At 75.4% G+C, this 57,671-nt stretch carries 16 protein-coding genes (2 of these 16 cut by a window edge); 9 read left to right on the forward strand and 7 right to left on the reverse strand.

The annotated features are described in order from the left end of the window. On the reverse strand, positions 1-1,005 hold the 5' portion of the coding sequence (locus ACIP4Y_RS20935; RefSeq protein ID WP_401395484.1) for a galactosyldiacylglycerol synthase. It extends 105 nt beyond the left edge of the window; 1,005 of the gene's 1,110 nt are visible here — the first part of the coding sequence; the start codon lies at positions 1,003-1,005; the stop codon falls past the left edge of the window. 191 nt (positions 1,006-1,196) lie between these two features. Here ACIP4Y_RS20935 and ACIP4Y_RS20940 point away from each other — a divergent pair, with 191 nt between their 5' ends. Then, the gene (locus tag ACIP4Y_RS20940; RefSeq protein WP_401395487.1) at positions 1,197-2,027 is read left to right on the forward strand and encodes a ribonuclease BN; all 831 of its coding nucleotides are present in this window, start codon (positions 1,197-1,199) and stop codon (positions 2,025-2,027) included. Here the strand turns inward: ACIP4Y_RS20940 and ACIP4Y_RS20945 are convergent. The 5 genes from ACIP4Y_RS20945 to ACIP4Y_RS20965 all read right to left on the reverse strand — a co-directional run bounded on the left by ACIP4Y_RS20945 (position 2,024) and on the right by ACIP4Y_RS20965 (position 9,076). Further along, positions 2,024-4,840 carry an NHLP bacteriocin export ABC transporter permease/ATPase subunit gene (locus ACIP4Y_RS20945; protein ID WP_401395490.1) on the reverse strand — a complete coding sequence of 939 codons (2,817 nt, stop codon included), beginning with the start codon at positions 4,838-4,840 and terminating at the stop codon, positions 2,024-2,026. The genes ACIP4Y_RS20940 and ACIP4Y_RS20945 overlap by 4 nt on opposite strands. 1 nt (position 4,841) lies before the next feature. Next, entirely contained in the window at positions 4,842-7,064 is a 2,223-nt protein-coding gene (locus ACIP4Y_RS20950; protein WP_401395493.1) for an NHLP family bacteriocin export ABC transporter peptidase/permease/ATPase subunit, read from the reverse strand. Then, positions 7,061-7,867, reverse strand: a complete 807-nt coding sequence (locus ACIP4Y_RS20955) for an HlyD family efflux transporter periplasmic adaptor subunit (RefSeq protein WP_401395496.1) — start codon at positions 7,865-7,867, stop codon at positions 7,061-7,063. Before ACIP4Y_RS20955 ends, ACIP4Y_RS20950 begins: the two co-directional genes overlap by 4 nt. A gap of 101 nt (positions 7,868-7,968) precedes the next feature. Beyond that, on the reverse strand, positions 7,969-8,187 hold the full coding sequence (locus tag ACIP4Y_RS20960; RefSeq protein WP_358641273.1) for a type A2 lantipeptide: 219 nt from the start codon (positions 8,185-8,187) through the stop codon (positions 7,969-7,971). A 475-nt stretch (positions 8,188-8,662) separates the two neighbouring features. Then, the gene (locus ACIP4Y_RS20965) at positions 8,663-9,076 is read right to left on the reverse strand and encodes a PaaI family thioesterase (RefSeq protein WP_358641271.1); all 414 of its coding nucleotides are present in this window, start codon (positions 9,074-9,076) and stop codon (positions 8,663-8,665) included. Between the two features lie 215 nt (positions 9,077-9,291). Between ACIP4Y_RS20965 and ACIP4Y_RS20970 the strand changes: the two genes are divergently transcribed. After that, complete coding sequence (locus tag ACIP4Y_RS20970; protein ID WP_401396128.1) at positions 9,292-10,764, forward strand: S1 family peptidase; 1,473 nt, start codon at positions 9,292-9,294, stop codon at positions 10,762-10,764. Positions 10,765-10,870: 106 nt separating this feature from the next. On the opposite strand, the gene ACIP4Y_RS20975 is transcribed toward ACIP4Y_RS20970, so the two are convergent. Further along, complete coding sequence (locus ACIP4Y_RS20975; RefSeq protein WP_401396131.1) at positions 10,871-13,000, reverse strand: SpoIIE family protein phosphatase; 2,130 nt, start codon at positions 12,998-13,000, stop codon at positions 10,871-10,873. Between the two features lie 1,256 nt (positions 13,001-14,256). Between ACIP4Y_RS20975 and ACIP4Y_RS20980 the strand changes: the two genes are divergently transcribed. From ACIP4Y_RS20980 to ACIP4Y_RS21010, 7 genes are all read left to right on the forward strand, one after another. Beyond that, the gene (locus tag ACIP4Y_RS20980; RefSeq protein WP_358644325.1) at positions 14,257-15,465 is read left to right on the forward strand and encodes a cytochrome P450; all 1,209 of its coding nucleotides are present in this window, start codon (positions 14,257-14,259) and stop codon (positions 15,463-15,465) included. An 89-nt stretch (positions 15,466-15,554) separates the two neighbouring features. Beyond that, entirely contained in the window at positions 15,555-16,907 is a 1,353-nt protein-coding gene (locus ACIP4Y_RS20985) for a serine hydrolase domain-containing protein (protein ID WP_401395501.1), read from the forward strand. 300 nt (positions 16,908-17,207) lie between these two features. Then, positions 17,208-35,882, forward strand: a complete 18,675-nt coding sequence (locus ACIP4Y_RS20990) for a non-ribosomal peptide synthase/polyketide synthase (RefSeq protein ID WP_401395504.1) — start codon at positions 17,208-17,210, stop codon at positions 35,880-35,882. A gap of 13 nt (positions 35,883-35,895) precedes the next feature. Further along, positions 35,896-55,770: a non-ribosomal peptide synthase/polyketide synthase gene (locus ACIP4Y_RS20995; protein ID WP_401395507.1), complete on the forward strand. Its 19,875-nt coding sequence runs from the start codon at positions 35,896-35,898 to the stop codon at positions 55,768-55,770. 83 nt (positions 55,771-55,853) lie between these two features. Next, a complete protein-coding gene (locus tag ACIP4Y_RS21000) occupies positions 55,854-56,057 on the forward strand; it encodes an MbtH family protein (protein ID WP_401395510.1) in 204 nt (67 codons plus the stop codon). A gap of 130 nt (positions 56,058-56,187) precedes the next feature. Next, positions 56,188-56,766: a GNAT family N-acetyltransferase gene (locus ACIP4Y_RS21005; RefSeq protein WP_401395513.1), complete on the forward strand. Its 579-nt coding sequence runs from the start codon at positions 56,188-56,190 to the stop codon at positions 56,764-56,766. Then, a protein-coding gene (locus ACIP4Y_RS21010; protein ID WP_401395516.1) for an MFS transporter crosses the window boundary here: on the forward strand, positions 56,763-57,671 show its 5' portion. The gene runs 342 nt beyond the window's last position; only the first 909 of its 1,251 coding nucleotides appear in the window; its start codon is at positions 56,763-56,765; its stop codon lies off the right edge, out of view. The genes ACIP4Y_RS21005 and ACIP4Y_RS21010 overlap by 4 nt, the downstream gene beginning before the upstream one ends.

Here is a 57,671-nt window from a genome sequence, read left to right on the forward strand (position 1 = left end):
CGTCAGCAGCGCGGGGCCGTCGGGGGCCGGTTCGGACAGGCCCAGGTCGGCCATGCGGCGTACGCCCTCCGCACCGTGGCCGGGCAGCGGGCGGTGGCCGATGACGGGCAGGCCCGCGGCGAGGGCCTGGACGGCGGTCTGGCCGGCGGCGTTGTCCACCAGGGCGTGGCAGGCGGCCAGCAGGCCGGGCATGTCGTCGACCCAGCCCAGGGCGAGCACCGCCGGTTCCCGGGAGAGGCGGGCGAGGAGCCGCTCGTCCCGGCCGCACAGCACCACCGGCAGGTACCCGCCCGCCGCCAGCAGCCGGGCGGTGGCGGCCGGGCGGGAGGCCGCGCCCCAGGCACCTGCGGACAGCAGGACCGGGGGCCGGCCGGGCGCCCGCCGGGCGAACCGCTCCCGCCACCGGGCCGCTCCGGGGGCCGACGCCCGGAAGGGGGGCGCGACCACCGGGCCGGTCGTGACCACGGGCACGGCGAGGTGGCGGCGCACCTCCTCCGCCGCGGCGTCGGTGAGGCACAGGTACCGGTCGTTGCCCGGATGCAGCCACTGCCGGTGCACGGCGAAGTCGAGCAGGAAGACGGCGCTCGGCACCCGCAGCCCGCCCCGGGCCCGCAGATGCCCGGTCAGCTGGGCGGCGAGATGGAACACGGACACCACCACGTCGGCGTCCAGCCGGTCCACCAGTTGCGTCAGCCGGTCCCCGGCGAGCCGGGCGAGCGGGACCCCGCTGGGCCGCCGCCCGGGCCCGCCGCGCAGGAACGCGCCGTAGACGCCGGCGTACAGCCAGGGCAGGTGCCGTACGGACGCCTGGTAGCCGCGGCGGAGCCCGGTGCCCAGGCCGTTCGGCAGCAGCCGCAGCACGTCGGCCACATGGGCCTCGTGGCCCCGGGCCGTGGCCCGGCGGGCGAGTTCGGCGGCCACGGTGTCGTGGCCGGCTCCCATGCTCGCGCTCAGGATCAGCAGGCGCCGCCGGCCGTCCGGCGCCGAGTGGTCTGTGGTGGGCACGGAGTCCGATTCTCCGCCGGTGAGGGGCTCGAACGGCGGACCCGGCGGGCCGTGTCGCCGGACCGGGCGGTCACTCGTGCGCACCAGCGCCCCGCGCCGCCGCCCGCCCTCCGGCTGCGAGTTGCCCGGTGCGTGCCACGCTGGATGAATCGGCACGGGAGAGGGTGTGGGTGGCGAGTACGGGAGGAGCCGTGAGGCGGTTGCGGCGCGGCCTGCACGGCGCGTGGGAGTGGCTGCGCCTGCGGGCCCTGTTCGAGCACGGCAGTGAGCTGGAGCTGATGCACCGGGCCATGGGGTTCGCCACCCTGGCCCTGGTGACGCTGGCGCCGCTGCTCATCGTGGTCGCAGCGGCCGACCCCCTGGTGAGCGGGGGCTTCGCCTCCTGGCTCACCGACGGCATGGGGCTGTCCGGCCGGTCCGCCCACGTGATCACGGACGTCATCAGCCCCCCGCGCAAGGTCATCGGCACCACCAGTGTCTGGAGCGGCATCCTGCTCGCCGTGTTCGGCGTGTCGTTCGGCGGCAGCGTGCAGAACGCCTACGAGCGGATCTGGGGCCTGGCCGCGGGCCCCTGGCACCGGGTGTGGCGGCAGGCGACCTGGCTGATCGTGCTGACGGCGTACCTGTACCAGGAGGTGGCGACCAAGTCGACGCTGTACGGGACGCAGCGGATCGTGCTGTCCACGGTGAGCGGGGTCCTGTTCTTCTGGTGGGGGCAGCGCTTCCTGCTCGGCGGGCAGGTGCACTGGCGCTCGCTGCTGCCCGGCGCGCTGGCCACCGTCATCGGCCTGGCCGGCCTGCGCGCCTTCTCCTACCTGGTGTTCACCCCGCTCATCGTCACCAACGCCCTGAGCTACGGCCCCGTCGGCACCGTACTCGTCGTCGAGTCCTGGCTCATCGGCGTGGGGTTCGTCATCTACGGCGGCGCCATCTTCGGCCGCTGGTTCACCGAGCACCACTGGATGCCGTCCCACCACCAGGACGAGCCGGCCGGCCCGGCCGACGAGGAGCAGCCCGCCTAGGCCAGCTGGCGGCGCACCAGTTCGTGCAGCCGGCCGCCGGTGTCCGCGAGGAGTTCCGCCGGGGCGCCCTGCTGGACGACCTTGCCGTCCTCCATCACGATCACCCGGTCGGCGTCCAGCACGGTCGACAGGCGGTGGGCGATGACGATCCGGGTGGCGTTCAGCTTGCGGGTGCTGTCGATGACGATGCGCTGGGTGTCGTTGTCCAGGGCGCTGGTCGCCTCGTCGAAGAAGAGGATGCGCGGCCGCCGGATGAGGGCCTGCGCGATCATCAGGCGCTGCCGCTGACCGCCGGAGATCGCGCCGTTGCCCGCGACGATCGTGTGCAGCCCCATCGGCATCCGCTTGATGTCCTCCGCGAGCCCCGCCAGCTCGGCCGCCGCCATCGCCTCCTCCGGCGTGTACGGCTCGGCGCCGCAGATGACGTCCATGATCGAACCGGTGAACGGCTGCGCGTGCTGGAGCACCACCCCGCACTGGCGGCGCACCGCCGACTGGTCCAGCGCCGCGAGGTCCTGGCCGTCGTACAGGACGCTGCCGGAGACCGGCCGGTCGAAGCCGATGAGCAGCCGCAGCAGCGTGGACTTGCCGCAGCCGCTGGGGCCGACGATCGCCACGAACTCGCCCGGACGCGCGGCGAAGGACACGTCGTCCAGGACCAGGGGGCCGTCGTCGGCGTACCGGAAGGAGAGCCGGCGGGCCTCCACGGCGCCGGACAGCGGGCCGGGCCGGGTGCTCGCCGTGCGCACCTCGGGCGTGGCCTCCAGCACCGGCCTGATCTCCTCGAACAGCGGCAGCGCCGCCACCGCCGAGACGAACGCGCCGGTCAGCTGGGTGACCGAGGTCAGCACCATGGTCACCGACGTGCTGAAGGTGAGGAAGTCCGCCGCCGACATCGCCCCCTTGGCCGGGCCCGCCAGCAGCATGAACATCAGCAGGGTGCACACCGGCAGATAGACCGCGCCGAGGACCGTGGTGAGGTTCTTGATCCGGCCGACCCGCTGCTGGAGCTCCCGGCTGCGCGCGAACTCCCGCGCCCAGGCCGCGTACGCGTAGTTCTCGGCCGCCGCCACCCGCAGCTTGGGCAGCCCGCGCAGGGTCTGGAACGCCTGGTTGTTCAGCTTGTTGCCGAGCGTCACCAGCCGCCGCTGCCAGCGCACCTGCCACAGGCCGAGCCCGGTGAACACCGCCCCGATCACGACGAGCATCCCGATCGCGGCCGTCGCCATCGCCGGGCTGTACCAGAACAGCAGGGCCAGGTTCATCGCGCCCACGGTCACCGACTGGGCGACGACCGGGCCGACGCCCGCCAGCAGCCGGCGGATCGCGCTGATGCCCATGGCCGCACTGGCCAGCTCACCGGTGGAGCGCTGGGTGAAGAAGCGGGTGGGCAACCGCAGCAGCCGGTCCCAGACGGCCGGCTGGAGCGCCGCCTCGATACGGCCCTCCAGACGCAGGATGGACAGGTTCTCCAGCAGCGTGAACGCCGCCGCGACCACTCCGCTCACCATCACGGCCAGGCACACCTGGACGATCAGGCCCTCCTGGGCCCGCGGCACGTACTCGCCGAGCACCTTGCCCGTGGCGATCGGCACCAGCGCGCCGATCGCCACCGTCACCAGCCCCGCGAGGAGCAGGTTCAGCAGGTCGGCGCGGGTGCCGCGCAGGCTGAACCGCAGCAGCCCGAGCGGCCCGAGCCTCTTGTCGGGCAGCGGCCGGTAGAACATCACCGCGCGCGGCTCGAACTCCTCCGCGTTCGCCTTCTCGACGGGCGTCTCGCGCCCCGTCCCCGGGTGTACGGCCACATAGCCGCCGCGCCGCCACAGCAGCGCGACCGGCGCCCCGGACAACGCGCGGTGGCCGACCAGCGGGCCCACGTCCTCGCGCCACCAGCGCCCGTCCAGGCGGACGGCCCGGGTGCGTACCCGGGAGGCCAGCGCGACCCGTTCCACCGGGTCCAGCCGGTCGCTCTCGGTGCCGCTCTGCGCCGGCTCGGCGAGCCGGATGCCGGCCGCCTCGGCGACCAGCTTGCAGGCCGCGTAGGTGGCGTCCGCGTCGGCCGACGTGGTCCGGCGCGAGGAGCGCTTGCCGATGGAGGCCAGCAGGGTCCGGTCGGCCTGGGCGCGCACGGCCTCGCCGGCCTTGATCCCTTCGGCCGTGCGGTTCTCGTGGGTGCGCTCCACCTGCTCGATCCACCGGTCCAGCGCGGTCAGCAGCCGGTACTGCTGGTCCACCAGGCTCTGCCACAGCGCGGGGTCCATCAGCAGGTCGGCGGCGGCCTCCGCGCCGTACAGCGAGCCGTACTGCACGCTGCCCGGCGGCACCTGCATCCAGAAGACCTCGTCGTCGGCCGGGGCCGCGGCCCGCTCCTCGGCCAGCGGTGCCTGGAAGAGGACGGACAGGCCGCGGCCGACGCCGAGGGCGAGCGCGTACTCCAGCGGACTCGACGTCGGCGGCACGTACTGCGGGTTGCCGTACTCGTCGTACGACCAGGTCTGGGTCTGCGCCGGCTGGTACAGCTCGCGCAGGCTGACGCGGTGCACCACGCAGTCCCGGACCGGGCGGGCCACCAGGGTGTGCTCGGGCCCGGCGACCGGGCCGAGCAGCAGGGTGCCCGCCTCCAGCCGGCCGAGGTGGTGCCAGTGCCCCTGCTGGGCGGCGTCCACCGCGAACAGGTCCAGCGCGCCGGCCGCGACCAGCCACAGCACCTGCGGACCCTCCAGGTCCAGGCGGCCCAGGCCGGCGCAGTCCAGCCGCGTGCCCAGCGAGCCGAGCGCCCCGAGGACGAGGTCGCCTTCCGGTACGGACGTCATCTCACCGCTCCCTGACCAGCGCCGCGTACGCGCCGCCGCGCGCCACCAGCTCCTCGTGCCGCCCGCGCTCCACGACGGTGCCGTGCTGGAGGACGACGATCTCGTCGCTGTCGCGGACCGTGCTCAGCCGGTGCGCGATCACCACGCAGGCGCAGCCGCGCCGCCGCAGGTTGTCCATCACGACCTGTTCGGTCTCCGCGTCCAGCGCGCTGGTCACCTCGTCCAGCACCAGGATGCTCGGCCGGCGCACCAGCGCCCGCGCGATCTCCAGGCGCTGGCGCTGCCCGCCGGAGAAGTTGCGCCCGTCCTGCTCGACCCGGCTGTGGATGCCGCCGGGCCGGCGCATGACCACGTCGTACAGCGCCGCGTCCTTCAGCGCTTCCACCACGGCCTCGTCGGGGATCGACGGGTCCCACAGGGCCACGTTGTCGCGCACGGACCCCTCGAAGAGGAAGACGTCCTGGTCGACGAAGGAGACCGAGGCGGCGAGCGCGCCGCGCGGGATGTCCTCCAGCCGGCGGCCGTCGATGCGGATCACCCCGTCCCACGGCGTGTACAGGCCCGAGATCAGCCGGGAGACCGTGGACTTGCCGCTGCCCGAGCCGCCGACCAGCGCCACCTGCTGCCCGGGGCCGACGGTCAGGTCGAAACCGGTCAGCAGCGGCTGGTCCAGCGGGCTGTAACCGAAGGTGACGTTCTCCAGCTCGACGTGCCCGTGCAGCCGCCGGGTGGACTCGCCGCCGCCGGGGCGGGCGTACAGCGGGTCGGCCTGGAAGTTCTCCACGTCCTTCAGCCGGGCCACGTCGGCCGCGAAGTCCTGGATGCGGCCCGCCACACCGTTGAGCCGGGTCAGCGGCGCGGTGAAGCGGGTGACCAGGGCCTGGAAGGCGACCAGCAGACCGACCGAGATGTGCCCCTCGACCGCGCGGAGCCCGCCGATCCACAGGATGAGCGCACTGTTGAAGGTGGCGAGCGTCGGCGCGACCACGCCGAGCCAGGCGCTCGGCACGCCGAGCCGCTGCTGCTCCTCCAGCGTGGTGGCGTGCTGCCCGGCCCACTTGCGGAAGTAGCCGTCCTCGCCGCCGGTCGCCTTCAGCGTCTCGATCAACTGCAGGCCGGTGTACGAGGTGTTGGTCAGGCGCGCGGTGTCCGCGCGCAGCTTCGCCGTCCGGGTCGCGCGCAGCCGTACGACGAGCCGCATGGCGACCACGTTCAGCAGGGCCACGGCGATGCCGACGAAGGTCAGCTGCGGGTCGTAGGTGTAGAGCAGGACCGCGTACAGGACGACCACGATCGCGTCGACGCCGGCCGCGGCGAGGTCGCGGGCCAGGGTCTCGGCGACCTGGTCGTTGGACTGCAGGCGCTGCACCAGGTCGGCGGGGGAGCGCTGGGCGAAGAACGTCACCGGCAGCCGCAGCAGATGGCGCAGGAAGCGGGCGCTGGAGAGGGTGGAGGAGATGATCCGGCCGTGCAGCAGGTTGGCCTGCTGGAGCCAGGTCAGCACCAGCGTGAGCAGCACACAGGCGGCCATCGAGGTGAACAGCACGCCCAGCAGCGAGGTCTGCCCGCCGATGAGGAACATGTCGATGTAGGTGCGGCTGAGCGCCGGTACGGCCGCGCCGACCGCCACCAGCAGCAGGCTGGCCAGCACCGCCGCCGGGAGGGTGCCCGCGGTGCCGCGCAGCCGGGCCGGCATCGCGCCGAGCACACCGGGCCGGCGGCCGCCCGTGGTGAAGCCCTCGCCGGGCTCCAGCACCAGCACGACCCCGGTGAAGCTGCCGTCGAACTCCTCCATGGGCACGAAGCGCCGGCCCTTGGCGGGGTCGTTGACGTACACCCCGCGCCGGCCGAAGCGGCGGCCCATGCCGTCGTAGACGACGTAGTGGTTGAACTCCCAGAAGAGGATGGCCGGTGCCCGCACCTCGGCGAGGGCGGCCAGGTCCATCTGCATGCCCTTGGCCGTCAGGCCGTAACTGCGGGCCGCCTTCAGCAGGTTGGAGGCGCGCGAGCCGTCGCGGGAGACACCGCAGGCGATCCGCAGCTCCTCCAGCGGGACGTGCCGGCCGTAGTGGCCGAGGACCATCGCGAGGGAGGCGGCGCCGCACTCGACGGCCTCCATCTGGAGCACCGTGGGGGTACGGACCGTGCCGGTCCGCGACCTGGGCACCGGCCGCTTCGCGGGGGCCGCGCGTCTGCGGCCGCGGGTTTCCTGGGCGGTGGTCACGGGAGCAGCCAATCGACGGGACGCTGGTCGGCGAGCCGGACCGAGCCGGTGGCGAGGGTCATGGAGTCGAGCCGGAACGGCGGCCCGCCGGCGGTCGACCAGCGGTAACCGCTCTTGGTCGACGCGGACGTGTCGAGTTCCACCAGGACGGCCACCGGGCGGCCCTTGCGGGTGAACTGCTCGCCGAGCTGGCTGTCGCCGAGGAACGCGGAGATCGACTGGGCGGACTGCGCGGTGCGGTCCACCGACTTCACCTGGCCGCGCAGCACGCCGTACTGCTGTGTGGGCACGGAGGACACGGTCAGGTCGACGGAGGCGTGCGCCGGGATGGCGGCGGCGTTCTCGGCGGGCACGTACACGGTCGCGTACAGCGGGTCGGAGGCGTGGGCGACCTTCTCGACCGCGGCGACGTTCGTGCCGGTCTGGATGATCTGGCCGATGGTCGCCGCGAGCGTGGTGACGCGTCCCGCGGCGACGGTCCGGACCACCGTGTCGCCTTTGGCGGTACGGACCTTGAGTACCGGCGCGTCGGCGGGCAGCCGCTCGCCCTGCCGGGCGAGGACGGCCGTCACCTGTCCGGCCACCGGGCTCTGCAGCAGATAACTGCCCTGCCCGTGGGTGAGGATGGCGGGTGCGCTCACCGTGGAGGCGACCGAGCCGGTCACCGCCCACACGGAGGCGGCGGCCATGACGACGACGGTGACGCCGAGCGCGAGCCAGCCCTGCGGGCGGGCAAGCCGCACCGGAAGGTCCAGCTCCTCCGGTGACTGGAGCTTGGCGAGGGCCTGTTGGCGGAACTGCACGGGACTTCCCTCACCTGTGGGAGAGACGCATGTGTGTCAGGGCATCGCTGAGCCCCGGAGCCGTGGGACGGCTCCGGGACGGCGATGGCACCGAAGTGCGATCAGAGACCGGCGACCAGGCCGTTGACCGGGGCGGTGTTCAGGCCGGAGACGCCCTCGACGGTGCCGACGACCGTGTTGACCAGGCCGGTGACGCCCGGAGCGATCTCGTTCACGGTGCCGAGGGTGCTGTTGAGCGTGTTCACGGACAGACCGCCGGAGACGTTGTCCAGCTCGGCGTCCGAGATCTCGACGGTCTCAACCTGGGGGGTGGAGTTCATGGTGGAACTTCCCTTCATATGGATATTTCACAAGGGGGAGCGGCCCCCTCTGGGGACAGACGGACGGCCGCGACCGCGGGCGCCGGGCACCCGTCTCCGGGGGCCCGCCGGTCCCTGCGGTGCGATGGATCAAAGCACGCACGCGGGGCGCGCTTCCAATCAACCAGGGCTCTCACCTGGGCACTTGCCACGCGAAGGGTTTCATCCGTGCAGGTCTGCGCACGCCTTGTCAGCGACTCCTTCACATGCCGCACGGCATCGTCGCGGCGGCCGGCTCGTCCGCCGGACGGCGAATCCGGCACTCCTCGCCAAAGGCGTGTCAGGGGGCGCGTGATTGTGCAGATCCCCCGGTGCCCGTGAGGTGCCTGAGTGCGGGATGTGCAGATTCCCTGAAGGGAGGATTCCGCTTCGGCTTCGAAGCTGACCGTTACCGGTAAGTAGCTGAGCGTGTCGGCTCGGTCGCCGACCGAGTCTGTCAGCCGAGGATCGCGTAGACCGTGCTCGCCCGGGCGGCGAGCGCACCCGAGGCGGCATCGCTCAACGTGACGTCCGCGAACGCCATCCGGCGGCCCAGCTTCGTCAGGACCGCTTCGATCAGGACATCCGCACCGGTCACCGCCCGCTGGAACGAGGTCGACTGCTGCACCGTCGTCATCGGCACGAACCCGCCCCGCGCGGCCGACACCGCGATCACCGTCGCCGTGTCCGCGGCCGCCATCAGCGCCTGCCCCGAGAGCCCGCCGCCCTCCCGGGCCAGCCGGTCCGACCAGGGCAGCCGCAGCACGGCCCGGTCCTCGCCCACTGCCTCGACGGTCAGCCCGAGATCGAGCACCCAGGGGGCGAAGTTGACGGAGAGGATCTTGTCGGCTTCGGCGGTGGTCATCGTCATATGGGGGATTGTTCCCGGCCGCCCGCCGCGCCACGCCGAGCGTGGCCGATTCGCCACGCCGGTACGGCCGTTCGGAACCGGAATTGAACACACCACGCGGCCGGTGCGTACCTACGGCCATCCAGGCGCCGCGATACCCACCCCCGATACGAACTGCCCGCGAGCGGCAGACCCCCCCCGTCCCCAGGAGGTCGAGAAGTTTGAGTCACAAGCGAATGCCGAAGCGCAAGGCCGCGATAGCGGTGGGCGGTGTCGCGGCGCTCGGAGCGGCGGCCCTCCTGCTCCCCAACGCCAACGCGTCCCAGGACAAGGACCAGGCGTCGGGTACCACCGGCACCGCGAAGACCCTGAAGGCCTCGGACGCCTCCGGCCTCGCCGCCCAGCTGCAGAAGATCCTCGGCGACGCCTTCGCCGGCTCGTACTACGACAGCGCCAGGCAGCAGCTCGTCGTCAACGTGGTCAACGGCGACGACAACGTCGTCGTCCAGGCCAAGAAGGCGGGCGCGGTCGTCCGCCAGGTCGACAACAGCACCGCCGAACTCAAGGCCGCCGCACGGACCCTGAAGACGAAGGCGACCATCCCCGGCACCTCGTGGGCCGTCGACCCGCGCACCAACAAGGTCCTGGTCACCGCCGACGCCACCGTCACCGGCAGCAAGTGGAACAGACTGCAGTCGACCGTGCGCAGCCTCGGCTCCGGCATGGCGACCCTGAAGAAGTCCTCCGGCACCTTCAAGACGTTCGTCTCGGGCGGCGACGCCATCTTCTCCCAGGTGCAGGGCGGCAACGTCCGCTGCTCCCTCGGTTTCAACGTCACCGCCTCCGACGGCAGCCCCGCCTTCCTGACGGCCGGTCACTGCGGGGTCGCCGCCAAGGACTGGTCCGACTCCCAGACCGGGCAGCCCATCGCCACCGTCGACCAGGCGACCTTCCCCGGCGCGGGCGACTTCTCCCTCGTCAAGTACAACGACCCGGCCACCCAGGCGCCCAGCGAGGTCAACGTCGGCAACGGCCGGACCGTGCAGATCAACCAGGCCGCCGACGCCACCGTGGGCGCGACCGTGTTCCGGATGGGCTCCACCACCGGGCTGCACGACGGACAGGTCACCGGCCTCGACGCCACCGTCAACTTCCAGAGCGAGACCGACCCGAACGGCGTCGACACCGTCACCGGTCTCATCCAGACCAACGTCTGCGCCGAGCCGGGTGACAGCGGCGGCTCGCTGTTCACCCAGGACGGCAGCGCCCTCGGCCTGACCTCCGGCGGCAGCGGCGACTGCACCAACGGCGGCGAGACCTTCTTCCAGCCGGTCACCACCGCCCTCCAGGCCACCGGCGCGACGCTCGGCGCCGGCGGCGCGGGCGCGGGTGACCAGGCGGGTGCCGGCGACCAGGCAGGCGCCGGTGACCAGTCGGGTGCCGGTGCCGGTGACCAGTCCGGTGCGGGCGCGGGTGATCAGGCAGGCGCTGGTGACCAGTCGGGTGCCGGTGCCGGCGATCAGTCCGGTGCGGGTGCGGGTGACCAGTCCGGTGCGGGTGCCGGTGACCAGTCGGGCGCGGGTGCCGGTGACCAGGCCGGGGCCGGCGGTGAGCAGATCGGCGGCAGCGCCGACCCGTCCGCGCCGTCCGACGCCTCCGGCTCCGGCGCGGCGCACGACGGCTCGTCGTCCCTGACCGGCACGCGCTAGCGGCACGGCGCGTCCGCAAGGCTCCCCGGCCGGCCTCCCCCTCGGTACCGGCCGGCGGGGAGTGGTCCGGCCCTCCCGCGGGAGGGCTGGACCACAGCCGTGTGCGTCAGTCGCCGCACGCCCGCAGCAACAGCACCGCCACGTCGTCCACCCGTTCCCGCGCCGCCGCACTGTGCCGGACCACCTCGTCCGCCAGGCGCTCCAGCGGCTGGTGGCCGACGTCCGCGAGCAGCGCGCCGAGATCGACCAGCGCGTCCTCGATGTCGACACCGGGGGACTCCACCAGGCCGTCGGTGTAGAGGAGGAGCACCGAGCCGGGGGTCAGGGACACCTCGGTCGTCGGATACACGGCCGCGGCGTCGATCCCCAGCAGCGGACCCCCGGCCAGGTCCAGCACCCGCACCCGCCCGTCCGGCCGGCGCAGCAGCGGCGGCGGATGACCCGCCCGGGCCATCACGGCCCGCCCGCGCGCCGGGTCCAGCCGCAGGTACAGACAGCTCGCGAACAGGTCGGCGCCGAGATCGATCAGCAGCCGGTTGGTGCTGCTCATCACCTCGTGCGGCGCCTGCCCCACCGTGGTGTACGCCCGCACGCCCGTACGGATCTGCCCCATCAGGCCGGCCGCGGTCACGTTGTGCCCCTGGACGTCCCCGATCACCGCCGCCGCCAGCGGACGGGTGGGCACCAGGTCGTAGAAGTCGCCGCCGATCTCCATGCCGTGGGTGGCCGGCAGATAGCGGGCCGCCGCCTCGATGCCGGGCGGTGGCGCCAGCGAGTGCGGCAGCAGCGCCTGTTGCAGACCGTGCGCCAGGCGGTGTTTCGCGTCGTAGAGCACGGCCCGCTCCAGGGCCTGCGCGATCAGCCCGCCGAGCGAGGTGAGCACCGCGCGCTCGTCGGCAGGGAAGGAGTGCGGCTGGGCGTAGGCCAGCACACACGTGCCGACCGGCCGCCCGGACGCGATCAGCGGCAGGTACGCCCAGGCCGCGAAGCCGTCCGAGGTCTCCTGCCGGTCCGGATACAGCCGCTCCAGCTGCTCCCGGGAGTCGAAGAACGCGGGTACCCCGCTGTTCAGGGCGTGCGTGCCCGGGGTCCGTTCGGACAGCGGCAGCCCGTCGAACCGCTCCACGACGCGCGCGGACGGGTAGCCGCGGTGCCCCAGCACGTGCAGCCGCCCGCCCTGCGCCCGCAGCAGCACCAGCGCCTGGCTGCCGACGGCCGGGGCCACCTCGTCCCACACCAGCTGCACCACGTCCTGCACCCCGACCGCCTCGGTCAGCGCGCCCGCCAGGCTCAGCACCTGGGAGATGGTCACCAGCCGGGACGGCCCCGGACCCGCCTGCGCAGTGCCGCGCGCCATCTCCGCCACCGCCCGGGCCCGGTTGATGCGCACGCTCAGCCCGGTCGTGCTCGGGTACATGCGGAACGACAGCCATTCGCCGGGCGGGCGCAGCGCCACGAAGGACGTCACCTGCTGGCTGAGCAGCGCCGCCCGGTAACGGTCCTCGTACATCGGGTCGTTCAGCCAGGGCACCGACACCCAGGGCAGCGTGCCCAGCAGCTCCCCGGCCGGCCTGCCGAGCAGCTCGGCGGCGGCCGTGTTGGCGAAACCGATCCGGCCGTGCAGGTCCAGCGACATCAGCCCGTACGGCAGCCGGGACACCATCCGCGCCGCCTCGACCGAGCCAAGGGTGCCCGCCACGCCCGACACCGGCGCGGCGAGCACGTCCGGCTCGTGGCCAACCGGCTGGTCCTCCTGCGCGGCCCGCTCCAGCCGCAGCGCCAGCCGTTCGCAGGCCGCCGTCAGGTGTTCGCGCTCCCAGCCCGACAGCTCCGGAGGGTGCGCGCCCGGCCAGGTCACGAACAACGCGCCGTACACCGCGTGCTCCGTCGCCACGGGCGCCGCGGCCAGCGCGAAGGGGTACGGCAGCACCACCGAGATCCGCGGGTAGCGGCGGGCCATCTCCTCCTCGCCGCTCACCCAGACGAGCCGTCTCTCGCGCGCCGCGTCCGCCACCGGGATCGGCGCGCTCAGCCCGACCCGCTCCCACGGCGCCGCGAACGCCCGGGGCATGCCCGCCATCACCGCCATCTCCAGGACCGGCTCGCCGGGCCTGAGCAGGTACACCGCTCCGGAGTGCGCGTGCACGTCCTCCAGCAGGGAGGCCAGCGCGAGCGACAGCACCGGCTGCCAGGCCGGCGCCCGCCTCGTCCCCGGCCCGTCGGACACGCCGACCACCTCCTCGTACGGCCGCGCGTCGCATCCCGGGCACAAGACTCCCTCGCGGCGGCGCCCCGCGCACGGCGAGCGTTGGTACGGCCCCACAGACGCCCGCGCACGTCGGATGGCTCCGAATACCCCGCCGCGCCGTCTCCATGCGCCGGCGCCGACGGCGCGGCCGGCAGCCTCGGCGGGCCCCGCGAGCAGGCTCGGCCGGCGTCGTACCGGGGCCGTCGGCCGGGGTGGCGCCCGGGATGGCGCCGGGGTGGGGGAGAGGCACGGGTGGTGTACGGGGTTTCTCGTGTGCGCCCCCGCCGCGCCTGGTTGGCCGAATCCATGCGCAGGGGGCGACGTTCTCGGCCCCGGCACCGCAGCGGGCGGCCGGACAGGCGCACGGGGGCAGGGGCGGATCAGCGGTGGACCGGGGCGGTGCGCCGGGCGTGTCGCCGCCGTTCCCCGGTGGCGCATCCGGAGTGTCCGTCGGCCGAATCATCACCCCAGATCAGGGGCAGTCCGGCCACCCCGTCGAACACCCGGGCGGAGCCCCGGCCCGCGGCGGCCGAGCGGCCGACGACACCATCCGGCCGGGCCTGGCGGCAGTCTTTTTTCGCCTGCCCGGTTTGGGGGCGAGGCGCCGGGGCACACGCGGGGGCGACGACCGGCCGGGGGTCTCGTGTGCGCACGGAGCCTCAGCAAAGTGGCCGGACAGTGACGCAAAAGCACCGGCAGAGTACTCTCCGTTCAATCTCAGGGGGTTGCTTGCGCGTGACTCACCGTGAAGACTGTGGCCGAGTTCCATCGAAACGAAGGTGTGACCGAGTGCGCATCATGCCAATCGTGGGGCAGCACGCCCTGCGACTGCGTATTCTCACACCTCGTTCCGGACGGCCGGGGCTGCCCGCCCCGCTGTCCGGTCACGAGCCGGGAGGGTCCCGCGCGATCGCCGCGCGGGAGGTGTCGCCGAGGGGATGGGTTATGTCGGGTTGGCGTGTCGCACGACCGGACTCGCCGCGGGGCCGGGGCCGGCCGCGCGGCCGCCGCGTCCCGCACCGCATGTGTTGAGGGCCTACGGCCCACCCCGGCGCCCCACCGACGGCGGCTGACCGTCCCGCCGCGCACGAGGAAGCCGCACCGGACGTGCGCTCCTCCCGTCCGGACCACCCGGCAGTGGGACACACCCGTGCCCGGAACCGCCCGCGGCCCCGGCCGTGCCGGTCCACGGCATCGACCCTTCGCGGCTCCGCCATGCCCGCACGCGCTAGCAAGGAGACAAGGTGATCAGCACGCAACCGACGGGCGAACGGCCCCTCCTGGAGGAGTTACCCGACCGCTGGCGGGGCTTACACGAGGCCGGCCCGGTGCGGTACGACGAGACCCAGGGCGTCTGGCAGGTTCTGGACCACGAGACCGTCGCCACCGTGCTCGCCGACCCTGCGACGTATTCCTCGGACCTCTCCGCCCTCGCCCCCACCCAGTCCGACTTCGAGACCTTCACCCAGGGCAACTTCGTCGGCATGGACCCGCCGGAGCACCGCAAGCTCCGCACCCTGGTGAGCCAGGCGTTCACCCCGCGGGTCGTCCAGGGGCTCGAACCCCGTATCGAGGCCGTGTGCGCGCGGCTCCTGGACGAGGTCGCCGACCGCGACCGGTTCGACCTGGTCGACGCGCTGGCCTATCCGCTGCCCATCATCGTGATCGCCGAACTGCTCGGCATCCCCGCCGAGGAACACCGGCTCTTCCAGGAGTGGGCGAGCGTCCTGTTCGGCGGCGACCAGCTCGGCGAGGCGCCGGACATGGCCGATCTGGAACGGGCGCTGGAGGCCATCGCCCCCACCGTGCGCGAGATGAACGGCTACATGCTCGACCACATCCGCGCCCGCCGCGCCCGCCCCGGCGAGGACCTCACCAGCAGACTCATCGCCGCCGAGGTGGACGGCGTCCGCCTCGCCGACCAGGAGATGGTCGGGTTCGTGGCCCTGCTGCTGGTCGCCGGGCACATCACCACCACCGCGCTGCTGGGCAACGCCGTCGTCACCTTCGACCGGCACCCCGGCACGGACGCCGCGCTGCGCGAGGACCCCGCACGGATCCCGGCCGCCGTCGAGGAGGTGCTGCGCTGGCTGCCGCCCTTCCCGGAACTGGGGCGCCGGGTCACCCGGCCCGTGGTCCTCGGCGGCCAGGACATCCCGGCCGACAGCCTGCTGATGGCGCATCTGGGCGCCGCCAACCGGGACCCCGCCCGCTTCGACGCGCCCGACGTCCTCGACGTGACCCGGAACCCCAATCCCCATCTGACCTTCGGGCACGGCATCCACTTCTGTTTCGGCGCGCCACTGGCCCGGCTGGAGGCGCGGATCGCCCTGCGCATGCTGCATGAACGATTCCGCACCCTGGCGATCCCCTCCTACGAGGACGTCGCCTACCAGAACCCGGCCGTCATCATCGGCGTACGGCAGCTGCCCGTCGAGGTCGCCAGACCGTAGCCGAGCGCGCACCGGCCGGCCCCCATACCGCTCACGGGCCGGACCGGCACACCCGCACATGAGACCCATCCAACGGGAGTCCCCTTCTCATGCCGTACACCTTCCCCGCCGCTCCGGCCGCCTCCCGGACGCCGTCCCTGCTGCACCGGGAGCTGCAAAACCGTCTCGACGCCCTCGCCCGGACCCACCGGGTGCCCGGCGCCCAACTCGCCCTGGACACCGGCACGGACCTCATATCCGTGCACACCGGTACGGCCGACACCGCGACCGGCACTCCCTTCACCGCGGACACCGCGGTCCCCCTCGGATCGCTCACCAAGCCCTACACCGCCGCGCTCGTCATGCTCCTGGCCGACGACGGCGACCTCGACCTGGACGAGCCCGCCGCCGCACACCTCCCGGAGCTGGGCGAAGTCCCCGAGGTGACGATCCGTCACCTGCTGGCCCACATCAGCGGGTTACCCACCGGGCCGGACTCGGACACGGCCGCCACGACCACCGCCGCCCGCTATCTCGCGGCCGTCTGCACCGCCCGGGACACGCTGTTCCCGCCGGGGACCGACTTCTCCTACTCCAACGCCGGCTACGTCGCCGCCGGCCGGCTGGTGGAGACGGTCACCGGGATGCCGTGGCCCGAGGCGGTCCGGGCGCTGCTCCTCGAACCCCTCGGTGTCGTTCCGGCACTCCTCGGCGATGCGGTGCCCGCCCGTCCCGTGGCCGCCGGGCACGCCGTCAACACCGCGACGGGGCAGGCCCGTCCGGCCCGGCAGAACCTGGCCCCGCTGGAGGCGCCGGCCGGTGCGCTGCTCGCCGGTGCCCGGGACCTGGCCGCGTTCGGCAACGCGCTGATCGGCCGCGCGGACCTGCTGCCGCCCGCCGTCGCCAAGGAGATGCGCCGCGCCGAGCCGGCCGCCCGCCCCGGCGCGCTGGCCGACGGCTGGGGCGCCGGACTCGCCCTGTACCAGCGGGACGACCGCGTGTGGTGCGGGCACGACGGCAACGCCCAGGGCACGTCCTGCCATCTGCGGGCCGAGCCGGAGAGCGGGGTGGTGGTCGCCTTCACCGGCAACGCCGGGGGCGCGACCGCGCTCTGGCGCGACCTCGCCGAGGAACTGGGCCGGCTGACCGGCATACAGGTGCCCGTCGGCGCGCGTGTCGCGGACCGGGGCCGTCCCGTCGCCCTGCCCGACTGCGCGGGCACCTATCACAACGGCACCACGACGTACCGCGTCGCGCCGGGCCCGGACGGCTCGCCGGCCCTGTCCGTGGACGGCGACCTGCCCATCCCGCTGGTCTGCTACGCCGACCTCTCCTGCGACCTGCGCGATCCGGACACCGGGCGCCTCGAACCCGGGGGCCGCTTCCACCGCGATCCGGCCACCGGCAGGGTCGACCGGGTACAGATCTCCGGCCGCACGGCCCGGCGCACGGCCGACGGCTGACCGGTTCGGGTACCGCCGAGGTTCGGTTCCCGGTCCCGGTCGACACCGCCGGAACAGCCGGCGCTCCCGCCGCATACCGGTGCCACCCGTGCCCGAGCGGGCAGGCGCCGGGCACCCGTGGTCGTCACCGATCAGGTGGTCCTCTCCGAACCGTCGGCACCGCCGGCCGGTACGTCCCGGCCCCGGCACCCACGCTCCACAGCACCGTCGCGCACACCCGGTGGGCCACCCCGGTCCAGCGCACCACCCCCGTGGCGGTCCCCGGCGCCGCATCGTCCCGCTCTCCAAAGGACTTCACCCATGACGGACCTGCACGACAAGCCCGCACCGGCGTCCTCCCTGCCGCGGCAGGCCGGCCCCGCCGCCGACGCACCGGAGAGCGGCGCGGCCCCGGCGTATCCGACGCTCGGCGAGCTGTTCGCCGCCTGGGTGGCCCGCACCCCGGACGCACCGGCCCTCACCGACGGCCGACGCACCTGGACCTACCGCGAACTGGCCGCCCGCGCCGACCGGCTGGCCGTACACCTGACCCGGCGGGGAGCGGGGCCGGACCGGGTGGTCGCCCTCGTCCTGCCGCGCTCGATGGAGCTGATCGCGGCGGAGCTCGCCGTCGCGCGCGCGGGCGCCGCCTTCCTGCCCGTGGACCCCGCCTACCCCGCCGAGCGCCGCGCGCTGATGCTCGCCGACGCCGCGCCCACCGTCACCCTCGACGATCCGCCCCGAGTCCGCGAGCTGCTGGACACCGGAGACGGCGCGGAGCCCGGGGCCGGCACCGAGGCCGCCGCCGACCACGCCGCCTACGTCATCTACACCTCCGGCTCCACCGGCACCCCCAAGGGCGTGACGGTCACCCACCGCGGCATCGGCGGCTTCACCACGGCCGCCGCCGAACGGTACGCGGTGGGCCCCGGCGACCGCGTGCTCCAGTTCTCCTCGCCCAGCTTCGACGCCTCCGTACTGGAGCTGTGCGTCTCCGTGCTCTCCGGCGCCACGCTCGTCGTACCGCCGCACGGCCCCTGGCTGGGCGACGAACTCGCCGCGGTCCTGGACGAACACCGCATCACCCACGCCCTCATCCCGCCGGCCGCGCTGGCCACCCTGCCCGACCCCGCCCAGGGCACCGCCCGTCACCTGCGCACGCTGATCGTGGGCGCGGAGGCCTGCCCGGCCGGGCTCGTGGACCGCTGGGCACCCGGCCGCCGCATGATCAACTCCTACGGTCCGACCGAGGCCACCATCGTCGCCACGTGGACCGGGCCGCTCACCGCCGGCCAGGGCACGCCGACGATCGGCGGTGCCCTGCCACACACCCGGGTGCACGTCCTCGACGCCGCGCTGCGTCCCGTACCGGCCGGTGCGGACGGCGAGTTGTTCGTCGGCGGCGACGCGGTGGCCCGCGGCTACCTGGGCCGGCCGGGGCTCACCGCCGCCCGCTTCGTCGCCGACCCCTTCGGCCCGCCCGGCGCCCGGCTGTACCGCACCGGGGACCGGGCGCGCTGGACCGCCGACGGGGAACTGGAGTTCCTGGGCCGGCTGGACCGGCAGGTGAAGATCCGCGGCTTCCGCATCGAGCCGGGCGAGATCGAGTCGGCCCTGCGCCGGGCCGGCGCAGGCACCGTCGGCGAGGCGGTCGTCGTGGTACGCGAGGACACGCCGGGCCACCAGCGCCTCGTCGCCTACGTCACCCCGGCCGGAGCCCCGGCTTCCGCGGACTCGGACGCTTCCACCACCCCGGTCGCCTCCGCCGACCGTCCGGCGCTCCCCGCGCACCCCCTCGACCCCGCCGCCTTACGCGCCGCCCTCGCCGCCGCGCTGCCCGCCCACATGGTGCCCTCGGCGATCGTCGTACTGGAGCGGATGCCGCTCACCCCGCAGCACAAGATCGACCGGCGGGCGCTGCCCGCTCCGGAGCGCTCCGTCGCGGCCGGGCACGTGGCGCCGCGGTCGGAGCCGGAGCGGGCTCTCGCGGCGATCTGGGCGGAGGTGCTGGGCGTCGAGACCGTCGGGGTGACGGACGACTTCTTCGAACTGGGCGGCGAATCGATCCTCGCCGCCCGCGTCCTGGCCCGGATCCGGGAGGAGCTGGGCGTCCGGCTGACGGTACGGGACGTGTTCACCGCGCGGACGATCGCCGCCCTGGCCGTGCTGCCGGGCGACCCGTCGGCCACGGCGCCGTCCGAGCCGATACCGCCGGCCCCCGCCGAGGCCGTCCTGCCGCTGTCCAGCGCCCAGCGCCGGCTGTGGTACCTCGACGACCTCACCGCGGGCGGCACCGAGTACAACACCGGCGTGTCCCTGCGGCTGCGCGGCCCCCTGGACCCGGACGCGCTGCGCCGCTCCCTGCGCCGCCTCGCGGCCCGCCACGCCTCCCTGCGCACCACCTTCACCACCGTCGACGGCCAGGGCGCCCAGCGCGTCGCGCCGGAGCCGCAGCTGCCCCTCAGAACCGCCGATCTCACCGACGTGCCCGACAGGCGCCGCGCCGAGGCCGCCGAGGCGCTGCTCACCGAGGAGCTGAGCCGCCCCTACGACCTGGCGGCCGGCCCGCTCACCCGGGCCCTGCTGGTCCGGCTGGCCGCCGAGGACCACCTGCTGCTCCTGGCGCAGCACCACATCGTCACCGACGGCTGGTCCGTGGGCATCCTCACCCGCGAACTCGCCGCCCTCTACCACGCGGAGACCACCGGTGAGCCCGACGGCCTGCCGCAACCCCGGGTGCAGTACCCGGACTTCGCGGTCTGGGAGCGGCGGCAGCGGGCCGGTGACGCGGACGCCGCCGACCTCGCCTACTGGAAGCGGCACCTGGCCGGTCTCCAGCAGCTCGAACTGCCCACCGACCGGCCGCGTCCCGCCGTGCGCACCACCGCCGGAGCGGCCCACCGGCACGCGCTTCCCGCCGAGCTGGTGACCCGGCTGCGGCACCTGGCCGCGGGTCGCGGCACCACCGTGTTCACCCTGTTCGCGGGCGCCTCCGCGCTGCTGTTCTCCCGTTACTCCGGACAGCGGGACGTCGCGTTCGGCACCGTCACCACCGGCCGCGGCCGGCGGGACCTGGAGGACGTGCCCGGCTTCTTCGCCAACACGGTGGTGCTGCGCGGCGAGGTGGACGAGCGGGCGACCGTGGACCGGTTCGTGGAGAGCATGCGGACGACCGTCCTGGACGCCTTCGCCCACGACGGGGTGCCGTTCGACCGGGTGGTCGAGGAGCTGGCCCCGCCGCGCGACCCGAGCCGCACCCCGCTGGTACAGGCGCTCGTGGTGCAGCAGACCGCGCTGCCGGTGCCGCCGCTGACCGGCGGGGTACGCCTCGCCGAGCATCCGCTGCCCCGCCCGGCCGCCCGCTTCGACCTGGTCCTGGAGTTCACCCCGGAAGCGGACGGCGGCTGCGTGCTGACCGCCGAGTTCAACACGGACCTGTTCGAGGCGGCGACCGTGGCCCGCCTGACCGCCCATCTGCACCGCCTGCTGGAGGGCATGGCGGACGGCCCCGGCCGCACGCTGGCCGAGCTGCCCATGCTGTCCGCCGAGGAGCAGCGCACGCTGGTGGACACCTGGAACCCGCCCGCCCGCCGGTCGGCGGACGGCGAACCCGCCACCCTGCCCGACCTGTTCCGCGCCCAGGCGGCCCGCACCCCCGACCGCACCGCCGTCGTCTGCGGGCCCGTCCGGCTGGACTACGCCGAGGTCGCCCGGCGCGCCAACCGGCTGGCCCGGCTGCTCATTGCGCGCGGCGCGGGCCCGGAGACCCTGGTCGCGCTGTGCCTGCCGCGCACCGCCGACCTCGTGCCCGTGCTGTGGGCCGTCCTCAGCGCCGGCGCCGGCTATCTGCCCGTCGACCCCGCCTACCCCGCCGAACGCGTCCGCTTCATGCTCGGCGACGCCCGGCCCGCCCTGGTGATCGCCACCCGGGAGACCGCCGCCGCCCTGCCCGCGGACTGCGCACCGCTGCTCCTGGAGGACTGCGCCGACCCGGCCGTGCCCGACACGGACGTCACCGACGCCGACCGGCCCCGGCCGCTGCTGCCGGACCATCCCGCGTACGTCATCTACACCTCGGGTTCCACCGGCCGCCCCAAGGGGGTCGTGGTCACCCACCGCACGGTCGCCGCGCTGGCCGCGTGGGCGGGGGAGCGGTTCGGGGAGCAGGGGCTCGCCCATGTGATCGCCTCCACCTCCCTCAACTTCGACGTCTCCGTCTTCGAGCTGCTCTGCCCGACGACGGCCGGCGGTACCGTCGAGGTGGTCGCCGACCTGCCGGCCCTCGCCGACGGCACGGGCCCCCGGCGGGCCGGGCTGCTGAGCGGGGTGCCGTCCGTCGTCTCCCGCCTGATCGCGGGCGGTACGGCACCCGTGACCGCGGACACCGTCGTCCTCGCCGGGGAGGCCCTGCCCGCACAGACGCTGCACGATCTGCGCGCCGCGCTGCCCGGCTGCCGGATCGCCAACATCTACGGGCCCACCGAGGCCACCGTGTACGCCACCGCCTGGTTCGCCGGGGACCGGCTGCCGGAACAGGCCCCGCCCATCGGCGAGCCGGTGGCGCTGACCCGCGCCTATGTCCTCGACCACGCGCTGCGGCCCCAACCGGTGGGCGTCACCGGCGAGTTGTACCTCGGTGGCGGCGGGCTGGCGCGCGGCTACCTGAACCGGGCAGGCCTGACCGCCGCGCGGTTCGTCGCCGATCCGTTCGGCGCGCCGGGGGAGCGCATGTACCGCACCGGCGACCTGGTGCGCCGCCGTGCCGACGGCGTTCTCGAATACGTGGGCCGCATCGACCAGCAGGTCAAGGTGCGCGGCTTCCGCATCGAACTGGGCGAGGTGGAGGAGGCGTTGCGCCGCTGCACGGGCGTCGCCGAGGCCGCGGCCGCCACCACCACCGACAGCGACGGCCACCGGCGTCTGGCCGGCTACGTCGTCCCGGTCGCCGGCGAGCGCGTGGAACCGGAGGCCGTACGCCGCGAACTCGGCCGTACGCTGCCCGCTTCGATGGTGCCGTCGGCCGTCGTCGTGCTGGACGCCCTGCCGCTGAACCCGAACGGCAAGCTCGACCGCGGCCGGCTCCCCGACCCGGGCCCCGCCGTCCGCGCGGTACGGCACGTCGCGCCCCGCACGCCCACCGAGCGCGCCCTCGCCGCGATCTGGGCCGAGGTGCTGCGCGCCGAACGGATCGGCGTCGACGACAACTTCTTCGAGCTCGGCGGCGACTCGATCCTCAGCATCCAGGTGGTGGCCCGCGCCCGGCAGGACGGCCTGCCGCTGACCTCCCGGGACGTCTACCGGCACCAGACGGTCGCCGCCCTCGCCCGCTGCGCGGACGCCGCCCGAGGCCCGCGCGAGGCCGCCCCCGCACCGGAGGCGGCCACCGGCCCGGCCCCCCTGACCCCCATCCAGCACTGGCTGTTCGACACCGCCGCCGAGCGCGCCGGTCACTTCGCCCAGGCGCTGTCCGTGCAGGTGCCCGACGACGTGGACCCGGCGGCGCTGGAGGACGCGCTGAACGACCTGGTCGCCCACCACGACGCCCTGCGCTCCCGCTTCGTCGCCGACGACACCGCCCCCGGGGTCCGCTGGCACATCGAGGACCGGGCACCCCGCCTCCGCCTGGCCCGCCACACCGGCCCGGACCCGGACACCCCGCACTTCGGCCCGTTCGACCTCGCCCGGGGGCCGCTGCTGCGGGCCGTCCTGCACGACCGGGGAGCCGGCCGGCCCCGCGTCCTGCACCTCGCCGTCCACCACCTGGTGGTCGACGGGGTGTCCTGGCGGCTGCTGCTGGACGACCTGGACCGCGCCTACCGGGCCCGCCGCGCCGGCGACGACGGCCCGGCCGCGCTGCCCCCGAAGTCCTCGCCGCTGCGCGCGTGGGCCCGCCGGCTGAACGCCCACGCGGCCGACGGCGGCTTCGCCGACGAGCTCGAGTACTGGGCCCGGGCGGTGCCCGGCACCGTACCCGCCCTCCCCGCCGACCTGCCGGGCGGCACCAACACCTACGCCTCGCAGCGCACGGTCACCGTGCGCCTGAGCCCCGAGGACACCTCGGCCCTGCTGCGCACCCTGCCCGACACCTACCGCACCCGGGCCAACGACGTCCTGCTGAGCGCCCTCGGCCGGGCACTGTGCGCCGGGACCGGTCAGGACCGGGTGGTGGTCGACGTCGAGGGGCACGGCCGCGAGGAACTCTTCCCCGAGCTGGACATCAGCCGCACGGTCGGCTGGTTCACCACCCGGTACCCCGTCGCGCTCGAAGTGCCCGAGGACGCCGGCTGGGACGCCGTGCTGAAGCAGGTCAAGGAGCAGCTGCGCGCCGTGCCCCGGCACGGCCTGGGCCATGACGCGCTGCGGCACCTCGCCGGGCCCGGGACGGCACCGCGCACCACGGCCGCGCAGATCAGCTTCAACTACCTGGGCCGCATGGGCCTGCCGGAGGACGCGGACGGCCTCTGCCGGGGCACCGTACGCCCGTTGGAGCTGGACGCCGACCCGGCGGCGGAGCGCCCGCACGCCCTGGAGGTCGTCGGACAACTCGACGGCGACGCACTGGAGTTCACCTGGTTCTACTCGGACCGGCTGCACCGGGAGGACACGGTCGCCGGCCTGGCCCGGCGCTTCGCCGACGCGCTCTCCGGCCTGGCCCGGCACGCCACCCGGCCGGGGGCCGCCGGGCGCACCCCGTCCGACTTCCCGCTGGCCCGGCTCGACCAGGCCGCCGTGGACCGGATCACGGGCGCGGACCCGGCGGCGGTGGCGGACGCGTACCCGCTCACGCCCACCCAGGCGGGCATGCTCTTCCACGGCCTGTCCCAGGACGACCGCGGGGTCTACTTCCAGCAGCTGACGTTCGACCTGGACGGCGTGCCCGACCCGCAGGCCCTCGCCGCCGCCTGGCAGCACGTCACCGACCGCACCGAGGTGCTGCGCGGCCGCGTCGTCTGGCAGGACGTACCCGAGCCGCTGCTGGTGGTGCAGCGCCACGCGGCCGTGCCGGTCACCCACCTGGACTGGCGGGACCTGACGGCGCAGGAGCGCCGTGCCCGGCTGGACGACGTACTGGCCCGGGACCGCGCGGAGGGCATCGACCTCGGCCGGGCCCCGCTCCAGCGGCTGCTCCTCGCCCGCGTCTCCGACACCTCGGTGCGCGTGGTGTGGTCCTTCCACCACCTGCTGCTGGACGGCTGGAGCCTGTTCCAGGTGCTCTCGGACGTCTTCGCCCAGCACGCCGGGACCGGCCCCGACGCCCTCCCGGACCGGCCCCCGTACGCGGACTACGTGGCCTGGCTGCGGCAGCGCGACCCGGCCGGAGCCGAACGGCACTGGCGGCACCGCCTGGCCGGCCTGGCCGAGGCCACACCGCTGCCGTACGACCGTGAGCCCCGCGAGGCGCACCGCGCCGAGTCCACCCACGCGGTCCGGGCCACGCTGCCCGCGGCCGCCACCCGGGCGCTGGCGGAGCTGGCGCGCAGCTCCGGCCTGACCCTGAACACCCTGGTGCAGGGCGCCTGGGCGCTGCTGCTGGCCCGGCAGGCCGGCCGGGACGAGGTGGTGTTCGGCACCACCGTGTCCGGACGGCCGCCCGAGCTGCCCGGCGCCGACGCCATGACCGGCCTGTTCATCACCACCCTGCCCACCCGGGTCCCGCTCCCCGCCGACGGCACCCTGACCGACTGGCTGCGCGCGCTCCAGCACGACCAGAGCGAGGACCGGCGCTTCGACCACCTGCCGCTCACCCGAATGCGGGCGTTCACCGAACTTCCCGAGCAGGTGAGCCTGTTCGACAGCATCGTCGTCTTCGAGAACTACCCGGTGGACGACGACCTCGCCGCCGCCCACGGTCTGCGGCTGAGCGGCCTGGAGGGTGTCGAGACCACCAACTACCCGCTCAGCCTCACCGCCTACCCGGGCCCCGAGCTGACCCTGCGCCTCGGCTACGACCCCGACCTGTTCGACGCCGGGACCGCCGAGCGGATGGCCGAGTACCTGACCGTCCTGCTCACCCACCTGCCCGCCGGCGCCGGGCGCCCGCCCGCCCGGCTCCCGCTGCTCGCCCCGGACCGCCGCGAGCAGGTGCTGCGCGCCTGGAACGACACCGGCACGGCCCTCCCCGACACCACCGTCGCGGACCTCTTCGCCGCACAGGTCCGCCGTACCCCCGACGCCGTGGCCCTGGAGGCCGGAGACCAGCAGCTCACCTACCGTGAACTCGACGCGCGGGCCCAGAGGCTGGCGGCGCGCCTGGCCGGTCTCGGTGTACGGCCGGAACGGCCCGTCGGCGTGCTCATGGACCGTTCCGCGGAGCTGGTCGTCACGCAGCTGGCGCTCGTCCGCACGGGCGGGGTCTACGTGCCGCTGGACGGCAGGGCACCGGCCGAGCGACTGCGCCGGACACTGACCGAGGCCGGCGCCGGGCTGCTGCTCACCGACGCCGGCTGGGCGGGGACGGCCCGGGAGCTGCTGCCCGGCGACGGTGTGGTGCGCGTCGACGACACCTCCGGCGCGGACGGCCCCGCGCCCGCGCACACCGTGCACCCGGACAACGTCCAGTACCTGATGTTCACTTCGGGCTCCACCGGCACCCCCAAGGGCGTCGCCGTGCGTCAGCGGGACGTCGTCGCCCTCGCCCTGGACCGGGCCTTCACCGGGCACGACCGGGTCCTCGTGCACTCGCCGCACGCCTTCGACGCCGCCACCTACGAGGTGTGGGTGCCGCTGCTGCGCGGCGGCACCGCCGTGCTGGCCCCGCCGGCCGACCTGGACGCCGCCCAGGTCCGGCGCGCCGTCACGGAACAGGGCGTGACCTGCCTGTGGCTGACCGCCGGGCTGTTCCGGCTGCTGGCCCAGGAGGACCCCGGCTGCCTGCGCGGCGCCCGCGAGGTGTGGACCGGTGGCGAGGCCGTGCCGGGCGCGGCCGTACGCCGGGTCCTCGACGCGTGCCCCGGCCTGACCGTCGTGGACGGCTACGGCCCCACCGAGACCACCACCTTCGCCACCCGCCGCGTCTTCCGCTCCGGCGACCCGCTGCCCGCCGTGCTGCCCATCGGCCGCCCGCTGGACAACACCCGCGTGTACGTCCTCGACGCCGCCCTCCAGCCGCAACCGCCGGGGATCCCGGGCGAGTTGTACATCGCCGGCGCGGGACTGGCCCGGGGCTACGCGGGCCGGCCCGCAGCGACCGCCGCCCGCTATGTCGCCGACCCCTTCGGGCCGCCCGGCACCCGGATGTACCGCACCGGCGACCTCGTGCGCTGGAGCGCCGACGGCGAACTGCACTTCGTCGGCCGCGCCGACGACCAGATCAAGATCCGCGGCTTCCGCGTCGAACCCGCCGAGATCGAGGCGCTGCTCACCGCCCACCCCGCCGTCGCGGAGGCCGTCGTCTCCCTCTACGAGGACGCCGGCCGCAAGCGGCTCGCCGCCCACCTGGTACCGGCCGGCGGCGCCGGCACACCCGCCGCGTCCGAGCTGCGCGCCCACCTGGCGGCCGGGCTGCCCGACTACATGCTGCCCGCCGCGTTCGTCACCGTGCCCGAGCTGCCGCTGACCGCCAACGGCAAGGTCGACCGGCGTCGGCTGCCCGCCCCCGACTGGTCGGCGGGCGGCGACCGGGCCCACCGGGCCCCGCGCACCGGGACCGAGCGGATCCTCGCCGGGATCTGGGCCGAGCTGCTCGGTGTCGAACGGGTCGGCGTGGACGACAACTTCTTCACCCTGGGCGGCGACTCCATCCTCAGCATCCAGGTGGTCTCCCGGGCCCGGGCCGCGGGCCTCACCCTCTCCCCGCGCGACCTCTTCCGGCACCCCACCGTCGCCGAGCTGGCCGCCGCCGGCGGCGATGCCGCGCCCGCGGTCGCCGGCACCGAACCGGTCGGCGGACCGGCGGACCTCACCCCCATCCAGCACTGGTTCCTCGACCCGCGGCCGGCGCACCCCGGGTTCTTCAACCAGTCCGTCGTCATCGAGGCCGCCGGCCCGGTCGACGAGGACGCCCTGCGCCGCGCCCTCACCGCCCTGTGGACCCACCACGACGCCCTCCGCGCCCGGTTCGCTCTCGGCGGCGACGGCTCCTGGAGCCAGGACATCGCCGCGGACAGTCCGGTCCCGGAGCTGTTCCAGGTCCACGACCCGCAGGCCGAGGAACGTGTCACGGCGGCGGCCCACGCCGGACTCCGGCTGGAGACCGGCCCGCTGTTCACCGCGCGCCTGTTCACCGCCGACGGCGCCCGGCCCGCCCGGCTGCTGCTGGTCGCCCACCACCTGGTGGTCGACGGCGTCTCCTGGCGGATCCTCCTGGAGGACCTGGAGACCGGCTACGCGCAGGCCGCCGCCGGACAGCCGGTACGGCTGCCCGCCCGCACCACCTCCGTACGGGAGTGGACCCGCCGGCTGCGCGAGCGTGCCGGCACCTTCGCCGGCCAACTGGACTTCTGGGAGCGGGCCGCCCGGCACTGCGCCGACCCGCTCCCCGTGGACGGCGACGGCGGCACCACCATGGCCGACGTCCGCGAGGTGACCGTCCGGCTGGACCGCGACCGCACCGACGGCCTGCTGCGCCGTGTCCCCGGCGTCTACCGCACCCGCGTCGACGACGTCCTGCTCACCGCGCTGGGCCGGGTCCTCGCCGACTGGACCGGACGCGACACCGTCGCCGTCGGCCTGGAGGGACACGGCCGTGAGGACCAGCTGTTCGAGGACGTCGACCTGTCCCGCACGGTCGGCTGGTTCACCTCCCTCCACCCGGTCGCCCTGACGCTCCCGGCGGGAGACTGGGGCACCGCCCTGAAGTCGGTGAAGGAGCAGCTGCGGGCCGTACCCGACCGGGGACTCGGCTACGGCGTCCTGCGCCACCTCGCCCGCGACCCCCGGCTCACCGCCGCGCCCGCGCCCGGCATCACCTTCAACTACCTGGGCCGCTTCGACTGGTCCGCCGACGGCGGCACCCTGATCGGGGCGGTGCCCGGCGGCCTGGGCGGCGCCGAGGCGCCCGGCACCGAGCGGCCGCACCTGCTGGACGTCGTGGCCCGGGTCGAGGACGGCCAGCTGGAGATCACCTGGTACTACGGCGCCGGACGGCACCGCGAGGAGACCGTCACCGCGCTCGCCGAGGGCATGCTGCACGCCCTGACCGACATCGTCGCGCACTGCGCCCGCCCCGGCGCGGGCGGCCGTACCCCCTCGGACTTCCCGCTGGCCCGCCTGGACCAGGCCGCCGTGGACCGGATCGCCGGGGACGGCCGCGACGTCGCCGACGTCTACCCGCTGACCCCGATGCAGGCGGGCATGCTCTTCCACAGCCTGCTGGACGCCGACAGCCGCACCTACGTCAACCAGGTGCAACTCGTGCTGTCCGGGGTCACCGACCCGCACGCGCTCGCGGAGGCCTGGCAGCACACCGCCGACGCCAACCCGGTGCTGCGCACCGGCCTGGTGTGGCAGGAGACCCCGGAACCCCTGCAGGTCGTCCGGCACCGGGCCACCGTGCCCGTCACCCACCACGACTGGTCCGGATGGCCCGCCGGGCGGGGCGCGCGCGAGCTGGACCGGCTGCTGGCCGAGGACCGGCAGGCCGGCATCGACCTCGGCTCGGCGCCCCTGATGCGGCTGACGCTGATCCGGCTGGGACCGGACCGGGTCCGCCTGGTGTGGACCTTCCACCACGTCCTGCTCGACGGCTGGAGCGCCGCCCAGGTCTTCGACGAGGTGTGCGAGCGGTACGCGGCCCTCACCTCCGGGCGCCGCCCGCACCTGCCCGAGCGCAGGCCCTTCGCCGACTATCTGCGCTGGCTGTCCGGGCGGGACACCGGCCGGGCCGAACGGTACTGGCGGGAGACCCTCGCCGGTTTCCAGGCGCCCACCGAACTGCCCCGGGACCGGCGGCCCGCCGAGGCCCACCGCGCGTCCTCCTCCGGGTCGGTGCGCATGACCCTCGGCCCGGACGTCTCGGCGCGGCTGCGGGAGACCGCCCAGCGGGCGGGGCTGACCCTCAACACGGTCCTCCAGGGCGCGTGGGCGCTGCTGTTGTCCCGCTACGGCGGCGGTACCGATGTGGTGTTCGGTACGACCGTCTCCGGCCGGCCCGCCGAACTGCCGGGCGTCACCTCGATGGTGGGCCTGTTCATCAACACCCTGCCCACCCGGGCCCGCGTCGACGGGGCGCGCCCGCTGCTGGACTGGCTGCGCGACCTCCAGGCCGCCCAGTCCGAGGCCCGCCGCCACGACTTCGTCTCACTGGCCCAGGTCCAGTCGTGGAGCGACGTGCCCGGCGGCACCGGCCTGTTCGACTCCATCGTGGTCTTCGAGAACTACCCCTTCGACGAGGGCGCGCTGGCCCGGCACGGCCTCGCCATGGAACAGGAACGGGACCTGGAGCCCACCAACTACCCGCTCAGCGTGGTCGTCGCGCCCGGGGACGCCCTGGCCGTGCACCTCGACTACGACCCCGCCGCCTTCGACGCCACGACGGTGGAGGCGCTCGGCGAGAGTCTGCGCGCCCTGCTCACCGGCATGGCCGCCGACCCGGACCGCCGGCTGGCCGAGCTGCCGCTGCTGGACCCGGCCGCGGGGCGGGCGCTGGTGGACCGGTTCGGCGGACGGATGGCGCAGGCACCGTACGACACCCTGCCCGAGGCGTTCCGCCGGCAGGCCGAGCGCACCCCGGACGCCCCGGCCGTCCGGCACGGCGACACCTGCCTCACGTACCGCGAACTCGACGCCCGCTCCAGCCGGCTGGCGCGGCTGCTCATCGCCGCCGGCGCAGGACCCGAGCGCTTCGTCGCCCTCTGCCTGCCCCGCACCGCCGACCTGCTGGTGGCACTCCTCGCGGTGCTCAAGAGCGGCGCCGGCTATCTGCCCGTCGACCCCCAGTACCCGGCCGAGCGCGTCGCGTTCCTCTTCGAGGACGTACGGCCCGGCGCCGTGATCACCGCCACGGAGACCGCCGGGCGGCTGCCCGAGGGCCCGTTCACCCGGATCGTGCTGGACGAGGACCCGGGTGCCGACGTACCGGACACCCCGGTCGGCGACGGCGAACGGCGCACCCCCCTGCTGCCCGGCCACCCCGCCTACGTCATCCACACCTCCGGCTCGACCGGCCGGCCCAAGGGCGTCGTCGTCAGCCACGCCTCCGTGCTGGCCCTGACCGACTGGGCGGTGGCCGAGTTCGGCGGCCGGGGCCTGCACCACGTCGTCGCCTCCACCTCGCTCAACTTCGACGTGTCGGTCTTCGAGATCTTCTCGCCCCTGCTGTCCGGCGGCTGCGTGGAGGTCGTCCGCGACCTGCTCGCCCTCGCCGAGCGCCCCGGGCCCTGGCGCGCCGGACTGCTGAGCGCGGTGCCCTCGGCCCTGGACCGGCTGCTCGCCGAGGACGCCGTCCGCATCACCGCGGACACCGTCGTCCTCGCGGGGGAGGGGCTGCCCGCCCGGACCGTACGCCGGGTCCGCACGGCGATCCCCGGCAGCCAGGTGCGCAACATCTACGGCCCCACCGAGGCCACCGTCTACGCCACCGCCTTCACCTGCGACCCGGCCGACCCCGACCGCGATCCGCCGATCGGCCGGCCCCTCGGCGGCGCCCGCGCCTACGTCCTGGACGAGCGGATGCGACCGGTGCCCGCCGGAGCGCCCGGCGAGCTGTTCCTCGCCGGGACCGGCGTCGCCCGCGGCTACCTGCGCCGGCCCGGCCTGACCGCGAGCCGCTTCCTGCCCGACCCGTTCGGCCCGCCCGGCAGCCGCATGTACCGCACCGGCGACCTGGTCCGCTGGACGGCCGACGGCGACCTCGTCTACCTCGGCCGCGGCGACGACCAGGTGAAGGTGCGCGGCTTCCGCATCGAACTCGGCGAGGTAGAGGCCGCGCTGGCCCGCCACCCGGCGGTGTCGGCCGCCGCGGCCCGGGTGATCGAACACGCGGGCCACCGCCGTCTGATCGGCTACGTGGTGCCCCGCACCCCGGCCGGGTCCGACGCCGCTGCGCCCGACCTGCCCGACACCGCCGAGCTGCGGGCCTTCCTCGCCCGCAGCCTCCCCGACCACCTGGTCCCGGCCCTCGTCGTCCCGTTGGAGCGACTGCCGCTAGGGGCCACCGGGAAGCTCGACCGGCGGGCGCTGCCCGTACCCGAGTGGGCGGCGCCGGGCACCGGCGAGGCCGGCCGGCCGCCGCGTACCGAGGCCGAGCAGACCCTCGCGGCCATCTGGTCGGAGGTGCTCGGCGTGCCCGAGGTCGGCGCCGACGACAACTACTTCGCGCTCGGCGGCGACTCCATCCTCGGCATCCGGATCGTCTCGGCCGCCCGCCGGGCCGGGCTCGCGCTGACCCCCCGGCACCTGTTCACGCACCAGACCCTCGCCGAACTCGCCGCCGCCGCGGAGCGGGTTCCGGCCTCGGCGGTCGCCGCAGAGCAGGGCCCGGTGACCGGCGACGCCCCGCTCACCCCCGTCCAGCACTGGCTGCTGGACACCCTCACCGGTGACCCCGCGCACTTCAGCCAGACGGTCGCCTACGAGCTGGCCGCGGACCCCGACGAGGGCCTGCTGCGGGCCGCGCTGGCCGCCGTACTGGAGCACCACGACGCCCTGCGGCTGCGGTTCGAACGGGACGGGGACGGGCGGTGGCGGCAGTACGGCACCGCGCCCGGCGCCGAGCCCCCGCACCTGGAGGTGCACCGGCGGACGGCGCCGCACGCGGTCGCCGAGGCCCTCGCCGCCGGCTTCGACCTGGCCGCGGGGCCGCTGCTGCGGGCCGCGCTGTGCCGGCCGGACGGCGGCGGCCGGCCGGTGCTGCTGCTCGCCGCCCACCACCTGGTGGTGGACGCCGTGTCCTGGCGCCTGCTCCTGGAGGACCTCGACACCGCCTACCGGGCGCTGCGGGACGGCGAGCGGCCCGCCCTCGGACCCAAGAGCACCTCGTTCCGGGACTGGGCCCGGCGGCTCGCCGCGCACACCGAGGCGGGCGGCTTCGACGCCGAACTCGCCCACTGGCAGGGCCTCGGCACCGACACCGCACTGCCCGTGGACCACCCCGGCGGCGCGAACACCGTCGCCGACGAGGAGAGCGTGACCGCCGGCCTCGACACCGAGGAGACCCGCCGGCTGCTCCAGGACGTGCCGGACGCGTACCGCACCCGGGTCAACGACGTCCTGCTGTGCGCGCTGGGCCGGGTCCTGGCCCGCTGGACCGGCCGGGACCGGGTGGCGGTGACCCTGGAAGGCCACGGCCGCGAGGACCTGTTCCCGGACACCGACCTCGCCCGCACGGCCGGCTGGTTCACCGCCATGTACCCGGTCGCCCTGGACGTGCCCCGGGACGCCGGCACCGGCACCGTCCTGAAGGCGGTCAAGGAGAACCTGCGGGCCGTACCGCACGGTGGCCTCGGCTACGGCGCGCTGCGCTTCCTGCACCCCACGGCCGGCCGAGAGCTGCCCGGTCTGCCGCCGGTCTGCTTCAACTACCTGGGCCGGCCGGACGGGGCCCCCGCCCCGGGCGGCCTGCTGCACGCGCCCCACGGCGGCCTCACCGGCGGCATGGACCGCTCGGCGGACCGGCCGCACCTCCTCGACGTCCTCGGGCAGGTGACAGATGGGCGGCTGGAGTTCACCTGGTCGTACAGCAGCGCGGTGCACCGGCGGGAGACCGTCGGCCGTCTCGCGGCCGAGCTGACCGACGAACTCCGCGCGATCGTCCGGCACTGCGCCGAACCGGGCGCGGGCGGCCGTACCCCCTCCGACTTCCCGCTCGCGCCGCTCGACCAGGCGGCCGTCGACCGGCTGGTCGGCAACGGCGCGGACGTCACGGACGTGTATCCGCTCACGCCCACCCAGACCGGCATGGTGATGCACGGCCTGGACGAGGCCGAACACGGCCTGTACGTCGAGCAGATCACCTTCGTGGCGGACGGCGCCGACGACCTGGGGACCCTGGCCGCCGCCTGGCAGCACGTCGTCGACCGCACCCCCGTGCTGCGCACCTCCGTCGCCCTGCACGGCGTACCGGTGCCGCTCCAGATCGTCCACCGGGCCGTGACCCTGCCGGTCACCGAGCACGACTGGAGCGGTCTGCCGGCGGACCGGCACGAGGCCGAGCTGGAGCGGCTGCTCGCCGACGAGCGGACCCGGGGCCTCGCCCTGGACCGCGCCCCGCTGCTGCGGCTCGTCCTGGTCCGGCTCGGCCCGGACACGGTCCGCGTGGTGTGGACCTTCCACCACGTCCTGCTGGACGGCTGGAGCGTCTTCCACGTCCTGTCCGACGTCACGGCCGCGCACGCCGCCCTCGCCCGCGGCGAGCGGCCCCGGCTGCCCGAGCGCAGGCCGTTCGCGGACTACGCCGCCTGGCTGGCCGCCCGCGACACCGGCCCCGCCGAGGAACACTGGCGCGACACCCTGGCCGGGCTCACCGCGCCGACCCCGCTGCCGTACGACCGCCGGCCCGCCCCGGGCACCACGGCCCGCTCCGGCACCTGGCTGTCACAACGGCTCGGCGCCGAACAGACCCGGCAACTCCAGGAGTTCGCCCGCCGGCACCGCCTCACCCTCAACACGCTGGTGCAGGGCGCCTGGGCCCTGCTGCTGGCACGGTGGAGCGGGCAGCGGGAGGTGTGCTTCGGCACCACCGTCTCCGGCCGGCCCGCCGACCTGCCCGGCGCCGACACCGTCACCGGGCTGTTCATCACCACCCTGCCCGCCCCGACCGCGGTCGACGGCGGCGCCCGCTGCGCCGCCTGGCTGCGCGCGGTGCAGGAGGCACGCGCCGAGGACCGCCGGCACGATCACCTGCCCCTCAACACACTGCACTCCCTCACCCAACTGCCGTCGGAAACCGCACTGTTCGACAGCCTGGTGGTCTTCGAGAACTACCCCGTCGGCGACGCGACCGCGGGCGCGCACGGGCTCGCCCTGCGCGACCTGGACGCCCGGGAGGCCACCAACTACCCCCTCACCGTGGTCGTCTCGCCCGGCGACCGGCTCGCCGTCGAACTCGGCTACGACCCGCGGTACTTCGACACGGCCACCGCCGCCTCCCTGGCCGGGCAGCTGCTGCACACCCTGCACACACTGGCCGCCTCCGACGGCACCGACCGCCTGGACGACCTCGACCTGCTGCCGCCCGGCGAGCGGGACCGGCTGCTGCACGGCCCCGCCCGCCCGGCGCTCCATCCGGTGCCCCCCGCCACGCTGCCCGCCCTGATCGAGGCCGCCGTCGACCGGTGGCCGACCGCCCCCGCGCTCGCCGCGCCCGGCACGCTGCTCACCTTCGCCGAGGTCGAGGCGCGGGCCAACCGGCTGGCGCACCGGCTCATCGCCCGCGGCACGGGACCCGGCGACCTCGTCGCGCTGCTGCTGCCCCGCTCGCCGGACATGGTGCTGGCGCAGCTCGCCGTGGCGAAGGCGGGCGCCGCGTTCCTGCCCGTCGACCCCGCCTACCCCGAGGAGCGGATCGCCCTGATGCTGGGCGACGCGGACCCCGCCCTCACCCTCGACGCCAAGGAGGTCGCCGGACTGCTCGCCGCCCCGCCGGACGACGTACCCGGACACCGGCCCGGCGACAGCGACCGGAGCCGCCCGCTCGACCTGGACGACCCGGCCTACGTCATCTACACCTCCGGCTCCACCGGCACCCCGAAGGGCGTCGTCGTCACCCACCGCGGGCTCGCCGCCTTCTCCGCCGCCGAGGCCGCCCACTACCAAGTCGGCGAGGGAGACCGGGTGCTGGCCTTCGCCACGCCCAGCTTCGACGCCTCCGTGCTGGAACTGTGCACGTCCCTGCCGCACGGCGCCCGGCTGGTCGTACCCCGGCCCGGTCCGCTGCTCGGCGCCGAACTGGCCGACACCCTGCGGGCCGAGCGGATCACGCACACCCTGCTGCCGCCGGCCGCGCTCGCGACCCTGCCCGCCGACACCCCCGGCACGCTGCCCGACCTGAAGACGCTGATCGTGGGCGCCGACGCGTGCGGCGCCGAACTCGTCGCCCGCTGGGCCCCGCACCACCGGATGGTCAACTCCTACGGCCCCACCGAGGCCACCGTCGTCGCCACCTGGTCCGCCCCCCTGGAGGCGGACGGCAGCGCACCGCCCATCGGCCGCCCGCTGCCCGCCACCGGCGCCTACGTCCTCGACGCCCGGCTGCGGCCGGTCCCCGACGGCGTCACCGGTGAACTGTGGCTCGCCGGACCGGCGCTGGCCCGCGGCTACCTCGGCCGGCCCGGCCTGACCGCGTCCCGGTTCCGCGCCGACCCGTTCGGGCCGCCCGGCACCCGCATGTACCGCACCGGCGACCTGGTGCGCCGTGACAGCGGGGGCGAGCTGCACTACCTGGGCCGCACCGACCACCAGCTGAAGCTGCGCGGCCACCGCATCGAGGCGGGCGAGGTCGAGGCGACGCTGGTCGGCCACCCGGGCGTGCTGGACGCCGTGGTGACCGTACGCGAGGACGAGCCGGGCCAACCGCGGCTGGTCGCCCACCTGCTCACGGCCCCCGGCGCGCAACCGCCCACCCAGGCCGAACTGCGGGCGCTGGCCGCCCGTTCGCTGCCCGGCTACATGGTGCCCTCGGCCTTCGCGGTGCTGGACCGTTTCCCGGTCACCGAGAACGGCAAGACGGACCGGGCCGCCCTGCCCGCCCCGGCACCGGCCGAGGAGCGGACACGACCCGAGTACGTGGCGCCCCGCACCCCGGCCGAGGAGGCGCTGGCGGCCATCTGGGAGGAGACCCTCCAGACGGCCGTGGGCGCCGAGGACGACTACTTCCTGCTCGGCGGCGACTCCATGCGCGCCCTGCTCATCGCCTCCCGCGCGAACGACGCGTTCGGCGTCACGCTCACACCCCGCGACGTCCTGCTCTCCCGCACGGTGGCCGCCCTGGCGGTACGCGTGGAGGAACAGGTGCTGAGCGAACTGGAGGACGCCGCGTACGGCGACCCGGACGCCGAAGGCGACGTGTACGGCCCCGACTCCGAAGACGCCGCGTACGGCGGCCACGACCACGAACGGTGAGGATCCGACGACCATGACGTCTTCGACCCCTTCCAACCCCTCCGGCTCCGCGCGGCCCTCCCGGCCCTCCCTGCGGGACCGTGCCGAGGCGCTGCCCGAGGAGCTGCGGGAGGCGCTGCGGCGGCGGCTGGCCGGACGGGCCGGCGGCGCGGCACCGGCCACCCGGCAGGGCATCCCGCGCGCCGACCGGGACCGCCCGCTGCCGCTGTCCTTCGCACAGCAGCGGCTGTGGTTCCTGGACCGGCTGCGTCCCGGCGACCCCCGCTACAACAGCGCGGTCGCCGTCCGTCTCGCCGGCGACCTGGACCGCGAGGCGCTGGCCGAGGCCCTCACCGCCGTCGTGGCCCGGCACGAGGCCCTGCGCACCACCTTCGAGGAGACCGACGGCCGACCGGTGCAGCGCGTGCACCCCGCGGGACCGGTGCCTGTGCCGGTCCGGGACGCCGGTGACCTGGACGCGGACCTGCTGGCCGAGTACTCCCGCCCCTTCGACCTGCGGCACGGCCCCCTGCTGCGGGCCCTGCTGCTGCGCGAGTCGGCCACCGCACACGTCTTGCTGCTGACGGCGCATCACATCGTCACGGACGGCTGGTCCATGGGCGTGGTCCTGGACGAGCTGTGCACCGTCTACGACGCCCTCGCCCGCGGCACCCGACCGGACCTCGCCCCGCCCGCCACGCAGTACCCGGACTTCGCGGTGTGGCAGCGCGCCCAGCTCTCGGGCCCGCGCCTGGAGAGCCAACTCGACTACTGGCGCACGCAGCTGTCCGGCTCCGTCGCACCCGGGCTGCCCCTGGACCGGCCCCGGCGCGGCGAGGAGGCGGGGGAGGGCGCCGTCCACACCTTCACCGTCCCCGCCCGCCTCACCGCCCGGCTGCGCGACCTCGCCAGAGAACAGCACGGCACCCTGCACACCGCCCTGGTCGCCGCCACCCAGGCGCTGCTGGCCCGCTGGTCCGGCCAGGACGACATCACCGTCGGCTCGCTGACACCGGGCCGCTCCCGCACCGACCTCGAGCGGACCGTCGGCTTCTTCGTGAACACCGTCGCGCTGCGCACCCCGGTGGACGCCTCCGGATCCTTCCGCGACCTGCTGGCGAAGGCGGCCGAGACGGTGGGCGACGCCTTCGCCCACGGCGACACGCCGTTCGAGCGGGTCGTGGAGGCGGTCGGCGCACCCCGCGAGGCGGGCCGCAACCCGCTGTTCGACGTGATGGTCCTGCTGCACCCCGACCCGCCCGCCGCGACCGCCCCGCAAGGCCTCGCCACCAGCCCGGTCAGCGTGCCCCGGCAGGCGGCCACCTTCGACCTGAGCATCGAGTTCGTGCCGGACGGCACCGCCCTGACCGGTCTGCTGGAGTACCGCACCGACCTGTTCGACGCGGCCACGGCCGAGCGGCTGGCCGGACAGCTGCTGCGCCTGCTCCAGGGCGCCACCGACGCCCCGGACCGCCCGCTGGGCAGCCTGCCCCTGCTGTCCGAGGACGAGACACGGCGCATCGTCCACGACTGGAGCGCCGGCCCACACCTCCCCGTGGACGACACCCTCCACCCGGCCCTCTTCGAGCGCCGCGCCGCCCGCACCCCGGACGCCCTCGCCCTCGTCGCGGGCGGCGAACAGCTGGACTACGCCACGCTCAACGCCCGCGCCAACCGGCTCGCCCACCACCTCATCGCGCTCGGCGCCGGCCCCGAACAGCTGGTCGCGCTGCGGCTGCCGCGCACCGCCGACATGATCGCCGCGATCCTCGCCGTCTGGAAGTCCGGCGCCGGCTACCTGCCGCTCGACCCGGCCCTGCCCGAGGAACGCGTCCGGTACCTGCTGGACGACGCCCGCCCGGCCCTGGTCCTGGACGAGGCCGCCCTGCGCGCCGTACCCGCGACCGCCCCGGACACCGACCCCACCGACGCCGACCGGCGCGCCCCGCTGCACCCCGAGCACACCGCGTACGTCATCCACACCTCCGGCTCCACCGGCCGCCCCAAGGGTGTCGCCGTCTCCCACCGTGCGGCGGCGCACCTGCTGGCCGCCCACCGGGCCGGCTTCGTCGCCGAGGCGGGCGGCGGCCCGCTGCGGGTCGCGCTCACCGCGTCCTTCTCCTTCGACACCTCCCTCGAAGGCGTGCTGCTGATGGCCGACGGCCACCCGCTGCACCTGGTGGACGAGACGACCCGGATGGATCCGGCCGCCCTGGTCGAGTACGTCGTCCGGCACCGCGTCGACTTCCTCGACGTCACCCCGTCCTACCTGCGGCAGCTGCTGCCCGCCGGGCTGCTCACCGACCCCCGGCACCACCCACGGGTCCTCATGCTCGGCGGCGAGGCGGTCGGGTCCGCGCTGTGGCGGGAGCTGGCCGCCCACCCGGACGTGACCGCCCACAACTTCTACGGCCCCACCGAGTGCACGGTCGACGCGCTGTCCTGCCGGATCGACGGCGGCGACCGCCCGCTGGTGGGCCGCCCCCTGCCGGGCCTGCGGGCGTATGTGCTGGACGACCGGCTCCAGCCGGTACCGCCCGGCGTCGGCGGCGAACTGTACCTCGCGGGCGCCCAGCTGGCCCGGGGCTACACCGGCCGCCCCGGCCTGACCGCCGCCCGCTTCCTCGCCGACCCCTACGGGCCGCCCGGCACCCGCATGTACCGCACCGGAGACCTGGCCCGCTGGACCGCCGACGGCCGCCTCGACTACCTCGGCCGCGCCGACGACCAGGTCAAGGTGCGCGGCCACCGCATCGAGCCCGGCGAGATCGAGGCCGCCCTGCTCGCGCTGCCCGGCATCGCCGCCGCAGCGGTCGTCGCCGTACCCGACGCGCACGGCCACACCCGCCTCGCCGCCTACGTCGTGCCCGCGCCCGGCACACCCCGGCCCGCCCCCGCCGACCTGCGGGCGGCCCTGCGCCGGGTGCTGCCCGACGCGCTGGTGCCGTCCTCCTTCACCCCGCTGGACGCGCTGCCGCTGACCACCAGCGGCAAACTGGACCGCCGCGCCCTCCCGGCCCCCGACATCACCCTTGAGGAAAGGGGGTTCGTAGCCCCGCGCACCCCCGACGAGGAGACCCTGGCCGGCATCTGGGCCGAGGTGCTGGGGGTGGCCCGGGTCGGCGTCACGGACAACTTCTTCGAGCTGGGCGGCGACTCGATCCTGAGCATCCAGGCCGTCTCCCGGGCCCGCGCCGCGGGCCTGAGGATCGGTTCCCAGGACGTCTTCCGCCACCAGACGGTCGCCGACCTGGCCGCCGCCGCGTCGCGCCGCACCCCCGACCTGCCCACCCCCCGGCGCCCGCACGCGGACGGGCCCGCCCCGCTCACCCCCGTCCAGGAGTGGTTCTTCGCCACCCACGGCCCGCTGCGGCACTTCAGCATGTCGATGCTGCTCGACCTGCCGTACGACCTGGACGAGCGGGCACTGGAACAGGCACTGGACGCCCTGGTGGCCCGGCACCCCGCCCTGCGCACCCGCTTCAACCGCACCGGGGACACCTGGCGGCAGCACCCCGGCACCGGCCCGGCCACCGGACTGCTCACCCGCCACGGCCCCGGGACCCCGCCCGACGAGGCCGCCGAGGCCGCCCGCGCGGCCCTGGACCCGGCCTCCGGAGCCCTGTTCCGCGCCGCCCTGCTCACCGGTGGCAAACGCCCGCAACTCTTCCTTGCGGCCCACCACTTGGCGGTCGACAGCGTCTCCTGGCGGGTGCTGCTCGCCGACCTGGAACAGGCCTACCGGCAGGCGGCGGCGGGCGAGGAACCCCGCCTGGAGCCCGAGCACACCACGTTCGCCGACTGGGCGACCGACCTCGCCGACCGGGTCCGGGCCGGCGACCTGGACGACGACCTGCCGCACTGGACGGCGGAAACCGCGCTGCCGCGTACCCCGCTCCCCGTCGACCTCCCCGGCACCCCGCTCGCCGGATCCGTGCGCACCGTCCGCACCCGGGTGGACCGCGCCACGACCGAGGCGCTGCTGCGCCGCGTACCCGGGGTCTACCGCACCCAGGTCAACGACGTGCTGCTGAGCGCGCTGGCCCGGGTGCTGGCCGACTGGACGGGCACGGACCGGGTGACCGTCGCCCTGGAGGGCCACGGCCGCGAGGAAGACCTGGCCGAGGGCGCCGAACTGTCCCGCACCGTCGGCTGGTTCACCACCCAGTACCCGGTCACCCTCACCCCGGCCGGACCGGCCGACTGGGGGGCCACGCTCAAGTCCGTCAAGGAGCGGCTGCGGGCCGTGCCCCGCCGCGGCCTGAGCTACCAGGCGCTCGGCCACCTCGGCTCACCCCGGCCCGCCGCACGCGCCCTCGCCGAACTCCCGCTGCCCCAGGTGTGCTTCACCTACCACGGCCAGTGGGAGGCCCCCGGCGGAGGGGACTTCGCGCCCGTCGCCGACGTACCCGGCCGGGACATGGACCCCGGCGCGCCGCTGGACCACCTGCTCGACGTGTCCGCCCTCGTCGCCGACGGCGAGCTGGAGATCACCTGGCACTACAGCGACCAGGTGCACCGCTCCGGGACCGTCCGGGAGCTGGCCGAGGGCATGGTGCGCGCGCTCGCCGCCGTCGCCGAGCACTGCGCCCGGCCCGGCGCGGGCGGCCGTACCCCCTCCGACTTCCCGCTCGCCGGCCTCGACCAGGCCGGTGTCGACCGCCTGGCGGGCGACGGCCGGGACGTGGAGGACCTGCTGCCGCTCACCCCGCTCCAGGAGGGCATGCTCTTCCACCGGCTGGTCGGCGGACCGGACGACGTGTACGTCGACCAGGCCGCACTGCTGCTGGACGGGGTCACCGACCCCGACGCCCTCGCCGCGGCCTGGCAGCGGGTGACCGACCGCACACCCGCCCTGCGCACCTCGGTCGTGTGGGAGGACGTGCCGGTACCGCTCCAGATCGTGCACCGGCACGTCACCGTGCCGGTAGAGCAGTCGGACTGGCGGGACCTTGACGCGGAGGAGCGGGACAGGCGGCTGGACCGGCTGCGCGCCGACGACCTCGCGCGCGGCCTGGACCTCGGCACCGCACCCCTGATGCGGCTCACCCTGGTGCGGCTGCCCGACGACCGGCTGCACCTGCTGTGGACCAGCCACCACCTGATCCTGGACGGCTGGAGCCTGGCCCAGGTGCTCACCGACGTCTTCGAGGAGTACGCGGCCCTCACCGCCGGTGCCGAAACCCCGTCGCCGGTACGGCGGCCGTTCGCCGACTACGTGCGCTGGCTGGCCGGCCAGGACACCGGGGCCGCCCGCGCGCACTGGCGGAGCGTCCTCGCCGGGTTCGCCACCCCGACCCCGCTGCCCGTCGACCGCGTCCGGCGCCCGGGCCACGAGACCCGCTCGGGCCGCGTGCACACCGCCGGCCTGTCCGACGAGGTGTCCGCGCGGCTGGCCCGCACCGCCCGCGCGGCCGGACTGACCCTCGGCACGGTGGTGCAGGGCGCCTGGGCGCTGCTGCTGTCCCGGTACAGCGCCGAGCGGGACGTGCTGTTCGGGACCACCGTCTCCGGCCGCCCCGACGACCTGCCCGGCGTCGAGTCGATGGTCGGCATGTTCATCAACACCCTGCCCACCCGGGTCCGCGTGGACGGCGGCCGTAGCGCCGCCGCCTGGCTGCGGGAGCTGCAGGAAGAGCAGGCCGAGGCGCGGCGGTTCGCCGCGGTGTCCCTCGCCGAGCTGACCTCGTTCAGCGACGTGCCCGCCGGCAGCCCGCTGTTCGACAGCATGGTCGCGTTCGAGAACTACCCCTTCGACCAGGCCCGTTCGGCCGGTACCGGGATCCGTCTCACGGACGTCTCCGCCCGCGACGCCACCAACTATCCCCTCGTGCTGCGGGCCTACCAGGGCGAGCGGTTCGGCTTCGACCTCGGCTACGACCCCGAGCTGTTCGACGCGGCGACGATACGGTCCCTCGCCGACCGGCTGTGCCTGCTGCTCACCGAGCTGGCCGACGACCCGGACCGGCCGGTACGCGCCCTTGCCTGGACGACCGCCGAGGAGCGGCGGCGGATGCTGGCCGACTGGAACGGCACCGAGGAAGGCCGGCCCGTCGACACGCTGGACGCCCTGTTCGCCGCCCAGGCCGCCCGCACCCCCCACGCCGAGGCCGTCACCTGCGGCGACGACCGGCTCGACTACGCCACCCTGGACGCGCGGGCGGCCCGGCTCGCGCACCGGCTCGCCGAACTCGGCGCCGGACCGGAGACGTTCGTGGCCCTCGCGCTGCCCCGCTCCACCGACCTCGTCGTGGCGATCCTCGCCGTCCTCAAGACCGGCGCCGCATACCTGCCCGTCGACCCCGCGCTGCCCGCGGAACGCGTCCGGGACCTGCTCGCCGACGCCCGGCCGGTGACGCTGGTGACCACCCGGCAGACCGCGGTCGACACGGCCGTACCGGTCCTCCTGCTGGACGACCCCGGGGTCCGCGCCGACCTGGCCCGGCGCCCGGCCGCCGGCCCGGCCCGCCGCGCGCTGCCGGAGAGCCCCGCCTACGCCATCTTCACCTCCGGCTCCACCGGCCGGCCCAAGGGTGTCGTCGTCCCGCACGCCAACGTGGTCCGGCTGTTCACCCGCACCCGGCACTGGTTCGGCTTCGGCCCCGACGACGTGTGGACGCTGTTCCACTCCTACGCCTTCGACTTCTCGGTGTGGGAGCTGTGGGGCCCGCTGCTGCACGGCGGCCGGCTGGTGATCGTCCCCGAGGACACCGCCCGCTCCCCGGAGGACTTCCTGCGCCTGCTCGCCGACGAACAGGTCACCGTCCTCAACCAGACCCCCTCCGCCTTCTACCCGCTCAGCCGGGCGGACGCCGAACTCCCGGACGTCAGCGAGCGGTTGGCGCTGCGCACGGTGATCTTCGGCGGTGAGGCGCTGGACGTTACCCGGCTCGCCGACTGGTACGCCCGCCACCCCGACACCGCGCCCCGCCTGGTGAACATGTACGGCATCACCGAGACCACCGTGCACGTCACCCACGCCCCGCTGGACCGCCGGGCGGCCCGCGCCGGCACCGCGAGCCCCATCGGCACCGGCATCCCCGACCTGCGGCTCTACGTCCTCGACGGCACCCTCCAGCCGGTGCCGCCGGGTGCCGTCGGTGAGCTGTTCGTCGCCGGCGAGGGCCTGGCGCGCGGCTATCTGAACCGGCCGGGGCTCACCGCGACCCGGTTCCTCGCCGACCCGTTCGGGCGGCCCGGCACCCGCATGTACCGCACCGGGGACCGGGCCCGCTGGCGCGCCGACGGCACCCTGGAGTACCTGGGCCGCGCCGACCAGCAGGTCAAGATCCGCGGCTACCGCATCGAACCCGGCGAGATCGAGGCCGCCCTGCACCGCCACCCCGGCGTGGGCGCCGCCACCGTCGGCGTGTACGAGGACACCGCCGGCACCCGCCGGCTCGTCGCCCACGTCGTCGGCACCGGCACCGGCGGCCGTGCCGTACCGCCCCCGCCCGCCGCCGAACTCCGCGCCCACCTGGAGGCGTTGCTGCCCGCGCACATGGTGCCGGCCGCCTATGTGCCGATGCCCGCGCTGCCGCTCACCGTCAACGGCAAGCTCGACCGGCGCGCGCTGCCCGCGCCCGGCCCCGACGGCTTCGCCGCCGACGGCACCCGGACCCCGCCGCGCACCCCGGCCGAACGGCTGGTCGCCGCCGCGTGGACCGACGTCCTGGACACCGACGAGGTCGGCGCCGACGACGACTTCTTCGCCCTCGGCGGCGACTCCATCCTCGCCGTCCGCGTCACCTCACGGCTGCGCGCCGCCTTCGGCACGGACGTCTCACCCCGGCTGCTGTTCACCCACTCCACCGTGTCCGCCCTCGCGGCCGCACTGGGCGGCCCCCGGACCGGGGACACCGCCGACGCCATCCCGGCCGCCACGGCGGACAGCCCGGCACCGCTGTCGTACGCCCAGCAACGCCTGTGGTTCCTCGACCGGTTCGAGCCGGGCAGCACCGAGTACACCACCCTGTCCGTGCTGCGGCTGCGCGGCCCGCTCGACACCGCCGCCCTGCGCACCGCCCTGGACGGCCTGGTCGCCCGGCACGGGACCCTGCGCACCACGTTCACCGAACACGACGGCCAGGCCCGGCAGCTCGTCCACCCGGCGCGGCCCGTGGACCTCCCGGTGGACGACCTCCCCGACACCGGCGCCCTCGACGCCCTGCTGGACCGCGAGGCCGCCACCCCCTTCGACCTGGCCACCGGGCCGCTGTTCCGGGCCCGGCTGGCCCGGCTCGCCGCCGACGAACACGTCCTCGTGCTGGCCGCGCACCACATCGTCACCGACGGCTGGTCCACCGGCGTGCTGGCCCGGGACCTGGGCGAGCTGTACGCGGCGGCCCTGGAGGACCGCCGCCCCGACCTGCCCGAGCTGCCCGTCCGCTACACCGACTACGCCGCCTGGCAGCGCACCCGCGCCGAACGGGCCGAGGCCGAGCTCGCCCACTGGCGCCGGGCCCTGGACGGCGTCACCCCGCTGGAGCTGCCCACCGACCGGCCCCGGCCGGCCGTCCGCTCCCGCGAGGGCGCCCTGGTGACCTTCACCCTGCCCGCCGCGCTGACCGAGCGGCTGCGCGAGCGCGGCCGGGAGGCCGACGCCACCCTCTACACGACCCTGGTCACGGCCTGCCAGATCCTGCTCGCCCGCTGGGCGGGCCAGGAGGACGTCACCGTCGGCACCGTCACCGCGGGCCGCGAGCGGCCCGAACTGCACGACATGGTGGGCATGTTCGTCAACACGCTGGTGCTGCGCGCCCGGGTCCGTCCCGAACTGCCGTTCCGGGAACTGCTGGCCGAGGTGCGCACCACCGTCCTGGAGGCGTTCGCCCACCAGGAGGTGCCCTTCGAGCGGGTCGTGGACGCCCTCCAGCCCGAGCGGGACACCAGCCGCACCCCGCTGTTCCAGGTCATGGTCGCCCTGCACAACCTCGGAGCGGAGCTGCCCCGGCTGCCCGGCCTGGCGGTGGAGCCGGTGACGCCGCCGGTCCGCACCGCCACGTTCGATCTCGCCTTCGACTTCACGGAGACCGACGGCGGCCTGACCGGCTACCTGGAGTACAACACCGGGCTGTTCGACGCCGACACCGCCGAACGCCTCGCCGCCCGGCTGCGGATCCTGCTGGAGGCCGTCGCAGCGGATCCCGGGCAGGCCGTGGGCCGCCTGCCGCTGATGACCGACACCGAACGGCAGCAGGTGCTCCGGCAGGGGCAGGGCGCCAGGCTGTCCGAGCCGGACACCACCTTCCCCGCCCTGTTCGAGGCCCAGGCCGCCCGCACCCCGCACCACACCGCCCTCGCCGCCCGCGACACCACCCTGGACTTCGCCGCGCTGAACCAGCGTGCCAACCGGCTCGCCCACCACCTCATCGCCCAGGGCGCCGGCCCCGAGGACGTCGTCGCCGTACGGCTCCCGCGCACCTCCGACCTGGTGACGGCACTCCTCGCCGTCCTCAAGGCGGGCGCCACCCTGCTCTGCCTGGACCCCGGACTGCCCCGGGAGCGGCAGGACTTCCTGCTCGCCGACGCCCGCCCGCACACCCTGCTCACCGACCTCGAAACGGTGCCCTGGGACCGGCTGCCTGCACACGACCCGACCGACGCCGACCGCGTCCGGCCCCTGCTGCCGGGGCACACCGCCTACATCGTCTACACCTCCGGCTCCACCGGCCGCCCCAAGGGCGTCGCCGTCGAACACCGGCAGCTGGTCAACCTGTGCCACGACCACCGCGCGCACCTGCTCGCCCCGCACACCACCGACGGGCGGCGGCTGCGGGCCGCACTCAGCGCCTCCTTCTCCTTCGACACCTCCTGGGAAGGACCGCTTCTCCTCGCCCTCGGCCACGAGGTCCACCTGATCGACGAGGACGTACGCCTGGACCCGGAGGCGTTCTGCGCCCAGGTCGCCGCACACCGCCTCGACCTCGTCAACGTCACCCCGTCCTTCCTCCGCGAACTCACCGCCGCCGGCCTGCTCGCCCCCGGCCGCCACCACCCGCGCCTGCTGCTCGTCGGCGGCGAGGCCGTCACCCCCGCCGACTGGCGTGAACTCGCGCAGACCGAGCGGGACTTGGATGTCGCGGTGTACAACATGTACGGGCCCACCGAGTGCACCGTCGACGCCGTCTACGGCCGCTCCACCGACCGGCCCGACCACCCGGTCATCGGCCGCCCCGGCGGCAACCTGCGCGCCTACGTGCTCGACGGCGCCCTGCGCCCGGTGCCGCCCGGGGTGCCCGGCGAGCTGTACCTGGCCGGGGCCCAGGTGGCCCGCGGCTATCTGCACCGGCCCGGCCTCACCGCCGCCTGCTTCCTCGCCGACCCGTTCGGCGCGCCGGGGGAGCGGATGTACCGCACCGGGGACCGCGCCCGCTGGGACCGGGACGGGCTGCTGGAGTTCCTGGGCCGGGTGGACGAACAGGTCAAGATCCGCGGGTTCCGCATCGAGCCCGGCGAGGTGGAGGCCGCCCTCCTGGACCACCCGGACGTCGCCGACGCCGCGGTCGCCGCACGCGAACACGCCGGCCGGCTCATGCTCGTCGGCTATGTGGTGTCCGCCGGCGAGCGCCTCCCGTCCGCCGACGCCCTGCGCCTCGCCCTGCGCCGCACCCTGCCCGACCACATGGTGCCCACCGCGTTCGTCCCGCTGGCCCGCATCCCGCGCACCACCAGCGGCAAGACCGACCGCCGCGCCCTGCCCGCCCCGCCCGCACAGCCCGACAGCACCACCCCGTACGTCGCCCCCCGGCCCGGCACGGAGGAACGCCTGGCCGCGATCTGGGCGGAGGTGCTCGGCGTCGAACGGGTCGGAGCGCGAGACAACTTCTTCGCGCTCGGCGGCGACTCCATCCTGAGCATCCAGATCGTCTCCCGCGCCCGGCAGGCCGGCCTCGCCCTCACCACCAAGGACGTCTTCCGCCACCAGACGGTCGCCGAACTCGCCCTGCGGGCGAAGGACTCCGCCCCGCGCCCGGTCGCCGCGGAGGAGACGGGCGAGGCGCCGCTCACACCGATCCAGCACTGGTACCTGGACGGCCGCGACCCCGCCGAGCCGCTCCGCTTCACCATGACCCAGCGCCTCGAACTCGCCGCGGGCACCGACCACTCGGCACTGGGACAGGCCGTCGGCGCCGTCGTGGGCCATCACCCGGCCCTGCGCACCCGTTTCCGCCACACCGCCGAAGGCTGGCGCCAGGAAGCGCTGCCCGAGACGCCGGACGGCGTCTTCAGCCGCCACGACGCGGCCGGGCTGGACGACACGGCGCTGGAGGCCCTCGTCCAGCGGCTCACGGACCAGGCGCAGGCCGGCCTCGATCCCGTCGCGGGCCGGGTCGTCCGCGTCCTGCTCTTCGACCGGGGCCCGCAGCGGCCGGGACAACTGGTCGTCACCGCCCACCACCTGGTGATCGACGGGGTGTCCTGGCGCATCCTGCTGGCGGACCTGGCAACCGCCCACCGGGCCGCCGCGGCCGGCCGTCCCGTCGAGCTGCCCGCCACCGGCACCCCCTACGGCCACTGGGCCGCCCGCCTGGACCGGCACACCCGCTCCGGCGCCCTGGACGCCGACCTGCCGTACTGGACGCGCACCGGCGCGGCCCCGGCCGAACTGCCCGCCGGACGCCCCGGCCCGAACACCCACGGCACCGCCGCCACGCTCACCGTCACACTGGACGAGCAGGCCACCGACGCCCTGCTGCGGCAGGTCCCGGAGGCCTACCGCACCCAGGTCAACGACGTCCTGCTCAGCGCGCTCGGCCGCACCCTGGCCCGCTGGTGCGGGCGCGACACGGTCCTGCTCGGTGTGGAGGGGCACGGTCGCGAGGACCTGTTCGAGGACGTGGACCTCTCGCGGACCGTCGGCTGGTTCACCGCCGAGTTCCCGCTCGCCCTGCGCGTCACCCCGGACGCCGGCTGGCACGACACGCTCCGCTCGGTCAAGGAGCAGCTGCGCGCGGTGCCGCTGCACGGCCTGAGCCACGGCGCCCTGCGCCACCTGCGGCCCGACAGCCCGCTCACCGGCACCCCGGCCCCGCGGGTCGGCTTCAACTACCACGGCCAGTGGGACACCGGCGGCGCCGACGGGCTGTTCCGCGGCGCCCTGCCCCCGGCCGGCCGGGACACCGACCCGGACGAACCCCGCCCGTACCTGCTGGACATCACCGGAGTGGTCCAGCAGGGCCGGCTCGAACTCGGCTGGACCTACCCGGCGGCGGTCTACGACGAGAGCACGGTCCGCCGGCTCGCCGAGGAGATGCTCGCTGCCCTGCGGGACATCGTGGCGCACTGCGCCCGGCCCGGCACGGGCGGCCGTACCCCCTCCGACTTCGCCCTCGCCGATCTGACCCAGGACCAGCTGGACCGGCTCGTCGGCACCGGCCGGCACGTCGAGGACGTCCTGCCGCTCACCCCGCTCCAGTCCGGCATGCTCTTCCACGGCCTGGTGGACACCGAGCACGCCTACTTCGACCGTACGGCGGTACGGCTGTCCGGCGTCGCCGACCCGCGCGCCTTCGCCGCCGCCTGGCAGCAGGTCGCCGACCGCACCCCGGCGCTGCGCACCAGCGTCCACTGGCAGGGCCTGCCCCACCCGGTGCAGGTGGTCCATCACCGCGCCGAGCTGCCCGTCACCCACCTCGACTGGCGCGCCCTGACGCCCGCCCGGCGCGCCGAGGCCACCGAGCGGCTGCTCGCCGAGGACCGCGCGGCCGGCCTGGACCTCGGCACCGCGCCGCTGACCCGGCTCACCCTGGTCGCCCTGCCCGGCGACGAGGTGCTGCTGCTGTGGTCCACCCACCACATCGTCCTCGACGGCTGGAGCACCGGCCAGCTGCTCACCGAGGTGTGCGAGCGGTACGCCGCCCTGACCGGCGGCCCCGACCCGGCGCCCCCGGTACGGCGGCCCTTCGCGGACTTCCTGCACTGGCTGCGCGAGCAGGACGAGCCGGCGGCCGAGCGGCACTGGGCCGAGGCGCTGGCCGGGTTCACCGCCCGCACCCCGCTGCCGTACGACCGCACCCCCGCCGAGGCCCACCGCGCCCGGTCCGCCGCCGCCGTCCACCACGAGCTGGACGCGCGGGTCTCGGGGCGGCTGCGGGAGGCCGCCGCCCGCGCCGGGCTCACCGTCAACACCGTGGTGGAGGGCGCCTGGGCGCTGCTGCTGGCCCGCTACAGCGGCCGGGACGACGTGGTGTTCGGCACCACCGTCTCCGGCCGCCCGGCCGAACTGCCCGGCGTCGACGGCATGATCGGCATGTTCATCAACACCGTGCCGGCCCGGGTCCGGATACCCGCCGGACCGGTGCTGCCGTGGCTGCGTGACCTCCAGGACCGGCAGAGCGATGCCCGCCGCTTCGACTTCCTGGCCCTGCCCCGCATCCAGGCCGTCGGCGAAGTCCCGCCCGGCGAACCGCTGTTCGACAGCATGGTGGTGTTCGAGAACTATCCCGTGGACGAGTCGGCCACGGCCCGCACGGGCGTCCGGGTCGAGGAGGTGCGCGCCGACGACGCCACCACCTTCCCGTGGTGCCTGCGCGCCCACCTGTCCGAACGGCTCGGCTTCGACCTGGCCTACGACCCCGACCTGTTCGACGCCGGCACCGTCGAACGCGCAGCGGACCGGCTGGCCGCCCTGCTCACCGTCCTGGCCGACGGGTTCGACACCGACCTGGCCGCCCTGGACCTGCTCACCCCGGCCGACCGCGACCTGCTGGCCGCCTGGAACACCACCGCCCGCCCGGCCGACCCGCACAGTCCCGTGGACCTGTTCGCGGAACAGGCCCGCCGCACCCCGGACGCCCCCGCGGTCCGCGACGGCGACCGCGAGCTGTCGTACCGCCAACTGCACGCGTGGGCAGGCAGACTGGCCGTACGGCTGGTGGCGGACGGGCTCGCGGCCGAGGACCGGGTCGCGCTGCTGGTGGACCGCTCCGCCGAACTCGTCGTCGCCCAGCTCGCGGTGCTCATGGCCGGCGGCGCCTACGTCCCCGTCGACACCCGGGCCCCCGAGGAGCGCCGCCGCACCCTCCTCGCCGAGGCCGGCGTCACCGTCCGGCTCACCGCCGCCGACGTGGCCGCCGCCCGCACCGGCACCGGCGAGGGACGGACCCCGGCCGCCGACCCCGACCGCCTGGCCTACGTGATGTTCACCTCCGGCTCCACCGGCCTGCCCAAGGCGGTCGCGGTACGGCACCGGGACGTGGCCGCGCTCGCCACCGACAGCCGGTTCGCCGACGGCGTCTGCGCCCGGGTGCTGCTGCACTCGCCGGTGGCCTTCGACGCCGCCACCTTCGAGGTGTGGGCCCCGCTCCTCACCGGCGGCTGCGTGGTCGTGGCCCCGGGGGAGAGCGTGGACGCGGCCCTGCTGCGCCGGCTGGCCGCCGACGGCGGGCTGACCGCACTGTGGCTGACCGCCGGACTGTTCCGGCTGCTCGCGCAGGACGCCCCCGACTGCTTCCGGGGCCTGGAGCAGGTGTGGACCGGCGGCGACGTCGTGCCCGCGCAGGCCGTGCGCCGGGTGCTGGCCGCCTGCCCCGGCCTGACCGTCGTGGACGGCTACGGCCCCACCGAGACGACCACCTTCGCCACCTCCTGCGCCCTCACCGACCCGGCCGCCGTGCCGGACACCGTGCCCATCGGCGGGCCGCTGGACGACATCCGGGTGCACGTCCTCGACGCCCGGCTGCGGCCGGTGCCGCCGGGCTGCGCGGGCGAGCTGTACGTGGCCGGCGAGGGCGTCGCCCGCGGCTACCTCGGCCGCCCCGGCGACACCGCAGCCCGCTTCCTCGCCGACCCCTACGGTCCGCCCGGTGCGCGCATGTACCGCACGGGCGACCTGGCCCGGCGGCGGCCGGACGGCACCGTCGAGTTCCTGGGCCGCGCCGACGACCAGGTGAAGATCCGCGGCTTCCGGGTCGAGCCCGGCGAGGTCGAGGCCGCCCTCGCCGCTCACCCGGACGTCGTCGACGTGGCCGTGCTGGCCCGCGAGGACCGGCCGGGCGCCAAACGGCTCGTGGCCTACGTCGTCGGACCGGCCGGACAGGACGGCGAGGACCTGCGGGCCTTCGCCGCCCGCACCCTGCCCGACTACCTCGTCCCCACCGCCGTCGTCCCGCTCGACGCCCTCCCGCTCAGCCGCAACGGCAAGGTCGACCGGGCCGCCCTGCCCGCACCGGAGGCCCTGCCGGGGCGCACCCGAGTCGAGCCCCGCACCGAGGCCGAGCGCCGCACGGCCGCCGTCTTCGGCGAGGTGCTGGGCAGCGAACCGCCCGGCGTGGAGGACGACTTCTTCCAGCTCGGCGGCGATTCGATCCTCAGCATCCGGCTCGCCTCCCGCCTCGCCGAGGCCTTCGACACCGACCTCACCCCGCGCGCGGTGTTCACCCACCCCACACCGGCCGGACTCGCCCGCCTGCTCGGCGCACGGCAGGGCACCGGCCGGGCGGCGATCGCCCCGGTCGCCCGGGAGGGGGCCGCGCCGATGTCGTACGCCCAGCAACGCCTGTGGTTCCTGGAGGAGTTCGCACCCGGCGGCGCCGAGTACGTCACCGCGCTCGCTCTCCGGCTGCGCGGCACCCTGGACACCCGCGCCCTGCGGGCCGCCCTCGGTGCCCTGGTGGCCCGGCACGAGTCGTTGCGCACCACCTTCGACAGCGTCGACGGACACGGCGTCCAGCTCGTCCACCCGCCGCAGGACGTGCCGCTTCCCGTGCGCGACCTGTCCCGAGTGACAGCAGGTGAACGGGAGCCGGCGCTGCGGCGCCTGCTCGCCGAGGAGCGCTCCCGCCCCTTCGACCTGCGCGAGGGGCCGCTGCTGCGCACCGGTCTCGTCCGGCTGGCCGAGGACGAGCACGTGCTCACCCTCACCCTGCACCACATCGTCACCGACGGCTGGTCCACCTCGGTCCTGCTCGGCGACCTCGCCCACTTCTACCGAGCCGGACTAGGTGTCGTGGACGGCGAGTTGCCGCCGCTGCCGGTCCGGTACGCCGACTACGCGCACTGGCAGCGCACCGCCGGGGACACCGGCGCCGAGGAGCACCTCGCCTACTGGAAGCGGCACCTGGCCGACACCGCACCGCTGGACCTGCCCACCGACCGGCCCCGGCCGCCGGTGCGCACCAGCGCCGGCGCGACCACCCGGCTCGCGGTGCCCGCCCGGACCGTACAGGGGCTGACCCGGCTCGCCCGGGAGCACGGGACCACCCTGTTCACCACGCTCGTCGCCGCCGCCCAGGCCTACCTCGCCCGGCTCTCCGGCGCCGAGGACATCGCCGTCGGCACCGTCGCCTCCGGCCGCGACCGGCCCGAGACGCAAGGCCTCGTCGGGTTCTTCGTCAACACCCTGGTGCTGCGCTCCCGGGCCGAGGCCGGGCAGCCCTTCACCGGGTTCCTCACCGCCGTACGGCAGACCGTCCTCGACGCCTTCGCCCACCAGGACGTGCCGTTCGAACGGGTCGTGGACGAGGTGCAGCCGGTCCGCGACACCAGCCGAAGCCCCCTCTTCCAGGTCATGGTCGTCCTCCAGAACACCCCGGCCGCCGGGCTCGACCTGCCCGGCCTGGACGTCACCGACGTCGAACCGGAGTCGGAACAGGCCGCGTTCGACCTCACCGTGGAGTTCGCCGAGACCGGCTCCGGAGGGCTGCACGGCCTGCTCACCTACAACACCGACCTGTTCGACCCGGCCACCGCCGAACGGATGGCCGCCCAGCTCGGCACCCTGCTGGACGCCGTCGCCGAGGACCCGGACCGCCCGCTCGGCGCCCTCCCGCTGACCTCCGCCGACGAGCTGAAGACGCTGCTGGACCAGGGCCGGGGCACGTTCCGCCCCGTACCCGAGTCCACCCTGCCCGCCCTGTTCGAACGGCAGGCCGCCCGCACCCCGGACGCGCCGGCGCTGGTCGACGGCGACCGGGAACTGACGTACGCGGAGGTGGACCGGGCCGCCAACCGGCTCGCCCACCGCCTCCTACGGGACGGTGTCGGACCGGAGCGGGTGGTGGCCCTGGCGCTGCCCCGCTCGGCGGCGGCCGTCGTGGCCCAGCTCGCGGTCGCCAAGGCCGGCGGCGCCTTCCTGCCCGTGGACCCCGACTACCCCCCGCAGCGGAGGGAGTTCATGATCCGGGACGCGGGCGCCCACCTCGTCCTCGGCGACCCCGCCGAGGTCTGGGCCGCCGACGGGCCGGAGACGGCACCCACGGACACCGACCGCCCCACCGCCCTCACCTCCGCCCACCCCGCCTACGTCATCTACACCTCCGGCTCCACCGGCACCCCCAAGGGCGTGGTGGTCACCCACCGGGGCCTCGCCTCCTTCGCCGCGGCAGCCGCCGACCAGTACGAAGCCGGCCCCGGCGACCGGGTGCTGCAGTTCGCCTCGCCCAGCTTCGACGCCTCCGTGCTGGAGCTGTGCGTCTCCCTGCTGAGCGGGGCCGCGCTGGTCACCGGCGAGGAGGGTCCGCTGGTCGGGGAGCGGCTGGCGGAGGTGCTCGCCGAGCGGCGCGTCAGCCACGCCCTGATCCCGCCGGCCGCGCTGGCCACCGTACCGGCGGAGACCGCCGCCGCCCTGCCCGCCCTGCGCACGCTCATCGTGGGCGCCGAGGCCTGCCCGGCCGAACTGGTCGACACCTGGGCTCCCGGCCGCCGGATGATCAACTCCTACGGGCCCACCGAGGCCACCGTCGTCGCCACCTGGACCGGCCCGCTGACCCCGGGCACCGGCGCCCCGTCCATCGGCCGTCCCGCCGGCGGCACCCGCGTCCGCGTGCTCGACGCCGCGCTGCGTCCCGTACCGCCCGGCGTGACCGGCGAGCTGTACCTCGCCGGTCCCGGTCTCGCGCGCGGCTACCTCGGCCGGTCCGGACTGACCGCCCAGCGCTTCGTCGCCGACCCGTTCGGCGCGCCGGGGGAGCGGATGTACCGCACCGGGGACCTGGTCCGCTGGACCTCCGACGGCCGGCTCCGCTTCGCCGGACGCGCCGACGACCAGGTCAAGCTGCGCGGCTTCCGCATCGAACCCGGCGAGATCGAGAGCGCGCTGCGGCGCAGCCCCCTGGTGCGGGACGCGGTCGTCGTCGTCCGCGCCGAGGAGAACCCGGGCACACCGGCCCGGCTCGTCGCCTACGTCGTCCCGGCCGAGCCGTCCGCCGCCGGGCTGCCCGTCGGCGAACTGCGGCTGCACCTCGCCGGGTCGCTGCCCCCGCACATGGTCCCGTCCGTCTTCGTACCGCTCGACCGGCTGCCGCTCACCCCGAACGGCAAGACCGACCGGCGGGCCCTGCCCGCACCCGGGCCGGTGCGGTCCGCCGACGGCCCGCGGACCGCACCGCGCACCGACACCGAACGCCGGATCGCCCGCATCTGGGCCGATGTGCTGGGCATCGAGGAAGTCGGCGCCGACGACAACTTCTTCGCGCTCGGCGGCGACTCCATCCTGACCATGCAGGTCGTCTCGCGGCTGCGCCGCGACGGCCTGCACGTGGCCACCCGGGACCTGTTCACGCACCAGACCGTCGCCGAACTCGCCACCGTGGTCCGCACCGCGCCCCGCCGGACCGACGACGGCCCGGTGACCGGCGAGGTGCCGCTCACCCCGATCCAGTCGTGGTTCCTCACCACCCCCCGCGCCGCCCACCACCACTTCAACCAGTCGGCGCTGCTGGAACTCGACGGCACCCCCGACCCGCAGGCGCTGCGCGCCGCCCTCGACGCGCTGCTGGAGCACCACGACGCGCTGCGCATGCGGTTCACCCGAGAGGCCGACGGCTGGCGGCAGTTCAACCCGCCGCCCGCCGCCGGCCACGACCTCCTCGTCCGGTACGACCTGACCGGGCTGTCCGCCGAGGAGGCCGACGCGGCCATGGCGAAGGCCGCCGACGAACTGCACGCGAGCTTCGACCTGGCCCGCGGCCCGCAACTGCGCGCGGCCCTGTTCACCGGGGACGCCGGCCGGCCCGCGTTCCTCCTCCTCGTCGCCCACCACCTCGTGGTGGACGCCGTCTCCTGGCGCATCCTGCGCGACGACCTGGAGACCGCCTACCGGCAGGCCCTCCAGGGCGACCCGGTCACCCTCGGCGAGCGCGGCACCAGCTTCCGGGACTGGGCCCGCGGCCTCGCCGCGCACGTCGCCGAGGGCGGCCTCGACCACGAACTGCCGTACTGGGAACAGGCGGTGGACACCGAGGACGTACCGGCCCCGGCACCCGGCGCGGGCCCGGCCGCCACGGTGAGCGTGGAACTCGGCGAGGAGGACACCACGGCCCTGCTGCGCTCCGCGCCCACCGCCTACCGCACCCGGGTCAACGACGTGCTGCTCGCCGCCCTCGCCCTGGCGCTCGCCCGCTGGACCGGACGCGACCGGGTCCGCCTGGACCTGGAGGGCCACGGCCGCGAGGACCTGCTCGACGGCGTCGACCTCTCCCGCACCGTCGGCTGGTTCACCACCGTGTACCCGGTCGCCGTCCAGGTGCCCGACCCCGGCGACCTCGGCCCGGACCGCGACTGGCGGTCCCTGGTGAAGTCGGTGCGCCGCCAGCTGCGCGCCGTACCCGGCAACGGCATCGGCTTCGGCGCACTGCGCACCTTCGGCCCGCCCGAGGTCCGCGAACGCCTCGGCGGCGCCGCGCACAGCCAGGTGGTGTTCAACTACCTCGGCCAGTGGGACGCCCGCCCCGACACCGCCGACGGCGGCCTGGTCCGCGCCGAGCACGGCTCCTTCGGGCAGGACCACGACCCCCGCGACCCCGGCTCGCACCCGGTGGAGGTGGTCGGCGCTGTGCAGCACGGCCGGCTCGCCTTCACCTGGCACCACCGGCCCGGCGTCCACGACACCGCGACCGTGCGCCGGGTGGCCGAGGAGTTCGCCGAAGCCCTGCGCCGCCTCGCCCGGCACGCCCGGGGCTGCCGGTGACGACCGGCCGGCCCGGACCCCGCTCACCACCGCAGGCCCCGCCGATCACCGCCCACCCGAACCGGACGACGAAGGGACACGACATGGACGAGAACACCCGCTACCAGGTGCTGCGCAACGACGAGGAGCAGTACTCCCTCTGGCCCGCCGACATCGAGGTGCCCGCCGGCTGGCAGCCCGTCGGCAAGGAGGGCACCGAGGCCGAGTGCTCCGGCTACGTCGACGAGGTCTGGACCGACATGCGGCCCAAGAGCCTGCGCGAACGCATGGAGAACGCCGGCGCCTGACCGCCACGGACCCGCCGGGCCGGCCTCGCACACGCCGGCCCGGCACCCCGACCTCCCCCCACGTGCCGCCGTCCCGGCGCCCCACCGCCCTCGGCCCCCACCGCACCGCATCACTCCCGAGGAGCCCGCCATGACCCCCGTCCTGCGCACCGAACGCCTGGAGTTCCTCCCCTACCGGCCCGAGCACGAGGACGCCTTCGTCGCCCTGCTGCGCGATGCGGAGGTGTGCCGCTGGATGGGCCAGGAGCTCGTGCCCGAACCGGAGATCCGCGCCCTCTTCCGCGCCATCCTCACCGAGGTCTACCCCCGGCGCCGCTTCGACGTCTGGGGCCTGTGGCACGCGGGCGGCTACGTCGGCCACGCGGAGGTGAAGCCGACCGGCAACGTCGACGGCCACGAACTCGTCACGGCGCTCGCCCCCGCCTACTGGGGCCACGGCCTGGGCGGCGAAGCGGTCCGCGGCCTCCTTGGCCACGCCGCGGACAACCTGGGCCTCACCGAGGCCTACGGCATGGTCGGCGCCGAGAACACCGCCAGCCTGGCCATGTGCCGCCGCCTCGGCTTCCGCCACGTCCGCGACATCGTCGCCGACGACGGCACGGTGACGAAGCTGCTGGTCATCCCCACGGGGCTGGGAGCGGCACCGGGCGGGGCGGCAGCGGCTGCGGACGGTGCCGGCGGGGCCGTCCGGCGTGAGGAGGCCGTATGACGCGGGTGTCGGTCAGCGAGGGGGCCGCCGGGGCCGCGGACGGCGAACGGGCGGGTGGCTTGTGGCGCAACCGGGATTTCACTCTGCTGTGGACCGGGCAGTGCCTGTCCGATCTGGGCGGTGCCATGGTGGACCTCGCGCTGCCGCTGCTGGTGCTGCAGCAGACCGGCTCGCCGGCCCGGGCCGGGCTGGTCGGGACCGTCGGGCTGGTCACCGCGCTGGTGTGCCGGCTGCCGGCCGGGGTCCTCGCCGACCGTGCCGACCGCCGCCGGCTGATGATCGCCTGCGACGCGCTGCGGCTCGCCGGGTACGCCCTCCTCGGCTGGGCGGTCCTCACCGGCAGGGCCGGCCTGCCCGTGATCCTCGCGGTGGTGGTCGCCGGCTCCGCCGCCACGGCCGTCTTCAGCACCGCCGAGCACGCCTGCGTACGCAACCTGGTCCGCCCCGACCAGCTCACCTCCGCCGTCGCCCGCAACGAGGCGCGGACCTACGGCGTCTCGCTGGCCGGTCCGCCGCTGGGCGGCCTGCTGTTCGGGCTCGGACGGGCCCTGCCCTTCCTCGGCAACGCGCTCAGCTTCCTCCTCTCCCTCGTGGCCGTCTGCCGTATCCGCGGCCCCCTCCAGCAGCCCCGGCGCGAGGCCGCCCCGCCCCTCGGCGCGTCCACCGTGCAGGGCCTGCGCTTCCTGCTGGGGCATCCGTTCCTGCGCGCCCTGCTGGTGATCGCCGCTCCGCTGAACATGGCCTTCACCGGCATGATCTTCGCGATGACCCTCGCGCTGCGCCGCGCCGGCGTCTCCCCGCCCGTCGTCGGACTCGCCGGCACGATCTTCGCGCTCGGCGGCCTCCTCGGTGCCCTCGTCGCCCCGGCGCTCCAGCGGCGGCTGCGGCTGCCCGTCCTGATCACC

It is taken from the genome of Streptomyces sp. NPDC088810 (genome assembly GCF_044750305.1).
Lineage (GTDB): Bacteria > Actinomycetota > Actinomycetes > Streptomycetales > Streptomycetaceae > Streptomyces.

What these genes read in the sequence shown, in the direction of transcription:
- ACIP4Y_RS20945 (WP_401395490.1), bottom strand. Translation starts at nt 4,840, where the DNA reads ATGACGTCCGTACCGGAAGGCGACCTCGTCCTCGGGGCGCTCGGCTCG.
- ACIP4Y_RS20960 (WP_358641273.1), bottom strand. Translation starts at nt 8,187, where the DNA reads ATGAACTCCACCCCCCAGGTTGAGACCGTCGAGATCTCGGACGCCGAG.
- ACIP4Y_RS20965 (WP_358641271.1), bottom strand. Translation starts at nt 9,076, where the DNA reads ATGACGATGACCACCGCCGAAGCCGACAAGATCCTCTCCGTCAACTTC.
- ACIP4Y_RS20970 (WP_401396128.1), top strand. Translation starts at nt 9,292, where the DNA reads ATGCCGAAGCGCAAGGCCGCGATAGCGGTGGGCGGTGTCGCGGCGCTC.
- ACIP4Y_RS20985 (WP_401395501.1), top strand. Translation starts at nt 15,555, where the DNA reads ATGCCGTACACCTTCCCCGCCGCTCCGGCCGCCTCCCGGACGCCGTCC.
- ACIP4Y_RS20990 (WP_401395504.1), top strand. Translation starts at nt 17,208, where the DNA reads ATGACGGACCTGCACGACAAGCCCGCACCGGCGTCCTCCCTGCCGCGG.
- ACIP4Y_RS20995 (WP_401395507.1), top strand. Translation starts at nt 35,896, where the DNA reads ATGACGTCTTCGACCCCTTCCAACCCCTCCGGCTCCGCGCGGCCCTCC.
- ACIP4Y_RS21000 (WP_401395510.1), top strand. Translation starts at nt 55,854, where the DNA reads ATGGACGAGAACACCCGCTACCAGGTGCTGCGCAACGACGAGGAGCAG.
- ACIP4Y_RS21005 (WP_401395513.1), top strand. Translation starts at nt 56,188, where the DNA reads ATGACCCCCGTCCTGCGCACCGAACGCCTGGAGTTCCTCCCCTACCGG.